Raw genomic sequence first — 48,361 nt, 5'->3', positions numbered from 1 at the left:
GGACCCGCTACGTCTACGACGCCTGCGCTGATCCGGTGGCCGTCCACACCCTGCTGGCGGCCGCGCTGACCGGCGCCACCCAGGAACCGATGGACGTCTACGACCGGGGCCGCCTGGTGGAGCGCCGCGAGACGGTCGTGACCGCGACCGGCACGGGGTCGTGGGCCCGTAACGCGGTGCCGCACTTCGACGGTGTCACGATCCGCTCCCACGGTGCCGAGTCACGCGTCGCCGCGGGCAGCTTCGTGGTCGTCGTGAAGCGCCTCGTCGACGGTTCCGACGCGGACGGCGCGGAGTCGATCCAGGTGGCCTGGCCGGGCGGGTCCGGCTCGCTGGTCGGCGTACGCCACCGCTGACCCCGCGGACGCCGAGTCGGCGTGTCTGTCTCGTTGGTAGGCGTCGAGTCGGCGTGTCTGTCTCGGTATAGCTCGTCGAGTCGGCTTGGGCTGGGACAGATGCGCCGACTCGGCGATCCGGGCTGGGACAGATGCGCCGACTTGGCGATCCGGGTTGGGACAGATGCGCCGACTCGGCGATGTTTCAGGGTCTCCCGCCGTGTGTGTGAGCCTCCTGTGAGCGTCAGGTGATCAACGGAGACTCCCGTAAGTCACGAGTCGGAAACATCCTCGTCCTGCACTTGACGCATTCGGACGTCAGGAGGCAGATTGTCCCAATGTGAGCGTTCACATCTGTGAGGTGACTCACCCGGGAACCGGTCCCTCAGCCGGTCTCCGGCCCCTGACAGCGGCGCGCGGGCCTACCAGCGCGGCCGTAGACGAAATGGAGCAGGTTAGTGCGCAAGGTACTCACCACGATCACCGCGGCGGCGCTTGCGCTCGGCCTGGCGGCATGCGGTGGCGACGGCGGCGAGGGCAGCGACAAGGGCACCGTCGGTGTGGCCATGCCGACCAAGTCCTCGGAGCGCTGGATCGCAGACGGCAACAACATCAAGAAGCAGCTCGAGGCCGAGGGCTACAAGGTCGACCTGCAGTACGCCGAGGACGACATCCCGACCCAGGTCTCCCAGGTCGAGAACATGGTCACCAAGGGCGTCGACGTCCTGGTGGTCGCCGCCATCGACGGCACCGCGCTCGGCGAGGTCCTCGAGACCGCGGAGTCGCAGGACATCCCGATCATCAGCTACGACCGCCTCATCCGCGACACCGAGGCCGTCGACTACTACTCGACCTTCGACAACTTCCAGGTCGGCGTGCAGCAGGCCACCTCGCTCGTCGAGGGCCTGAAGGCCAAGGGCAAGGGCCCCTACAACGTCGAGCTCTTCGGTGGTTCCCCCGACGACAACAACGCCACCTTCTTCTGGGACGGCGCCATGTCGGTGCTCGAGCCGCTGATGAAGTCCGGCGAGATCGTCATCCCCTCGGGGCAGACGAAGTTCGACCAGGCCGCGATCCTGCGCTGGGACCCCGCCACCGCGCAGAAGCGCATGGAGGACATCCTCACCAAGACGTACGCCTCCACGAAGGTCCAGGGCGTGCTCTCGCCCTACGACGGCCTCTCGCTCGGCATCATCGCCGCGCTCAAGGGCAACGGCTACACCACCGCCGACCTCCCGGTCGTGACCGGTCAGGACGCCGAGGTGCAGTCGGTGAAGTCGATCAACGCCGGTGAGCAGTACTCCACGATCTTCAAGGACACTCGTGAGCTCGCGAAGGTGACCGTCGACATGATCGTCGCCGTCGGTGCGGGCGAGGAGCCCGAGGTCAACGACACCGAGACCTACGACAACGGCAAGAAGGTCGTTCCGTCCTACCTCCTCGACCCGGTCGTGGTCACCAAGGACGACGTGACCAAGGTGCTTGTCGAGTCCGACTACTACACCGCCGACGAGATCAAGTAGCACCCCGTACGCGGCGTGGGCCCGGGTCCCTCCGGACCGGGTCCACGCCGTCACCTGGCCAGATAGCAGGAACCACATGAGCTCACCGATCCTGGAGATGCGCGGCATCACCAAGGAGTTCCCCGGCGTCAAGGCGCTCTCCGACGTCAACCTCGTCGTCAACCGCGGTGACATCCACGCGATCTGCGGTGAGAACGGTGCCGGCAAGAGCACCCTGATGAAGGTGCTCAGCGGGGTCTACCCGCACGGCACCTACAGCGGCGACATCGTCTTCGAGGGCGAGACCGCGAAGTTCAGCAACATCCGGCAGAGCGAAGCCGCCGGCATCGTGATCATCCACCAGGAGCTCGCCCTCATCCCCGAGCTCTCGATCGCGGAGAACATCTTCCTCGGCAACGAGACCGCCAAGCGCGGCATCATCGACTGGGGCCGCGCCAACCGCGAAGCGATCGACCTGCTTGCCCGGGTCGGCCTGCGCGAGAACCCGCTGACCCCGGTGAAGAACCTCGGCATCGGCAAGCAGCAGCTGGTCGAGATCGCCAAGGCGCTCTCCAAGGAGGTCAAGCTCCTCATCCTCGACGAGCCGACCGCGGCGCTGAACGACGACGACTCCCAGCACCTGCTCGCTCTGCTCAAGGGCCTCCAGGAGAAGGGGATCACCTCGATCATGATCAGCCACAAGCTGAACGAGATCGAGCAGATCGCCGACGAGATCACCATCATCCGCGACGGTCAGAGCATCGAGACCCTCTCCGTCGCCGCCGGCGGCGTGGACGAGGACCGGATCATCCGCGGGATGGTCGGCCGCGACCTGGAGAACCGCTTCCCCGACCACACCCCCTCCATCGGGGACGTCCTCTTCGAGGTGCGCGACTGGACCGTCATGCACCCGCAGGACAGCCACCGCGAGGTCATCCGCCAGGCCAACCTGTCCGTGCGAGCCGGCGAGATCGTCGGCATCGCCGGGATGATGGGTGCGGGACGTACGGAGCTGGCGCGGTCGATCTTCGGCCGCTCCTACGGCTCCCGCACGTCCGGCTCGCTGGTGCTGGAGGGCAAGGAGCTGCACCTCAACACGGTCACCCAGGCGATCGAGGCGGGCATCGCGTACGTCTCGGAGGACCGCAAGGGCCTCGGGCTCAACCTCATCGACGACATCAAGACCTCGGTCACCGCGGCGGCGCTGAAGAAGCTGCGGCGCGGGCTGGTCGTGGACGAGCACAAGGAGGTCGTGGTCGCCGAGGGCTACCGCAAGAACCTCAACATCAAGGCGCCGTCGATCACCGCCGGGGTCGGCAAGCTCTCCGGCGGCAACCAGCAGAAGGTGGTGCTGTCCAAGTGGATGTACACCGACCCGAAGCTGCTGATCCTCGACGAGCCGACCCGAGGCATCGACGTCGGTGCCAAGTACGAGATCTACGGGATCATCCAGGAGCTCGCCCGCAGCGGTCGCGGCGTACTGGTGATCTCCTCCGAGCTGCCCGAGCTGCTCGGTCTGTGTGATCGCATCTACACGCTCGCCGAGGGCGTGATCACCCATGAGTTCGACCGCTCAGAGGCCACCCAGGAGTCCCTGATGCGCTACATGACCGCGGACGCGAGGAAGTAACACCCGATGAATGCCCTGCTCAACACGCTGCGCGGGAACGTCCGCCAGTACGGGATGATCATCGCTCTGGCGGCGATCGTCATCCTCTTCCAGATCTCGACCGAGGGCGTGCTGCTCAAGCCGCTCAACGTCTCCAACCTGGTCGTCCAGAACGCCCAGATCCTGATCCTGGCCATCGGCATGGTGATCGTGATCGTGGCGCGCCACATCGACCTGTCGGTCGGCTCCGTGGCCGCCTTCGTCGGTGCCGCCTCGGCGATCATGATGACCCAGTACGACTTCCCGTGGTGGCTGGCCGTCTTCATCGGCCTGCTGATCGGCACCGCGATCGGCGCCTGGCACGGCTTCTGGGTGGCCTACGTCGGGATCCCGGCGTTCATCGTCACGCTGGCCTCGATGCTGCTCTTCCGCGGTCTGACCCTGGTCGTGCTCAAGGGCGCGACCGTCGGTGGTCTGCCCGAGCAGTTCAAGGCCATCGGCAACGGGTTCCTGCCGGAGATCGGGCCGGACACCGGGTTCCACAACCTGACGATCCTCATCGCCGTCATCGCCGTCGCGGTGCTCATCGTGCTCGAGGTGCGGCGCCGGTCGGCTCAGGCCGCGTACAACTTCGACGTCCTGCCCTTCCCGCTCTTCGTGGTGAAGCTGGCGCTGCTGACGATCGTGATCATGTACTTCGCCTACCTGCTCGCCGACGCGCGCGGGCTGCCGATCGTCGGCCTGATCCTCGGCGGGCTGATCATGGTCTACACGTTCATCATGAACCGGACCGTCTTCGGCCGGCACGTCTACGCGATCGGCGGCAACGTCGACGCGGCCACGATGTCCGGTGTCAACACCAAGCGCGTCGACTTCCTGGTCATGATGAACATGGGTCTGCTCTCGGGTCTGGCGGGCATCGTCACCACCGCCCGCCTGACCGCGGCCAACCCCAAGGCCGGCGTGAACTTCGAGCTCGACGCGATCGCCGCCGCCTTCATCGGTGGCGCGGCCGTCACCGGTGGTGTCGGCACCGTCGTCGGCGCGATCATCGGTGGTCTCGTCATGGGTGTCCTGAACAACGGCATGTCGCTGCTCGGTGTCTCCATCGACTGGCAGCAGGCCATCAAGGGCCTCGTGCTCCTGCTCGCCGTCGCCTTCGACGTGTGGAACAAGCGCCGCACCGCCGGGTCCGGAGGTGCCGGTGCCGAGTCCGCTGAGCCCAGCGCTCCGCCGCCCGACAAGCTGGCCGAGGAGATCGAGGCCATGGAGGCCGAGCTGAGCGTCGACTCCAACGACCCGCCGAAAACCTGATCCATCCCTCCCTCCCCCACCCCACGACCCCCGCCTCCCCCCGGGCGGGGGTCGTTGGGTTTTCGTGTGAGGTCGGGCCCGTGTAACACGCCGTTCGTGGGACTACCCGCCCTATGGAGACGACCGGATAGTGCTACGAACGACGTGTTACATCCCCGCGGCACCCGCTTTCGAGCGCAGGTGTTGAATAGCGGGGTGGCAAACACCGCTCAGTGGCTCCAGGGAGCCCGTCCTCGCACACTCCCCGCGGCGCTCGCGCCGGTCATCGCCGGCACCGGAGTGGCTGCGTACGCCGGTGGGTTGGTCTGGTGGAAGGCGCTGCTCGCGCTCGTCGTGGCACTGGCGCTGCAGGTCGCGGTCAACTACGCCAACGACTACTCAGACGGGATCCGGGGGACCGACGACGAGCGCGTGGGCCCGCTGCGGCTGACCGGCTCGGGTCTCGCGTCGCCGTCCTCGGTCAAGCGGGCCGCGTTCATCGCGTTCGGGGTCGCCGCGGTGGCGGGGCTGGTGCTGGCGGCGACCTCCGCGTGGTGGCTGGTGGTCGTGGGCCTGGTCTGCATGATCGCCGCCTGGTACTACACCGGAGGCTCGCACCCCTACGGCTACGCCGGCCTCGGCGAGGTCATGGTCTTCGTCTTCTTCGGCCTCGTCGCCGTCATCGGCACCACCTACGTCCAGACGCAGACCTGGGAGTGGGGCGCACTGTGGGGCGGGGTCGGCATCGGCGCCATCACCTCCGCCCTCCTCGTCGCCAACAACCTCCGCGACATCCCCGGCGACACCGAGTCCGGGAAGATCACGCTCGCCGTACGCCTCGGTGACGCGCGCACCCGCTGGCTCTACGTCGCCCTCGTCGCCGTCGCCGCCGTCTCGGTCGTGCTCGTCGCCCTCACGACCTCGTGGTGGGCGCTGCTCGGCCTCGGGTTCGTCGTGGTCGCTGCTCAGGGCGTCCGCACCGTCCTCGACCGCGCCAACCTCGGCCCGCGGCTGATCCCCGTCCTTCAGCAGACGGGGCTCGCCACGCTGGTGTGGGGACTGCTCGTCGGCGTACCGCTGCTGTTCGTCTGAGCCCCTGCTGGGACGGGTGTAACACGCTGCTCGTGGCACTATCCGGTCGTTCTGACGGGGCGAGTAGATCTACGAACGACGTGTTACACCACCGACGGCCAGGCTCACGCCGCCTTCGGGCGACGTACGCGGAATCGTTCGAGGTCCGAGATGTCGGTGCCGAAAGCCCGGCAGGTGGCGAGGTACTCGCGGGCCAGGCGGTCCTTGAGGTAGTCGCGGTTGCGGCCGAAGAGGTCGGGCCACTCGACGCGTGACATGCCGAGGTGGAACCCGTGCGCCCACGCCTGCCGGGTCTTCTCCTCGGCCAGGATGTCGTCGACCGAGCGGAGCGCCAGACCTCCTTCGGCCGCGGGAACGTACTTGCTTCGGCCGTCGAACTCGAAGAGGTGGCGGCCCACCCGAAGATCGAATCGAGCGGTGCGTACGCCGTCCGTGATCTCGAACTGCGTCTCGATGCCCGTCAGCCCGAGCTCTTCGAGCACGTCGCGGGTGAGCGTCTCGCCGATCGATTCAACGCCTGCGTACGACAGGTCGATGGCTTCCCGCGCCTGCCGGCGATTCGGCCAATGTGGCATGTGGTCGAGGACGTCCCAGAGCTCCTCGACGGAAACCCCCATCCGTCGAGCAGAGTCGACGGCCACGACCCCGTACGGACGGCCGTGCTCGCGTGCGATGTCGATCGCGGTGCGGGCGAGCCCGAGGACGTCGAACCCGTTCACCCTGACGACCTGGTCATCGAGGTACGGCGCGAGGTGGTGCTTCACGCCCCACTTGTTGTGGCTGCCGACGACCGGGTGGCGAGTGACGTGAGTCTGGGGCTTTCGGGGAAGGAGGATGCCCATGTCGAGCTCGAGCGCAGCGGTGTCATGACTTCGTACGAACGGGACGGTGATCGCCGCGCACGCCGCTCGGTCGAGGAGCCGTTGTCGGTCGGTGGGCAGTCTGATGCTCTCGACGTAGGCACGTTCGGCGTACACACCCCGCCGCACGACCGACCACTCTCCGCTCCGGACGTAGCGGTAGATCGTGTCGAGGTCGAGGCCTGATGCGAGAGCTTGCTTGCGCGTGATGAGTCCGTGGTGCGCAGCCATCACCGCCTGAATGCGTGGGTTCATGGGCTTCAGCCTGTTGCCAGGCACCGACTCTTGGCCGCGTTCAGCGGCGATCTGTGGATAACTCCGACCCGACGTACGTCTGTGGATGGTCGTTGGCCCGAGCGGTGGGCTCGGACACGTGTAACACGCTGTTCGTAGGACTTTCCGGTCGCTCTGATGGGGCGAGTAGTCCTACGAACAACGTGTTACAGCGGACCGTCTCCCAGCGCGCAACGCCCGCGACCGCGCTACGCCGGCGCGGGGACCGGCTGGGGCTGCCGGGCGAGGTAGCACTCGGCAGCGCGGGCGGCGGGGTGGAGGGCGATCGTGGCGATGACGATGATGCCCGCGATGATCGCCCAGCCGAGGTGGCCGAGCTCCATCGCCAGGAACGTGTACGCAGCGGGGGCCCAGACGGTGCCGAGGGTGTAGCCGACCTGGGCCGCACCCTGGTAGTCGCCGCGGCGTTCCGGGTCGGAGAGGTCGGCGATCAGGCCCCACTCGCCGGCGGACTGGAAGAGCTCGGCGCCGGTGACGGTCACATGGCCGATCCAGACGAGCGCGATCGTGAGAAGTCCGACGGTGTCGTGGGTGACCGCGATGATCGCGCAGGAGGCCAGGAAGCAGAGGGCTCCGCGCCGCTCGGCGCGCAGTGACGTGGCCACGTCGGTCACGCCGCGGGCAGCGATCACCTGCAGCCCGACCGCCATGATGGTGTTGGTGCCGAACAGCCACGCCAGCAGGACCCGCGGTGCGTCGGTCTCCTGGACCAGCCATAGCGGGATGACGACGTTGAGCAGGACCTGGTGGGTGCCGAGCACGCCGTCGAAGAACGTCGTCGCGAGGAACGCGCGGTTGCGCAGGGCGCCGAGGCGGTCACGTACGTCCTTCTTCACGTCGCCAGGGGAGGCAGCGGTGGCGAGGCGGGGGAGGCGCGAGATCCAATAGGCGTTGACCAGCAGCACCACGGCGGTCATCAGCGGGACCGCCTTGATCAGGGTGTCGGAGTCGGCCGCCAGTGCGAGGCCGCTGGCGAGCGCGCCGAGGGTGTAGCCGACATTGCGGGCGGCGCGCATATAGGCGAAACCGCGGACGCGGGTGGCCGCCGGGAAGACCGAGATCCGGTAGGCGTCGCGACCCGACCGCTGCCAGGAGGCGGCGAGCGCGAGGAGCACCTCGACGGCGACGTACGCGGCGAAGTCGCCGACCAGCACCCAGGCGCCGAACAGCAGCGCCTGGAGAACGGCACCGGCGATCCAGCTGAACCGGGTGCCGAGGCGATCCGCGAGTCGGCCCAGGGGGACGGCGAACAAGAACGTGGCGACGCCCGCGATCGTGAGACCGAGGCCGACCTGTGCGGCGGAGAGACCGACGATCTGGGTGAAGAAGACCGCCGAACCGGTGAGAAAGGTGCCCTCGGCGAAGGCCGACAACACCGACTGGTACGACATCGCCCGGATGAGCGGGTCGTCGGAGAGGACCTTGTCCCTCAACCGGATGAAGTGAGGGGACACGTCGACTCCAAACTGTCTTGACATCGAGACAAGCGAAGTCTCATCCGAGCGGTGCTCGGCGTCAAACAGTTATCTGTGCTGCGCGGTCCCCAAACCGGCAGCGGAAAAAAGGAGCCCATCACGCCGACGCCTGTGCGTCGGCGCAGGTCGCGGTCTAGGTCAGCGGGTGGAACCCTCGATCGTGCCGATCACGCCGCCGAAGACGTCGGTGGTGACGCCCCAGATGCCGCCGGCGATGGCCGAGATCGTGCTGGTCAGTCCCTGCGGATCGGTGAACAGCCAGAACCCGACGAACAGAACGCCGATGACGATGAAGATCTTCTTCTTGTCCATGTGAGCTCGTCCTCCCGAGAAATCCGATTGAATGTAATGTAAATTCGCGAATCCGGACGCAAGCGCGCGAAATTCGCGAGGATGCACCGGGATATAGATTCCCCGAAGTTAGCCTCCCCTCGCAAGAATTCGCCGAAGGAGACCACTGGGCGGGACAGTGTTGCGCCCAACGGTCCGGTGTGTGGCATGACAGCCGCCGAAGCGGTCGGCGCGAAGCCTGCTACGCGCGCGGAGAGCACGTGTCGTCAGGTGGAACGAGGTGCGCTCGAGCGGTCTGGCGACTACGCTCGTCTCACATGGCGGTGGCGTTTGTCCAAAATGCCGATGCCCGGGAGTTTGCGTCAGCGCGCGGGAGGGGCGAGGCGCCTCCACCCACCGGTGCCGCATGGGGCTGCGCCGGACGGGACAATCGAATACTTCCGGAGATGTCCGGCAACCACACCTCACCTCGGGAAAGGGAGCAGAGCAATGGCACCGCACCAGTTGATTCAAAGTACGACGCAGGCCGCCGAGTACGGCACAGGAGGCCTGGCCGAGTGGATCACCGACAACATCATCACGCTTGTCGTCCTGATCCTGGGCGTGACAGTCCTCTGGGCTGCGCGCAGCGGCAACATCTCGAAGGCCGTCACGATCGTCGGAGGCCTGATCATCGGCCTCGGCGTGCTCGGCCTTGCCGTCGGCAACAACGCTACGGACCTCGGCACGTGGATGGCTGGTCTCTTCAGAGGTTGAGCCCGGTCCCGTTAGCTTACCCAGGGAGGGATCTCGGGGATGAGGCTGCCTGACGACGACGAGCTGTACGAGGTCGACCAGACCTATCTCGGTCCCCCTCGTCGCTACATCGGGGAGATGCGCTACCGCACCATCTTCCTGTTCCTGGTGATCGCACCACTGACGCTTGTGCTGCTGCGCAAGCTCGGCATGCCGGTGACGCTGCTCAGCATGGGACTGTGGCTGATCGGCGCGTCCTACCTCTCGATGAAGGCTTCCGACTACATCAGTGCGGAGAGCTCGGCCGGTGCCTGGCTGATGACCTTCTGGCACGAGCTCACCACGCCACGCGTGCAGACCGGCACGCAGTACGCAGGTGGTGCGGCTGTCGCCTTCCGGCACGCGACCAGCCCGCGCGGCGGCTGGGCGAAGGCCATGCGTCGCCCCGGTCGGCGGTTCTCGCAGCAGCCGGGCGCCACCGCCCCGGCGCCACAGATGCTGCAGGCGACGGTGGTCGCCTCGACGCCGCGTACCCAGACGCCCCCGGTGCGTGGCAAGGCGGCGCCCGTACGTCCGGTGATCGAGGCCAAGGTCGTCGAGGAGCCGCTGCCGGCCCAGCTCACGGTCCAGACCACGGCTCAGCCGACGCGCGGGCAGCGCGTCGGCGGCGTACGTCCGGCGAAGGGTGGCTGGTCGAGCCGGCCGTCCTCCTCGCCGCGTGAGCCCCGTGACGTCCCGTGGAAGGGCGGTGCGCCGTGGCAGGCGCGTCAGGAACGCGAGCAGCCCGCGCCGCCTCCGCCGCCGACCACCCCGGCTGCGAGCCAGCCTGCGACTCCGCCGGCTCCGCCCACGACACCGCCTCCGCCCACGACACCGCCTCCGCCGCCTCCGCCTTCGCAAGCCTCTGCGGCCCGGCAGGCCGCCCCGACCCCGGCCCCCAAGCCCGCGGCGGAGCCGGCCCCGAAGCCCGCCCCGAAGCCCGCCCGGCAGCCGCTGTCGCACGCGGTCAGGCCGGCCGTGGTGGTCGCGCCGGAGCCGGGGCTCGAGGACCTGGACGACTCGGACGAGTTCGACGAGTTCGACGATGAGCCCTCGGGACGTACGCGTCCCAGGGACAATCAGGACCAGCAGGCGATGCCTGACGCGCGCCCGCAGAGCGTGGACGACTACCGCAAGCGCCTCAACGGCGACGACGCACCCAACGACGGAGGAACCGCATGAGGCGGCCGCGAACGGAGCGGGCCTACGGGCCTGGCTTCGAGAAGCCCAAGCCGGGACGCAGGAGCGTCTTCGGCAGGGGCGGCGACGACTCGAAGGGCGTCCACGAGCCCAGAGGTGACAAGTGGGCGCTGGAGGAGGTGCGCGGTCACCTGACCTTCACCAGCGACCGCATCATCGCCTGGTACCTCGCCGAGCCGCAGACCTGGTCGTTCCGTGCCCATTCCGACCTCGAGGCACTGATCACCGACCAGGCCAGCCAGCTGGCCGACCTCGTCGGCAACACGATCCACGGCCGGGTCACCACCCGCCCTTATCCCGTACGTCACTGGGCGCATGCCGCGTTCGCCAACGCCCCCGACCCGCAGCCCGGGTTCGAGGAGATGATGGCGCGCAACCAGGCCCACATGGCCGCCCACAGTCAGGCCGACAAGCTCGTCTACTACGGCGTCGACCTCGGCCGCCGCGACGCGACGGTGCGGACCCTGGCGAAGTTCTCCGCCAGTGCCGCCGAGCGGGAGATGGCGGCGATCAGCGAACGTCTCGACACGGTCAACCGGGTGATGTCGCGACCGGGCTTCTCGGCGCGGCCGGCGGTCGGTCACGACATGGAGTGGATGATCGCCCGCTCGCTCTCGCTGGGCGCCAAGATCCCCGTGCCCGAGCCGGGCGAGGCCCAGCAGAACTTCCTCGACACCGACGACATGGCCGAGTGGTTCGAGTCCGTCGCGTGGTCGGCCGAGCCGCTGGCCCCGACCGTGCAGGTCACCAGCAGCATCGGCGGCCGCCAGGAGACCAGCCATGTGTGCGTGCTGACGGTCTCCCGGATCGGCGACATCGAGGTGCCGGAGAGCCATGCGCCGTGGATGGCGAAGACCGACGCGCTCGGCTTCCCGGTCGAGTGGTCCTTCCGGGTGGAGCCGCGCTCGCCGGAGGACGTCTCCCGCGAGATGGCGAGCCTCACCCGGCGTATCGACGGTCAGGTCAGCCACTGGTCCGAGGACCACGGCAAGCGTCCCCCCAAGCAGCTCGCCCGTCAGGCCGGCCGCGCCGCCGACGTCGAGGACGAGATGCGTTCGGAGTTCACCGGACTCTCGACCCGCACCAGAGGCTGGTACCGGATCGCCGTCACCGGCCGCACCGAGGCCGAGGCGCTCGACAAGGCTCAGAAGGTCGTCGACCTCTACCGGCCGCAGATCAAGATCACCCGCCAGCTGGGGCAGTACCACCTGGCTCGGGAGTTCGTCCCGGGCGAGCCGCTCGCCTCGACGGCCCACGCTCGCAAGTTCCCGGTCCTCAAGGTCGCCGCCGGGCTCCCGGCGGTCACCGCGGAGGTCGGTGACAAGCGCGGCTTCTACCTCGGCGAGACCTCCGCGATGGCCTCACGGGCGGTGCTGATGGACCCGTGGTACCTGACCGAGGTGATGGAGCAGGCCGGTCTGATCCCGCTGGTCGGCACCCCGGGTTCGGGAAAGTCGACGCTGATGGGCGTCGTCATCTACATGTCGATCCTGTCCGGCATTCACGGCGTCGCCATGGATCCCGCGGGTCGGCTGCAGCGGCTGATGACGCTGCCCGAGATCGGCGGCGGCATCTTCAACGGCCAGCAGGTGCCCGCCCGCGCCCGCAGCGTCGACGTCCTCGGCGGTCGTCCGGGAAGCCTGTCGCCCTACGCGGTCGTGCCCGACCCCAACCCCGAGCTGATCCGGGCCGAGGCGATGTCGGACCACGAGTTCGCCGAGCGGCTCCACCGCGAGCGGTCGGCCGCCGTGCAGCAGCGCCGTGACCTGACCGTCTCGGTGCTCCGCGCCTGCCTCCCGGTCGGCCTGGCCAACAACGAAGAGGTGCTCAAGCGCATCCGCGCCCGCGTCATGGAGGCGCAGGCCGATCGTGGTGCCGACACCTCGACGATCGTGAAGATGCTCTTCGAGGGCGACGGCGGCGACCAGGAGATCGCCCGCGAGCTCGCCGCGGCCCGCGAGCGCGAGCTCGGCCGGCTCTTCTTCGGCAACGACTTCCTCCAGTCCGACGAGGAGCTGAAGGGCACCCCGTTCACCTTCTACAACCTCAAGGGCCTCAACACCCCGCCCGAGCACGTGCCGCGCGAGGAGTGGAGCGCCGAGGAGCAGATGGCGCGCCCGATCATGACCCTCGCGGCGTGGTCCGCGCTCCACCTGATCTACCGCAGCGACCCCAACGAGCGGAAGCTGTTCGCGCTCGACGAGGCCCACGAGGTCACCCAGGCCTCCGGCGGCACCGGGCGAGCGCTGGTCCACAAGCTCTCCAGCGACTCCCGCAAGAACAACTGTGCCGCGCTGGTCTCCACCCAGAACGCCTCCGCGATCCTGGGTTCCGACATCAACAACTTCGTCGGGGCGGCCTTCGTGGGACGTACGCAGGACGAGACCGCCCAGCGCGACGCGCTCAAGCTCCTCGGCAAGCCGGAGGGACTGGGTTACGAGTCGATCCTGGCGCGGCTCTCGCCGCGCACCAGGCGCGGCGACGAGCAGCTGGGCTACCGGGAGTTCATCTACCGTGACGGTCTCGGCGGCGACACCGGCCACGGCGGCATGGAGATCATCAAGGTCACCCTCAACCATCACCCGGGTCTGCAGGAGGCGCTCAACACCACCGCCGACCCCACCCGCCGCGTCAGCCGCGCCATCGGCGAGTCGAGCGATCTCTCCAAGACCGAGCTCTCCGGGGACGGGATCGGCTGATGCCGCCGCGCCCCGCTCACCAGAGGACACCCCTGCGTCGTAGGGCGGCTGCCCTCGTCGTACTCGTCCTCGCTCTTCTGTCCGTCGCCGGGCCGGCGGCGGCCGCGGGGCCGAGGGGGATCGACATCCCGATCCCGTTCGATCCGACGGGTGGGCTCTCGGGTGTGAGCGATGCGTGCAACAACCTGGATGCGCCGATGCCGGCATCTCCTTACGGGGACGGGTCGTTCATCGTGCGGATGACGGCGTTGGGAGCGGCGTCGAAGGCAGGCACCGAGCTGAACGATCCGGAGAAGGTCAACGACGAGTTGGACCCGTTCCGCAACAAGGACGAGGTCTCGCTGGAGTCGGCCTACGGCACGTCTCCGCAGTGGTGGACCTATGACAACGGGTGCACGGGGCAGTTCGTCGCGGGTGCGGGGACCTCGATCGGCAACATCATGCTGGAGATCTCGGGGATCCTGCCCAACTGGTCGCACGCCTTGCTGAACGCGGTGATCGGGGAGAACTCGTTCCTGAAGGCGCTCGACGACCCCATCGTGGCGGCGTCCAAGGCGGTCACCGACGGGGTGTGGGCGCCGTGGGTGAGCGTGGTGCTGTTGCTGGTCGCGGCGACGGTGATGATCCGGGCACGGGACGGCCGGTTCGCGCGGGCGGTGACGGCGGCGGGCTGGGCGCTGGGCGTGCTGGTGGTGACCTCGTGGCTGATCCAGTACCCGGTCGAGTCGACCCGGCTGGTCGATGACGGGGTGCGGTCGGCGACCGGGTTGATCGCGACCGGGTTCAACGACGGCAGGGCGGTCCCGGGCGTCGGTGACGACGAGTTCGGTGAGACCGATGCGGTCAAGGCGGTCGACGGTCAGATGGACGAGGTGGTGCGTTCGACGCAGTACCGCACCTGGCTGGCCGGCGCCTTCGGCGACCCGGACTCGGCCACGGCGAAGACGTATGGACCCCGGGTGTTCCGGTCGACGCACTTCTCCTGGCAGGAGTACGACGTCTATCGCAAGGACCCCAACGGCGAGGGCAAGAAGGTCCTGGAGGCGAAGCAGGACGCGTTCAAGGAGCATGCCGAGGCGGTCAAGAAGTCGGACCCGGTGGCGTATGAGTACTTCAAGGGTGAGCACTGGTCGCAGCGGGCGACCACGGCGCTGGTGAACCTCGTGGTGGTCGTGGTCGTGTGCGGCTTCCTGCTGGTCGCGGGGCTGGCGATCCTGCTCTCGTTCGCGTTGATCCGGTTGATCGTGCCGTTCGCCCCGGCGGCGGGGGTGTTGTTCATGCTGGACCACACCCGCGACGCGGCGGTGGCGATGCTGAAGCGGGTGGTGGGGCCGCTGGTGATGGGCCCGATCTACTTCCTGGTCGCGTTGCTGCTGCTGCGGCTGGACTCGGCCATCCTGACCTCGACGATGTGGTTCGTGCTCAAGCTGGGTCTGATCGCGGTGCTGACCGTGCTGGCCTGGCGACTGACCCGCCCCGCCGCCTACGGCATCCCGCTGCCGGGCATGGGCCGGCTCACTTCCATGCTCACCTCGTACGTCGGCGCCCGGACGGGCACCGAGGCCGGTGTCCGCGACGCGACCGCCGACCGGCCTGTCCCGACGGGTGGTGTGCCGGCCGGGTCCGGAGCGATCTCGAGCCCTGGGGGCGTCTACATGCCCGGCCACGAGCTGACCGGCAGCCGGCCGACGATGACCGCCGAGCAAGTGCCCAACCCGGTGCCGATGACGGCCGCCGGAGCGCTGGGTGCCGCGTCGAGCACGACCAGCACACCGACGTACGCCCTGGGGTCCTCGATGAGCGGCACCGACGGCGAGCGCGTGGCGGGACAGTGGTTCGACTCACGCTCCGCCGAGCGCGACGAGCCGTCCTTCCGGGACGAGCCGACGTCTCACCATGCCGCCGCGGCGCAGGTCTACCACGACCGCGCCGAAGCGCCGAGCCCCGTGGACTACACCGCCTACGGCGACCGTGAGCCGGAGCCGCCGCGTCACTCGCCGGTCGCGGAGGCCAACGTGGACTACGACGCCGACGGCAACCCGGTCTTCGTCATCTACTCGCCGAACGGGAACCGGTCGGTGCCCGTCGACAACGGTTCCAGCTGGGGGTCAGCCGAAGGAGGAGCCCGGTAGTGCGCTCGACAACGACGCGTGGTGTGCTGTGGGAGGTCATCGCGCCGGTGCTGAGGTGGCCCATGAGGTCGCCGTTCCGGTTCTTCTCGGTGGTCGTCGGCATCGTCTTCGTCATCTGGCTCATCGCCCAGTGGAGCGACGCGCCCGACGCCGAGCCGGCTGCGCAGCCCGAGCGGGGCTCGGTGTCGGCGGGACAGAGCCCCAGCGCGACCGGATCACCCGTCCCCGATCCGGGAGCCGCGGCGACCAAGTTCGTCGCCGCCTGGGCCCGTCCCGACCTCACCACCGAGCAGTGGTGGGCCGGGATCAACGCCGCCCGTCCGGACGAGTCGCTGGCCCAGGCGCTCGGGACCACCGATCCCGCCAACATCGAAGCGACGAAGGTTGTGGGGTCTCCGAAAGTGCTCGATCAGACCGATCGAGAAGCACGCGTCGAGGTCACCACCGACGGTCCCACGGTCATCGTCTACCTGACGCTGGTCGACAACGTCTGGTACGTCGCCAACATCCTCCCCGGCGGCTGACATGTGGATCTTCAAGGCACGTCTGATCTGGGGAATCGTGGCGGCCGCAGCCACGCTCGTCCTGGTGGTCACCGGTGCGTTTGTGATCCTGATCGGCGGCCTGGCGAGCACCGAGCAGAGCAGCCAGGACCAGGCCGAGTCGGGTTGTGTCGGCGGGACCAACGCGGTTCCGGCCGGCAACCTGGGCCCGGACGGTGAGATCCCCGAGGGCAGCATCGCCGGGTTCAACACCGAGCAGATCCAGAACGCTCGGACGATCGTCGCGGTCGGCAAGCAGTCCGGCGTACCCGCCTACGGATGGGTGATCGCGCTCGCGACCGCGATGCAGGAGAGCACCCTGCGCAACCTCGACTACGGTGACCGCGACTCGGTCGGTCTCTTCCAGCAGCGCCCGGTCTCCGGGTGGGGCACCGTCGCCGACATCATGAACCCGGTCAAGTCCGCCCAGGCCTTCTACGGTGTGGCCGCCCACACCGGCAACACCGGCCTCCTGGACATCCCCGGGTGGCGCAAGATGCAGGTCACCGCGGCAGCCCAGGCGGTGCAGCGATCGGCGTTCCCGCTGGCCTACGCCCAGCACGAGGATGAGGCGCGGGCGCTCGTCGCCGCGCTCGCCGATGGGGTGTCGGCCGCCGACCTGACGGCCACCGCGACCGACGTGTCGTGCACGATCGGCATGGCCGGGATCAGCACCTCCGTCGTACGTCCGATCCAGGCCGGGCTGGCGATCGACAACAACAACTACGGCAACTCCGGCTCCAACTGGGCCAACATGCACACCGGCAACGACTACTCCTCACCGTGCGGCACGCCGGTGCAGGCGGCCCACGGTGGCACCATCGTGATCGAGTCCGGCGGCGGCTGGGGCTGGTCGGGGCGCTGGCTGGTGAAGGTGCAGACGGCGCCCGGCAACCTGACCACGTGGTACGGCCACATGCAGTCGCTCTCGGTCCGCGAGGGCCAGATGGTCAAGGCCGGGCAGGTCATCGGGCAGGTCGGCAGCGAGGGCAACTCGACCGGCTGCCACCTCCACTTCGAGGTGCACCCCCACGGCGGCGGCTACCTGCAGGACCAAGTCGACCCGGCCGCGTGGTTGGCGAAGAACATCGGCAAGACCCTCCAGGCCACCAGGCAGGTCGGCGGTCTGCCGGGCGCGGGACAGATCGGTGCCTCTCCGGCGGCCGTCTCCGGCCCGCAGGTGCGCCTGGCGCAGGCCAACATCAAGGTCTCCCTGTCCCGCTCGCGATACCGCTCCGACCTGGCCGAGGTCATGAAGCACGGACCCGACTTCGTCTCCCTGAACGAGGCCCAGTCACGTTCGGTCTCCGACATCTCGGTGCGCGGCTACGGCACCTACCGGGCCTCGTCGGACGAGTACGGCGCGCGCAGCCAGGCGCTCAGCCCGGTCGTCATGTGGCGCACCGACCGCTGGGTGGCGGTCGACCAGGGCACCGTCCAGCTCACCAAGCCGGTCACCGGGGTCAAGAACGACAACAGGTACGCCACCTGGGTGGTCCTCGCGAGCAGCGACGGCTCCGGGCGGATCTCGGTCATCTCGACCCACACGATGACCTCGCCCGCCAACAGCCCGCAGGCGCGCAAGGACGAGGCCCAGCGCGGCTTCGCGAAGCTCGCCGGGCTGGCGCAGGGCCTGCAGAAGTACGGCCCCGTCCTCGTCGCCGGCGACCTCAACTCTCCCTATCCGCGCAACGGCGGCAACGGGGATCCGTGGGGGCCGAAGCCGCTGATGACCAAGGCCGGGATGACCTCGACCTTCGAGGCCCTCGGCGCGCCCCCGCAGGGCTGGGCCACCCACGACGGCGGCGGCACCATCGACTGGCTCCTCGGATCGAACGCGACCACCGCCGCCACCCGGCACGCGACGTTCGAGCTGGAGTCGGACCACCACGGGCTGGTGGCCGACTTCAGCATCCGCGGTCAGTAGCGCTCGGAGCCCGTGTAACACGTCGTTCGTAGGACTTCTCGCCCTGTCCGAACGACCGGATAGTGCTACGAACAGCGTGTTACAGCCCACCAACCCCACCAGCCCGCCGCCGACCCACCTCCCCCAGGAGATAGCGTTGGGCGCATGAACGACGCGGTGGTACGGGCTGAGCGCACCGTCGCCGCGATGGCCGAGTGGCTCGCCGGAGGCGGGCCGGAGCACTGGGTCGTGGAGACCTCGGGATCCACTGGCAAGCCCAAGCGGGTGATGCTGTCCCGCGCCGCGATGAAGGCGTCGGCAGCGGCGTCGGCGCGACGCGTCGGAGCGAGCGGGCAGTGGCTGCTCACCCTGCCCGATTCGTACGTCGCCGGAGCCAATGTGATCGCCCGCTCGCTGATCGCGGGGCACGAGCCGGTGCTCGCAGCAGCCCACGAGACCTTCGCCGAGGCCGCGGCCGCGATGAGACCCGGGCCGCGGTTCGTGTCGATGGTGCCGACCCAGCTCCACCGGATCGTCGAGGCGGGTGGTGACGACCTCGCCGCGCTGGCCGGGTTCCACACGCTGCTGCTCGGTGGTGGCCCGATCGACCCGTCGCTGCGGGCCCGGGCCGAGGAGGCCGGGGTCGACGTCGTCGCCACCTACGGCTCGGCCGAGACCTGCGGCGGCTGCGTCTACGACGCGATGCCGTTGGACGGCGTCGGGATCGCGATCGGCACCGACGGCCGGGTCCGGATCAGCGGCCCGACGCTCTTCGACGGCTACCAGGACGACCCCGAGCAGACGGCGGAAGCGCTGGTGGACGGCTGGTTCCTCACCTCCGACGCGGGCACGCTGGACGAGGACGGCCGGCTCCGGATCCTCGGTCGTGTCGACGACATGGTGATCACCGGCGGTGTGAAGGTGCCGGCGGTGCTCGTCGCCCGAAGGCTCCGCGAGCACCCGGCAGTGACGGCCGCGGAGGCGCTCGGCATCCCCGACGAGGAGTGGGGCCAGCGCCTGGTCGCCTTCGTCGTCGGCGACATCGACGCCGGCGCCGTCCGCGAGTGGGTCGCCGCTGAGCATCCGCGCTCCTGGGCGCCGCGACAGGTCGTCGCGCTCGACGAGATCCCGCTCCTCGGCAACGGGAAGCCCGACCGGCAGGCCCTGCACGCGCTGGCCACGAGCGACGACATGGAGTCTTGATGAGCCCGCACGCCTTCTCCCTCCCGATGACCACCCGCTTCCGCGGGATCACCGAGCGCGAGGGCCTCGTCTTCGAGGGTGTCGGCGGATGGGGTGAGTGGTCGCCGTTCCTCGACTACGACACCCCCGAGATCGAGCCCTGGCTGCGCTGCGCCGAGGAGGCGGCCGCGGGGGACTGGCCGGAACCGGTCCGGGAGTCCGTACCCGTCAATGCGACGGTGCCCGCCGTCGGGCCGGAGCGCGCCCACGAGATCGTGACCCGCTCCGGGTGCGCGACGGCGAAGGTGAAGGTCGCCGACCCGGGCCAGAGCCTGGCCGACGACATCGCCCGCGTCGAGGCGGTCCGGGACGCTCTCGGCCCTGCGGGCAAGGTGCGGATCGACGTCAACGGGCTCTGGTCGGTCGAGAAGGCGTTGGCCTCGATCAAGGTGCTGGACCGTGCCGCCGGCGGACTCGAGTACGTCGAGCAGCCCTGCCTCACGGTCGAGGAGCTCGCCGACGTACGCCGGAAGGTGGATGTCCCGATCGCCGCGGACGAGTCGATCCGGCGGGCCGCGGATCCCTACCGCGTACGCGACCTCGAGGCCGCCGACGTGGCGGTGCTCAAGGTGCAGCCGCTGGGCGGCGTACGCACCTGTCTGCGGATCGCCGAGGACATCGGGCTGCCCTGCGTGGTCTCCTCGGCGCTGGAGACCTCGGTCGGGATGGCCGCCGGGGTCGCGCTCGCAGCGGCGTTGCCGGAGCTGCCCTACGCGTGCGGGCTGGGCACCGTCTCGATGTTCACCGAGGACATCGCCGATGAGCCGCTGCTGCCCGCCGGCGGGGTGCTGCCGGTGCTCCCGGCCTCGCCGGCTCCCACGCGCCTCCTCGCCGAGCCGGCCCTGAAGGCCACGCCGGAGCGCGCGGAGTTCTGGCACCGGCGTCTGGCAGATGTCCGCGCTTACCGGGAAGCGCTTCGATGACGGGAGAACCCATGGCCACCGCTACCGAGCTCGCCCGCACTGTCGTCACCGCACTGATCGAGGCGCGCGTCACCGACATCGTCATCGCGCCGGGCTCGCGCAACGCCCCGCTGTCGTTCGCCGTCTTCGATGCCGCGCGGGCCGGGCTGGTGCGGCTGCACACCCGGATCGATGAGCGCTCGGCCGGCTTCTTCGCCCTCGGCCTGACCAAGGTCGGCTCGCGCGCGGCGGTGATGTGTACCTCCGGCACCGCCGTCGCCAACCTGCACCCGTCGGTGCTCGAGGCGGCCCACGCGGGCGTACCGCTGGTCGTCGTCACCGCCGACCGGCCGGCGCGACTGCGTGAGACCGGCGCCAACCAGGTCACCGACCAGGTCGGCATCTTCGGGAGTCTGGTGGAGACCGTCGACCTGGGCGAGGCCCCGGACGAGAACGCCATCGAGGCGCTCGACTCCGCGCGCGGCCCGGTCCACTGGAACATCCAGCTCGACGTCCCGTTGACCCCGCCGGATCGTTGGGAGCCAGGAAAGATCGAGGCCCGTCTGGAGCCCGTACGCCCCGAGCTGCTGATCCACGAGTCGATCCCGACCGGCCCCGGGACACCGCTGACCGTCGTCGTCGCCGGCGACGACGCCGGCCCGCCTTCCCGGGTCCTCGCCCAGGACGGCGGCTGGCCGCTGCTCGCCGAGCCCTCCTCGGGCGCGCGTACGGGCGACAACGCGCTGCGCTCCTACCGGCTGCTGCTCGAGTCACCGCTCGCCGAGCGGATCGAGCGGGTCGTCGTCTACGGCCACCCGACCCTCTCGCGTCCGGTCACCAACCTGCTCGCGCGCGCCGACGTCGAGATCATCGCGGCCCCGGTCGACGGCGTCTGGCCCGCACGCCCGTTCCGGGTCGACCGCACGATCCGCACCCGGCTCCACGTCGACGGCACCCCGGACACCGCGTGGCTGGAGGAGTGGCGCTCGGCCGATCGCGAGGTCAGCCGCCAGGTGGACCGGCTGCTCCACGAGCAGCCGGAGATGACGGCGTACGACGTCTCCGCCTGTGTCGCCCGCGCCCTGCCCGACGGTGGGCTGCTGGTGCTCGGCCCCTCCAACCCCGTACGCGACCTGGACCTGATGATGCGGCCCAACCGTGTCGGCGGGCGACGGAAGGTGATCGCCAACCGTGGCCTGGCCGGCATCGACGGCATCGTCTCCACCGCGATCGGCGCCGCGGTCGGCCGTTCCTCCTCGACGCGCGCGCTCGCGCTGATGGGCGACGTCACCTTCCTCCACGACGCCGGGGGCCTGCTGCTCGGCCCCGACGAGGTCCGTCCCGACCTCACCATCGTCGTCGCCAACGACGACGGCGGCTCGATCTTCGCCTCGCTCGAGCAGGGCGCCGACGACTACGCCGACAGCTTCGAGCGGCTCTTCGGCACCCCGCACGGCACCTCCCTCGAAGCCCTCTGCGCCGCCCACCGCATCCCGCACCTCGCGGTCACCTCGGTCCCCGAGCTCGAGGCCGCCCTCGCCTCCCCGAACGGCGGCATCGAGGTCGTCGAGGCCGTGGTCTCCCGCGCCGACCGCCGCCGGTTCGATCTGGCCATCCGCGCCCTCGCCCGTTCCTGAGCCGCCGACGCGGCCGGACATGGCACAGTGTGCCCGTGACAGAACAGGTGCAGCCACAATGGCCGACCGTGGTGCCGTACGTGGAGTCCTACTCGGGCCCGAGGCGGGTGATGACCCTGGAGATGGCGTCCACCGCGAAGGAGAAGTTCATCGCCACGATGCCACCGATCGTGGCGATCGACGGGCGTGACTACTGGGTCTACTGGGGCCAGGTGAGCTTCGAGATCCCCGCAGAGCGCCCGTGCCACGTCAGCGTGCGCTGCGAAGGCGGGCAGAGCGGCGGGCAGTACTCGCAGGATCTCGGCTTCCGCGTCGCCTCAGTCCTGCTCCCGCCTGGCGCGGAGCCGGTGCGGCTGCAGTACCTGTGCCAGTTCGCTGCAGGTGTCGGATCGATCACCATGGCCTGATCAGCGGTCGGTGAGCGTCGAGCCCCGGGACGCTGGCTTGGTCTTCGACGACGCTACGTCGGTTGGCGGCGGTTCGTGAGTGCTTTCACAAGGTGGTGTCAACTGACGTAGGCGGGAAGTTCGAGCCCGCTACGACGTCAGCTCCTCACTCTGCCCTGAGAGGTCAGCTCACTCGGAGGATGTCGCCGGGCTGGCTCTCGAGGATCGAGGGGTTGGCCACGGTGATCCCGATCCGGTCTGCGAGCTGGGTCAGCGTCATGCCGCGTTCCTCGAGGAGGGCGTCGAGGTGCACGGTGACTCGGTGGTCGTCTGTCATACGGTGAGATCCACCTCCTCCTGCAGCCTCACGCCGCGGCTCATCACCCTGGGGCTGGTTGTCAGGACTTCCAGTACGGATCCCGGCCGATGAAGCCGAGGAGCTGGTCCTGGGGAGAGGCATCGGCAGGGACCTCGACCCGGGGACCGAACTGGCCGGAGGCACGCATGGCGTCCTCCATGGCCGCCGCATCGGCCAGCATCGCCGCAGCGCGCTGGGCGCCGAGGTCGAAGTCCTGCCCGAGGGCCCGAGCCAGGTCCCAGGAGTGCATCCAGATGTCGGGGGTGTAGATCTCCGAGAGCGCCACGTCGAGCGGCTTGTCGCCCATGTGCGGGTTGGAGACCATCCGGCTGGCGGGGTCGTCGAAGAGGCCCTGGATATCGGCGGTGTGGATCTTCCAGACGCCGGCCGGGTCGGCGGCGACGTCGAGCGGCGCCAGCTCCACGCCTGCCGATCCCTGCAGGAACCCTCGCGACCACTCGACCAGATGGGAGACCACGTCCAGCGCGGTCCACCCCGCCACCGGGCTGGGACGGGCCCAGTCACCGGGGGCGGCGGAGCCGACGATCTCGGCGAACCGGGCCGCGTCGTACGCATGCTGCTCGCCCCTGCTCAGCTCGGCGCTCATGCGAGCTCCGCAAGGAGCTCGTCGAGCTGCTCGTAGCCCTGGATGACGCCCTTGTCCATGCCGCTGGCCATGATCGCGGCCTGGGTCTCGAAGGACTCGACGACGCTGAGGCCGGTCAGCCGGGTGCGGCCGCCGGGGAGCGGCTCGAAGGTGAGGTATTCCAGCGAGGCTCCGTCGGGCGCGCCGCGCCAGGTGAAGGTCTGCACGATGCGCTCGTTCTCGCGCACCTCGTGGAAGCTACCGAAGAACTGGGTGAACTCGTCACCGTCGCGCTCGGCCGAGTAGGCCCATGAGCCGCCGGTGCGGAAGTCCCAGGTGGTGATGGTCATGCCCACGTCGCGCGGGCCGAGCCACTTGGCGTACAGCTCCTTCTCCGCGTGTGCGCGGAAGACGAGCTCCGGGGGAGCGTCGAACTCGCGGACGATGGTGATGGTCGGGGCCTCCTTGGAGGCCTCGATGGTGGTCTCGTGCTTCGTGGTGGTCATGATGCTTCCTCTGCTCGTGATGACTCTCGCGGTGACGTGTTTTCCTGCATCTCGGCGAGCAGTGCGTCCAGGCGCTGGTAGCGCTCCTCGGCCTGCTGCTGGTATCTCTCGATCCATCTGGTCATGAGGTCGAACACCTCCGCTTCGAGCCGGACGGGCGCGCGGCGTGACTCCCGGCTCACCAGGCCGGCGTCCTCGAGCACCTTGAGGTGCTTGGAGACCGCCTGGAGGCTGACGTCGTACGGCGCCGCCAGCTCGCCTACGGTCGCGTCGGCCGACGCGAGCCGGGCGACCAGGTCGCGCCGGGTCGGGTCCGCCAGTGCCGCAAAGACTCGGGAGAGTCTGTCGTCGCTCATCGTCACTCCTCAACCATTTGGTTGACAACAAACGCTAGGCCGCAGCGTACGTCTTTGTCAATCACTTGGTTGAGTAACTTGGTTACTGGAAAACATTCCCCGGGGGACATCGGTTGCGGCACCATGTGTGCCAGTGCAGTGCTCCTCCTCGGGAAAGGCCCCACCCATGAGTCCTTCGCGCCGCAGATCCATGAGAGTGACCGCGATAGCCGCCGGTCTCCTCCTTGCCATCTCCCTCTCCCCGACACAGTCCGCCGGCGCCGCCGAGAAGGACGCCGGGAAGGATGGCCGCCACCTCACCCAGAAGGCGAGGTCCCACGGCGTCACGCTGGAGCATGGGGCGTACGTCGGCTGGTCGACGCCCGGCTCGCACGCCCAGGGCGGCACCCCCGACGACCGGCCGATCACCGCGCAGGCGTCGGTGTCCGGCATCGACGTCTCCGGCCACCAGGGCAACGTCGACTGGGCCTACTGGTGGGGTCAGGGCAAGCGGTTCGCCTACATCAAGGCGACCGAGGGCACCTACTACCGCAACAGCACCTACTTCCCGCAGCAGTACAACGGGTCGTACAACCAGGGCTTCATCCGTGGCGCCTACCACTTCGCCAACCCGTCCGACTCCGGTGGCGCGGCCCAGGCCGACTACTTCGTCAACAACGGCGGGGGCTGGTCCGCCGACGGGAAGACCCTCCCGGGGGTGCTCGACATCGAGTACAACCCCTACAGCGGCGGCACCTGCTACGGCCTCTCGCAGTCGTCGATGCGCTCGTGGATCGCGGCCTTCCTGAACCGCTACCGCTACCGCACCGGGCGTGACGCGGTGATCTACACGACCACCGACTGGTGGACGACCTGCACCGGCAACACCTCGCAGTTCGCCAGCGCCCATCCGCTGTGGATCGCGCGCTACGCCAGCGCCCCTGGCACCCTGCCGGCCGGCTGGGGCTACTACACGTTCTGGCAGTACACCTCGTCACCGCTGGACCAGAACACGTTCAACGGCGCGTACGACCGCCTCCAGGCGCTCGCGCTGGGGTGATCCTCCGGGGGTGGCCCCCGGTCCTCACAGGCCCAGCTGGGACCTCCAGGAGCCGAGGACCGGGGTCCACTCGAAGATCCGGCGTTCCTTGATCAGCCCGACCGCGAGGAACGGGTCTTCGTCGAGGGTCGCCTCGACCGTCGCGATCTCGCCCTCGAAGACGAGCAGGCCGGAGCCGTCGGAGGTCGGGCCGGAGAGCACCAGGTTGTCCTGGCTCGCCAGGAACTCCCGGTGGGCGCCCAAGTGCTCGGCGCGTACGTCGGGGAGGTCGTTGTAGGCGTACAGGACCGCGACGAGGGCCATCAGAGGTCGGCCCCGTCCGCGAGACGTACGTAGCCGCGCTCGGCCGGGATCAGGTTGGCTGCCTGGGTGTCGAAGACCCCAGAACCGAACTCGGAGTAGACCCGGTCGTGGATCGCGACGGTGCGGGAGGCGCCGACCTCGCGGGCGAAGTCGATCAGCTCGGCGGAGCGGGCCCACGGCGCGGAGACCGGCAGGAAGAGCACGTCCACGGCCTCTCCGGGACCGTCGAGCGCGTCGCCCGGGTGGAAGATCTTCGTGTCCCCGGCCTGGATCAGGTAGCCCGAGTTGTCGAAGTGGGGCATGTCGGCGTGGATGACCGCGTGCTTCTCGTTGACCGCGGTGACCGGGAGGCCGGCGTCGAACGACTCGCCCGGCTTCACCACCGTGGTCCGCTCGTGGACCGCGGGAGCGCCCTTCAGGATCTGCGCCGCTACCGCGCCGATGGTGTAGACCGGCGCGTCGCTGCCCTCGAGGAGGGCCGGGTTGTAGTGGTCGGGGTGCTCGTGGGTGATCAGCACCGCCGTCGCGCCGTCCAGCGCCTCGGGCTCCGCGAAGACGCCCGGGTCGACGACCACCACCGCGCTGTCGTGCTCGATCCGGACACAGGAATGGCCGAACTTCGTGATCCTCATGCGGCCGAATCTATCGCGCGCTCCCACCCCCGCCGGGCTGGGTTTCAGGACAGGGCGTCGCGGATCGGGACGAACTTGGCCTGCGTCTCGGCGAGCTCCGTCTCCGGGTCGGAGCTCCCCACGATGCCGCAGCCGGCGAAGAGGCGGGCGGTGCGGTCGTCGATCATCTCGGCCGAGCGCAGCGCGATGCCCCACTCGCCGTCGCCGGAGGCGTCCATCCAGCCGACCGGCCCGGCGTAGCGGGCACGCTCCATCGACTCGATCTCGGCGATGAGCGCGACGGCGTCCTCGCGCGGGGTGCCGCCGACCGCGGCCGACGGGTGCAGCGCCGCGGCGAGGTCCAGCGAGCTCACCCCGTCGCTGGCCACGCCGGTGATGTCGGTGGCCAGGTGCATCACGTTGGGGAGCTTGAGCACGAAGGGGGCCTCGGGCACGTTCATCGACGAGCAGTACGGCTCCAGAGCGTCGGCCACGGACCTGGCGGCGTACTCGTGCTCCTCGAGGTTCTTCGACGACTCCGCCAGCGACGCGGCGAGAGCGTGGTCGAGGTCCTCCTCGCCGGTGGGCCAGATCGTGCCCGCGAGCACGCGGGAGGTGACCAGGCCGCGCTCGCGGCGGACGAGCAGCTCAGGCGTGGCGCCGAAGAGGTCGTCGACGTGGAACGTCCAGCAGGTCGGGTACGCAACGGCAAGCCGCCGCAGCACGGCGCGGATGTCGATCGGCGCGCTCGCCGCGGCCAGCAGGTCGCGGGCGAGGACGACCTTGTCGAGGTCGCCGTGCTGGAGCCGGGCGACGGCGTCGGAGACGATCCGCATCCAGTGCTCGCCGTCGACGTAGGCATCGGCGAAGACGACGTCGCGCGGTGCCTCCGGCTCCGGTGCCGGAGCCAGATCGGGAGGTGGCGTGGCCGCCGGTCCGACGGTGGTCACCCAGGCGGTGTCGCCACGCTTGCCGACGACGACGGCGGGCACCTTGAGGACGGAGAAGCCCGGAAGGTCCGCGAAGGCGAAGGAGCCGAAGCCGACCAGTCCGGTGCCGGGCTCGCCCACGGGATCGGAGACGGTCGAGACGGCCGCCAGCTCCTCGAACCACTTGGCCGCGTGCGCGAATCGCTCCGGCCCGGACGTACGGATCTCGGCGGCTGTGCCCCAGCCGACCAGGCCCTCGCCGTGGCGGACCCAGGACAGCACGCGCCGACGGGCGGGCAGCAGCGCGAGCAGGTCGTCGAGCGTCTCCGACCCGGCGTCGAGTGCCACCGTGGTGGCGACCAGGGACCGCTGCTCCGACTCACTCACACCCCCAGGGTATCGGCGTGGTGTCGGCCGGGACGAGTCGAAGTGATGTATGCGGCATTGCGGCCCCGTTTGCCAATCATCACCATGAGGGTTGTAGCGTGCGCAGGCGTGAGTACCAACAAAGAGCAGTCGTTCATCGCAGAGAACGGCATCACCCTCGGCATCATCGCCTTGGCCCTCTTCGTCGTGCTGGGCGTTGGCCTGCCACGGTGGGTTGGCGACTCCGAGTCTCATTCGGGCGTGAAGATCACGCTCCCGGAGACCCTGTCGGGCGGCTACAAGCCGGCCGACAAGAAGTCCTCCTACGACCTCGACGTGATCAAGAAGCAGGGCGCGTCCGAGGAGCAGTTGGACCTGTTCATCAAGCAGAACGCCGCCAGCTCGAAGACGGAGGACCGCAACGTGTCCGACGCCCTCGGCTTCTCGATGGCCTCGCGCACCTACATCACCAAGGACATGAAGAAGTCCGTGATGATCCGCGCCTTCGCCGGCGACGGCAGCGCCTACTACGGCGGTGGCGAGGTCGCCAAGGTCCGCGACAACATCTGCTACTCCAGCGCCGACCAGCAGACCGGTCAGACCCAGGCAACCTGCTCGCACGCGTCCAAGCACCTCACCGTGCAGGCGACCGCCGCCTCGAAGGAAGACGCGGCGAAGTACGCCGACGAGATCTTCGAGAAGCTCGCCTGAGTTCGGTCCCGGCAGCGACCCGAGACAGAATCAGCCTGTGACCCGAGCAGATCTGGACAAGCAGCCCGGCGACGTCCGCCGGATGTTCGACGCCGTGGCCAAGCGCTACGACATCACCAACGACGTGCTCTCGCTCGGCCAGGACCGGCGCTGGCGACGCGAGGTGATCAAGGCCGTCGCCCCGTTGCCGGGCGAGCTCGTGCTCGACCTCGCCGCCGGCACCGGCACCTCGTCCCAGCCGTTCCTGGACGCGGGCGCCGAGGTGGTCCCGACCGACTTCTCGATCGGGATGCTCCAGGTCGGCAAGGAGGCCAAGCCCCACCTGCCGTTCACAGCCGGCGACGGCACCCGGCTGCCCTACCGCGATGCGACCTTCGACGCGGTCACGATCTCGTTCGGACTGCGCAACATCGTCGACCCGGCCGCCGGCCTGCGTGAGCTGCGCCGGGTGACCCGCCCCGGCGGCCGGATCGTGGTCTGCGAGTTCTCGCACCCGACCTGGAAGCCGTTCCGGACGCTCTACGTCGAATACCTGATGAGGGCGCTCCCGCCGGTCGCCCGGGCGGTATCGTCCTCCCCCGACGCGTACGTCTATCTCGCTGAGTCCATCCGGGCATGGCCAGACCAGGCAGGTCTCGCCGAGATGCTCTCCTCGGCGGGCTGGCAGTCGCCGACCTGGACGAATCTCTCGGGTGGAATCGTCGCACTTCATCACGCAACCGCTTGATCTCTGCGAAAGTTCAACTATGACCACGACGTTGCCATGGGACGGCATCTTGATGCCTCGCGAGGCCTACGGGCCCGCAGCGGTCAAGGCCAGGGACACGCTCACCGACGCGGCTGCGCAGGGGGACTGGCGCCGCGCGCTCTCGCAGGTACGCAACGACTACACCGTCGGCGTCAACACCTGGAAGATCGGCGGCGAGTCGATGTTCACCCCGCTCCACCACGCCGCCTACCTCGGTGCGCCGCGGGAGACGGTGCAGGAGCTGCTCTCGCTGGGTGGTGTCCGCTCGCTGCCGACCGCCCACGGCGAGACGCCCTACCAGCTCGCCAAGCGGCGCGGTCACGATCATCTGGTCGACATGCTCGACCCCTACTACCGCCCCGGCACCCCGCTCGGTGACAACCTCGAGGCCGTCAACCACCACGTGAACACCACGCTCGCCGAGCTGACCGCCGAGTTCCGCGGCGACCACCAGCTGCGTACGTTCGACGTGCGGCTCATCTCCGAGGAGGGCGGCCCCGACGAGGCCTGGTTCACCGCGCCGGGGATGTATGGCGGCATCCGCATCGGCATGTTCTGGGGCCGCGCCCACCTGGAGTACAACTCCCGCCTGGGCGACTCCTACGTCGTCGTCGGCCCGGAGGGCTCGGCCTACGTGAGCCGCTCCAAGCGCGCCCTGCCCCTGCCCACCCGCTGACCGTACGCCGCATGCGAGAGTCGTCCCATGGATGACGTGGCAGCCGACCTGATCGCCGACCTGAACCCCCTCCCGGACGAGATCGGCGGAAGGCTGCGAGCCCAGCTGGAGTTCATCGCGGAGGCCGACAGGCTCAAGACGATCCTGCGCGCCTCCCCGCTGGCCGCGGCCGACCGTCGTGAGAACGACGCCGAGCACTCCTGGCACCTGGCGCTGATGGTGCTGCTGCTGGCTGAGTACGCCGACGAGCCGATCGATGTCGGGCACGCGATCAAGCTCGTGATCATCCACGACATGGTCGAGATCTACGCCGGCGACAGCCCGGTCTTCGACGCTGCCGCGGTCGTCGACCAGGTCGAGCGCGAGCTCGCGGCCGCCGACCGTCTCTTCACGATGCTGCCGCCGGGCCAGGCGGGGGAGATCCGGGCGCTCTGGGACGAGTTCGAGGCCGCCCAGACCCCCGAGGCGCGCTTCTGCAAGGCGATGGACCGGCTCGAGCCGATGCTCCTCAACTGGCTCAACCGCGGTGGCACCTGGAGCATGCCGGGTGCCACCGAGTCCCGTGTCCGGGCCCGCGAGGCGGGCGTAGTCGCCGCCTCGACCACTCTCGGCTCCGCCACCGACGCCATCGTCCGCGCCGGGCTCGCCAAGGGTTGGATCCGCCCCGATCCCGACTGACCTCCCGCCGAGTCGGCCCATCTTGACGCAGACTCGGGCCGAGTCGGCTCGTCATGACGAGCAGACTCGTCGTTGGGAGATCGGGTCATTCCCTCCCGGGGTATCCAGTACGCTGCGACAGGCTTGCAGGCCGGGACGCTGAGGAGGGCCGCCCGTGGATGCGGACGTCGTGCCGGGCTCGGCGACGGACTGGACTGTCACGATCGAGGATCAGCGTCGGCTCAAGCGGGCGATGGTGGGGTTGCGGCTTCGGGGCCCGGCGTTCTGGCTGAATACTCTGGGCATGGCCCTGCTGCTGGCAGGCCTCGTGTGGGCCAGTGCGCAGGAGTTGGCTCCCGAAGCCATCGGCGACCTTTTCGTGATCGCGACGGCGGTGACCCTCGGATTTCTCGGGATGGCTCTTCTGGCGCTGATTTTGCTGCTGACCGTCCGCGGCCGGGTCGAGCGCGAGTATCCCGTCGGCGCGACGCTCACTGCGTGGGCGACGGACAGTGGCATGGGTGTGCGTACGCTCAGTCGGCTCGCCTTCTACCCCTGGCCTCGACTGTCCCAGGTCACGGCGGGCCCGGTGCTCGTGAGGTGTCGACAGGAGGGCCCGAAGACCGTGGCCGCCCCGTTGTACCTACCGGCCGGGCCCGATGAGCTGTCGCGTTCGGTCGACTTCCCAGCTCAGCTCATCGGGCCGGAGATCCGACGCGAACTGCAGGCGAGGGCGGGTCGGACGTCGGCGGAACCCCTGATGGCCGGAGAGCCGGTGGTGATCGGTCAGGCCCTCCGGCTCAGGCTCATCAGGTCGTGGTTGCGCGCCGAGGTCGGCATCGTGGCCTGGGCGCTCCCGGTGCTCTTCAGCATCAACACTGCAGCCCAGTTTGCCTTCGGCTCATATGTGATGGCGACCCTCTTGGCGGTGATGACGCTGCTCAACCCGGCCGCCTGGCTACTCGCTGCTCATGGGCGGATGTCTGGGATGTATCCGGCCGGTGCAAGGGTGGTCGGATCGGTGGGTGAGTGGATCGAGGTCCAAGGACCTTGGGGAAGCGTCGCCTGGCATCACGGCTGGTTGAAGATGCGCAGGACGACCGAGCACACCGTGACGTACGAAGTGCTGCGGCCCGGCCCAGATGGGACACCGATGTCCCCGGACAACGTCGAGAAGCGTTTCGTGGTGATCCCTCGGGCCTTCCTCGACACGCCGACGCCGGCTGCCAGCGCCGAAGTCTGACCCGCCACAACCCCGCCGTGGCGTGGTTCTGCAAGCGTTTGCCGCCGGATGCGCGGGCACATTTCCACCATGGCGAGAAAGTGCCGCGCGCCATTTCATCAACCCACTTGCATTCCGCCACAGGAGTGGCAGGATGTGAGTTGGCCCACATTGTGATTCTATTCACAAAGTCTCAAGAAGGGGTGGGCCGCTCAGGGTAGGAGGCGAGATGGAGCTCTACGTGCCGGTGCTCGCGTTGGCGGGACTGGCGACGCTCTTCGCGGTCGGTTCGGTGATCATGAGCTCGGTCGTCGGGCCGAGTCGCGCCAACAAGGCCAAGGCGGATCCCTACGAGTGCGGGATCGAGGCCACGCCTCAGGCGCTGGGCGGTCGGTTCCCGGTGAAGTACTACATCACCGCGATGCTCTTCATCATCTTCGACATCGAGATCATCTTCCTCTACCCGTGGGCCGTCAGGTTCGACGCGATGGGGTGGTTCGGCCTCGCGGAGATGGGCCTGTTCCTGCTGACCGTCTTTGTCGCGTACGCCTATGTGTGGCGCCGCGGTGGATTGGACTGGGACTGACATGGGTCTCGAAGAAAAGCTCCCGAGCGGGGTTCTGCTCACGACCGTCGAGGGCCTGGCGGGCTACTTCCGCAAGGCGAGCCTGTGGCCGGCGACGTTCGGGCTGGCCTGCTGTGCCATCGAGATGATGACGAGCGGTGGACCGAAGTACGACCTCGCCCGCTACGGCATGGAGGTCTTCCGGGCGAGTCCGCGGCAGGCCGACCTGATGATCGTGGCCGGCCGGGTGAGCCAGAAGATGGCGCCGGTGCTGCGGCAGATCTACGACCAGATGCCCGAGCCGAAGTGGGTGCTCGCGATGGGCGTCTGCGCCAGCAGCGGTGGCATGTTCAACAACTACGCGATCGTCCAGGGCGTCGACCACATCGTGCCCGTCGACATGTATCTCCCCGGCTGTCCGCCGCGCCCGGAGATGCTGATCGACGCGATCCTCAAGCTCCACGACAAGATCCAGGGCGGCTCGCTCGGCGTCAACGCCGAGCGCGAGGAGGTCGAGGCCGAGGCCGAGGCGCTCAAGCTGCTGCCGCTGATCGACCAGACGGGACTCCTGCGGTGAACGACCAGAACATCGGTCAGAACAGCGGCATGTTCGGGGTGAAGGGCTCGGGCGACACCAGCGGCTACGCCGGTCTCACCCGTCAGCACGCGATGCCGAGCCGCACCAGCGACGTCGGCGTCCAGCCCTACGGAGGCTGGTTCAAGGAGGTCGCCGACGCGCTGGCCTTCGTCGAGGCCGAGGCGGTCATCCACCGCGGCGAGCTGACCTTCCACGTACGCCGCGAGCGGCTGCTCGAGGCTCTGCAGGTGCTCCGCGACGAGCTGCGCTTCGAGCTCTGCTCGGGGGTCTCCGGGGTGCACTACCCCGCTGACCAGGGCAAAGAGCTGCACGCGGTCTACCACCTGCTCTCGATGACCTACAACCGCCGGGTGCGGGTGGAGACCTCCGCCCCGGACGAGGACCCGCACGTGCCGAGCGGCGTGGCGATCTACCCGACGCTCGACTGGCACGAGCGCGAGACCTACGACATGTTCGGGATCGTCTTCGACGGCCACCCGGGTCTGACCCGGATCCTGATGCCCGACGACTGGCCGGGCCACCCGCAGCGCAAGGACTACCCGCTGGGCGGGATCCCCGTGGAATACAAGGGCGCGACGATCCCGCCGCCGGACACCCGGAGGAGCTACTCATGACGACCACGGAAGACGAGGCCCGTACGTTCACCGTCACCGGCCAGGACTGGGACGAGCTGACCGACGCCCTCAAGGACGTCAAGGACGAGCGGATCGTCGTCAACATGGGTCCGCAGCACCCCTCGACCCACGGGGTGCTCCGGCTGATCCTCGAGCTCGAGGGCGAGACCGTGACCGAGGCGCGAGCCGGGATCGGCTACCTCCACACGGGCATCGAGAAGAACATGGAGTTCCGCTCCTGGACCCAGGGCACGACCTTCGTCACCCGGATGGACTACCTCTCGCCGATCTTCAACGAGACGGCGTACGTCCTCGGGGTGGAGAAGCTGCTCGGCATCGGCGCCGAGGTGCCGGAGAAGGCCGACGTCATCCGGGTCATGCTGATGGAGCTCAACCGGATCTCCTCCCACCTGGTGGCGATCGCGACCGGTGGCATGGAGCTCGGCGCGCTGACCGTGATGACGATCGGGTTCCGTGAGCGCGAGCTGTGCCTGGACCTGTTCGAGTTCATCACCGGGCTGCGGATGAACCACGCCTACATTCGCCCCGGTGGCGTCGCCCAGGACGTGCCGGAGGGCACCGTCGCGCGGGTCGGCGAGTTCATCGAGCTGATGAAGACCCGGCTGCACGAGTACGCCGCGCTCTGCAACGCCAACCCGATCTTCAAGGGCCGGCTGGAGCAGGTCGGCTACCTCGACCTGGAGGGCTGCCTCGCGCTCGGCCTGACCGGCCCGATCCTGCGCTCGACCGGCTATCCGTGGGACCTGCGCAAGACCCAGCCCTACTGCGGCTACCAGGACTACGACTTCGAGGTCATCACCTGGGACACCTGTGACTCCTACGGGCGGTTCCGGGTGCGGCTGGCCGAGATGTGGGAGTCGCTGCGGATCATGGAGCAGGCGCTGAAGCGGCTCGAGGACCTCGACGGTGCCCCCGTGATGGTGGCCGACAAGAAGATCGCCTGGCCCTCGCAGCTCTCCGTCGGCCCCGACGGCCAGGGCAACTCCCTCGACCACATCCGCCACATCATGGGTGAGTCGATGGAGGCGCTGATCCACCACTTCAAGCTGGTGACCGAGGGCTTCCGGGTGCCGGCAGGCCAGGCGTACGCCGCGATCGAGTCGCCGCGCGGAGAGCTCGGCGCCCATGTGGTCAGCGACGGCGGCACCAAGCCCTACCGGGTCCACTTCCGGGACCCGTCGTTCACCAACCTGCAGGCCACGAGCGTGATGTCCGAGGGCGGCATGGTGGCCGACGTGATCGTGGCGATCGCGTCCATCGACCCGGTGATGGGAGGCGTCGACCGATGAGCTTGGCTCCAGAGACATTCGACGAGCTGCGCGAGATCGCGGCCCGCTATCCCCAGGCCCGTTCCGGGCTGCTGCCGATGCTCCACCTGGTGCAGTCGGTGGAGGGCCGGGTCACGCCCGAGGGGATCCAGGCCTGCGCCGACGTCTTGGGCCTGACGCCCGCCGAGGTGAGCGGGGTGGCGACCTTCTACACGATGTACAAGCGCCACCCTGTCGGTCGTCATCACGTCGGGGTCTGCACCAACACGCTCTGCGCGGTCATGGGCGGCGACGAGATCTTCGCCTGCCTGCGCGAGAAGCTCGAGGTCGGCAACGACGAGACGACGGCGGACGGCAGCATCACGCTCGAGCACATCGAGTGCAACGCGGCCTGCGACTACGCGCCCGTGGTGATGGTCAACTGGGAGTTCTTCGACAACCAGACCCCGGAGTCGGCCTCACAACTGGTCGACGACCTGCGCGAGGGCCGCGAGGTCGTGGCCTCCCGCGGGGCGCGGATCACGAGCTGGCGCGAGGCCGAGCGGGTGCTCGCCGGCTTCGAGGACGGGCTCGTCGACGAGGGACCCGCAGCCGGGCCGGCGTCGCGGGTCGGGCTGGAGCTCGCGCGCGAGCGCGGCTGGGCGGCGCCCGGCGACGCGCGCGGTTCGGCCGATCTCCCGGAGGAGCTGCCCGAGGCAGTCGAGGTGGCCGACACCCGTCGCGCCGAGTCGGAGACGATCGCTGAGGAGGCGTCCGATGACTGACACGCTGACCCCGGTCCTGACCGCCAACTGGGGCGACGAGCGGGCCTGGACGCTGCCCGCCTACACCGCCACCGGCGGCTACGAGGCGCTCGACATCGCTCTCGGGATGGCTCCCGAGGACGTACAGACCGCGGTCAAGGACTCCGGTCTCCGCGGCCGCGGCGGTGCCGGCTTCCCGACCGGGGTGAAGTGGGGGTTCCTGCCGCCGCCCGACCCGGAGAACCCCAAGCCGCGCTACCTGGTGGTCAACGCCGACGAGTCCGAGCCGGGCACCTGCAAGGACATCCCGCTCATGATGGCCTCGCCCCACACCCTGGTGGAGGGCGTGATCATCTCCTCCTACGCCATCCGCGCGGAGCGTGCCTTCATCTACGTACGCGGCGAGGTGCTGCACGTGATCCGGCGGCTGCAGGCCGCGGTCCGTGAGGCCTACGCGGCCGGCCACCTCGGCACGAACATCCACGGCTCCGGCTACGACCTCGAGCTGGTCGTGCACGCCGGCGCCGGGGCCTACATCTGCGGCGAGGAGACCGCGCTGCTCGACTCGCTCGAGGGGCGCCGCGGCCAGCCTCGCCTGCGCCCACCGTTCCCGGCCGTCGCCGGTCTCTACGCGAGCCCGACGGTGATCAACAACGCGGAGTCGATCGCCTCCGTGCCGGCGATCGTGAAGAACGGCGCCTCCTGGTTCGCCGGGATGGGCACCGAGAAGTCGGCCGGCGTCGGCATCTTCTCGCTCTCGGGCCACGTCAAGAAGCCCGGCCAGTACGAGGCCCCGCTCGGCATCACGCTGCGCCAGCTGATCGAGCTGGCCGGTGGCGTACGCGAAGGTCACGAGCTGAAGTTCTGGACCCCGGGTGGCTCCTCGACACCGCTGTTCACCCAGGAGCACCTGGACGTGACGCTGGACTTCGAAGGCGTGGCTGCCGCCGGCTCGATGCTCGGCACCCGCGCGCTGCAGATCTTCGACGACTCCGTGTGCGTGGTGCGTGCGGTGCTGCGGTGGACGGAGTTCTACAAGCACGAGTCGTGCGGCAAGTGCACCCCGTGCCGCGAGGGCACCTGGTGGCTGGTGCAGGTGCTGGAGCGGCTGGAGAAGGGCGACGGCGTCCCTGCGGACCTCGACCTGCTGCTCGACCAGTGCGACAACATCCTCGGCCGCTCGTTCTGTGCGCTGGGTGATGGCGCGACGAGCCCGATCACCTCCTCGATCAAGTACTTCCGAGACGAATACCTGGCCCACCTCGAGCAGGGCGGCTGCCCGTTCGACCCGGCCGCGTCGACTGCATGGGCGGACCCGGTGGTCGAGCTTGTCGAGACCACCCGCGAGGAGGCAGTCGACCATGACTGACGTGACGCTGAAGATCGACGGGGCCGACGTGACCGTGCCCGAGGGGACTCTCGTGATCCGGGCCGCCGAGGAGGCCGGGATCGAGATCCCGCGCTTCTGCGACCACCCGCTGCTGGCCCCGGTCGGCGCCTGCCGGCAGTGCCTGGTCGACATCCCCGACGCCGGCAACGGGCGAGGCTTCCCGAAGCCGCAGGCCTCGTGCACGATCCCGGTCGCCGAGGGCATGGTGGTGGAGACGCAGAACTCCACCGCGGTGAAGGCGCAGCACGGGATCATGGAGTTCCTCCTGGTCAACCACCCGTTGGACTGCCCGGTGTGCGACAAGGGCGGCGAGTGCCCGCTACAGAACCAGGCGATGTCCCACGGGCGGAGCGAGACCCGGTTCGAGGGGACGAAGCGTACGTTCCCGAAGCCCATCAACCTCTCGCCCAACGTACTGCTCGACCGTGAGCGCTGCATCGTCTGCCAGCGCTGCACCCGGTTCGCCGCGGAGATCCCGGGCGACCCCGGGATCGCGCTCATCCAGCGGGGCGCGCAGCAGCAGATCGGCATCGCCGACGACAAGCCGTTCTCGTCCTACTTCTCCGGCAACGTCATCCAGATCTGCCCGGTCGGCGCGCTGACCAGCGATGACTACCGGTTCCGCGCCCGCCCCTTCGACCTCGTCTCGACCCCGAGCGTGGCCGAGCACGACGCCTGCGGTGCCGCGATCCGCATCGACCACCGCCGTGGCAAGGTGATGCGCCGCCTCGCCGGCAACGACCCGGAGGTCAACGAGGAGTGGATCTCCGACAAGGACCGCTTCGGCTTCCGCTACGCCGTCCGCGACCGGCTCACCTCGCCGATGGTCCGTGAGGACGGCGAGCTCCGGCCGGCGTCCTGGCTGGAGGCCGTCGCCCTCGCCGCGCAGGGCCTGGCCGCTGCCGGCTCGGTGGGCGTGCTGCCCGGCGGCCGGCTGACGCTGGAGGACGCGAAGGCCTATGCGGCGTTCGCGCGCGACACGCTGCGCACTCCTCACCTCGACTTTCGCGCCCGCCCGCTGTCGGCGGAGGAGACCGACTTCCTGCGCACCCGGGTGGCGGGGACCAGCGTCACCTACGCCGACCTCGACGCCGCCGACCACGTCGTCCTCGTCGGCCTCGAGCCCGAGGACGAGGCCGGCACGCTCTTCCTGCGGTTGCGCAAGGCCAACCGCAAGGGGCTGCGGATCACCGCCCTGAGCGCGTACGCATCCGAGGGCTCCCGCAAGCTCGGAGCCGAGGTCGTGCTGACCGCTCCCGGTTCCGAGAAGGACGCGTTGTCGCAGGTCAGCGGGGTCACCGAGGCTTCGGTGATCCTGCTCGGAGAGCGCCTGGCCACCAGCCCCGGCGCCTACTCCGCAGCGGCCGAGCTCGCCGACCGCACCGGCGCCAGGCTCGCCTGGGTGCCGCGTCGCGCCGGCGACCGGGGCGCGGTCGAGGCCGACCTGCTCCCGGGCGAGGGTGGTCTCGACGCCGACGCCATGATCCGGCAGAGCGTCCGCGGCGGTCTCGGTGCGCTCGTCGTCGGCGGCGTCGACCCCGACGACACCGCCGACCCGGCTACGTTCCTGGCCGCCCTCGACCAGGCCGGCTTCGTGGTCAGCCTCGAGCAGCGGGTCACCGCCGTGACCGAGCGCGCCGACGTCGTACTCCCGGTCGCCGCCGCCTCCGAGAAGGCCGGCACGTTCGTCACCTGGGAAGGCCGTCGCCGCCCGTTCGAGAAGGTCTTCGACAAGCCCGCGGCCTACTCCGACGCCGAGGTCCTCGCCCACATCACCGCCGAGTTCTCACAACTGGGCGCCGAGTCCGCAGAAGTGGCGGACGAAACTGTCGAATCGTCACCCACAACTACCGACTCGGCCGCCACAACGACCGATTCGGCTGGATTCCGGCTGGCCACCTGGCGCCTGATGCTCGACAACGGGACGCTGCAGCGGGGCGACAAGGCGCTGGCCGCGACCGCACGGCCGGCATTCGTACGCCTCCCGGCAGCGCTCCACGAGAAGGTCGGTGACGTCGTGACGATCGCCGGTGACCGCGGGAGCTGGACGCTCCCGGCGCTCCCGGCGGAGCTGGCCGAAAACACCGTGTGGGTGCCGACGAACAGCTTCGGGCGCGGTGTCTGGGCGGACCTCGCCTCGCCGGGCTCGACGGTGACCATCGAGGGGGCAGAGCAGTGAACGGGCTGGAGCAGTTCGGCCAGGACCCCTGGTGGATCATCGCCATCAAGGTCCTGCTGGTCTTCGTGGTGTGCGTCGTGCTGACGCTGTTCAACATCTGGTGGGAGCGCAAGGTCGTGGCCCGGATGCAGCACCGCATCGGCCCGAACCGGCACGGACCGTTCGGTCTGCTGCAGTCCCTCGCCGATGGCGTGAAGCTCGCGCTGAAGGAGGACCTGACCCCGGAGAAGGCCGACAAGATCGTCTTCATCACCGCGCCGATCCTGGCCTGCGTGCCGGCGTTCGTGACGTTCTCGGTGATCCCGTTCGGTCCGGAGGTCAACTTCTTCGGGGTCCAGACGCCGCTGCAGCTGACCGACATGCCGGTCGCGGTGCTGTTCGTGATGGCGATCGCCAGCATCGGCATCTATGGGATCGTGCTCGGCGGCTGGGCCTCCGGCTCGACCTACTCCCTGCTGGGAGGCCTGCGCAGCAGCGCTCAGATGATCTCCTACGAGGTGAGCATGGGCCTGGCGCTCGTCACCGTCTTCCTGATGGCCGGCAGCCTGTCCACGAGCCAGATCGTCGCGGCCCAGCAGGACTGGTGGTTCGGTGCCCTGCTGCTGCCGTCCTTCCTGATCTACTGCATCTCGATGGTCGGCGAGACCAACCGTGCGCCGTTCGACCTCCCCGAGGCCGAGGGTGAGCTGGTCGGTGGTTTCCACACCGAATACTCGAGCCTGAAGTTCGCGCTGTTCTTCCTGGCCGAATACATCAACATGGCCACCGTCAGCGCGCTCGCCACGACGCTGTTCCTCGGCGGCTGGCGGGCCCCGCTCGGCCTCGGCACGATCTGGGCCGGCGCCAACGAGGGCTACTGGCCGGTGCTGTGGTTCTTCCTGAAGATGTTCTTCTTCATCTGGATCTTCATCTGGCTGCGCGGCACGCTGCCGCGGCTGCGCTACGACCAGTTCATGTCGCTCGGCTGGAAGGTCCTGCTGCCGGCGAGCCTCGCCTGGATCGTCGCCGTGGCGGTGATCAAGATGGCCGCCATCCAGGGCGGCTTCAGCCCCAACTGGATCCTGTTCGGCTTCGGTCTGGCCGTCACAGCAGTCGTGGTGCTCGGCTTCCTCAACCGGCTCCCGGAGAAGGAGGCCCAGGTCAGCACGCCGGCCGGCGGCTTCCCGACCCCCGCCCTGCCGCGGGGCGGCGCCGTGCGAGGTGCCGCACAGCCGCTCGTGTTCGGCCCGCCGGCGAGCGCCAACGGCGTCCGCACTTCGACAGGCTCAGCACACCGCATTCTTCCCTCTCCTGAGGAGGCAAAGTGAGCAACGACGACCGCACGTTCAAGGAGCGTTTCTGGGACCCGGTCAGCGGGTTCGCGGTGACGTTCGGGACCCAGTTCAAGAAGCCGGTCACCGAGCAGTACCCGCAGCAGAAGGAGCCGACCGAGGAGCGCTTCCACGGCCGCCACCAGCTCAACCGGCACCCTGACGGACTGGAGAAGTGCGTCGGCTGCGAGCTGTGCGCCTGGGCCTGCCCGGCCGACGCGATCTACGTCGAGGGCGCGGAGAACACCGAGGAGGAGCGCTACTCGCCGGGCGAGCGCTACGGCCGCGTCTACCAGATCAACTACCTGCGCTGCATCCTGTGCGGGCTGTGCATCGAGGCCTGCCCGACGCGGGCGCTGACGATGACGAACGACTACGAGCTCGCCGACACCTCGCGCGAGAGCCTGATCTACGAGAAGCAGGACCTGCTCGCGCCACTCGAGGACGGGATGGAGGCGCCTCCCCACCCGATGTTCCTCGGCAACGACGACACCTCCTACTACGCGCCCGAGCCGAAGGAGTCGGCCCGATGAGCTTCGTCATCCTCGCCTCGATCATGGTGATCGCGGCGATGGGCCTGCTGTTCGCGCGCAAGCCGGTGCACGCCGCGCTGTCGCTGGCGGTCGTGATGATCGGGCTGGCGATGATGTACGCGACGCTGGAGGCACCGTTTCTGTTCGCGGTGCAGATCGTGGTCTACACCGGCGCGATCCTGATGCTGTTCCTGTTCGTGATCATGCTGGTCGGTGTCGACACCTCCGACACCCTGAAGGAGACGATCGCGGGGCAGAAGGTGCTCGCGGCTCTGCTCGGCATCGGCCTCGGGGCGACCCTCGTCGCGGGCGTCGGCCAGGCCAGCATCGCCACGATGCGCGGGCTCTCCAGCGCCAACGAGGGCGGCAACGTACAACGCCTCGCCGACCTTCTCTTCTCCCGCTACGTGATCGCCTTCGAGGCGACCAGCGCGCTGCTGATCACCGCCGCGATCGGGGCGATGGTGCTGGCCCACCGGGAGCGGATCGACCCGAAGCAGAGCCAGACCGACCTGGCCCGGAAGCGGGTCGCCGACTACGCGAAGAGCGGCAAGCACCTCGGCCCGCTGCCCCCACCGGGCACCTTCGCGCGCCACAACAGCAACGACACCCCGGCGCTGCTGCCGGACGGGTCGCAGAGCACGAAGTCGGTCCCGGCGATCCTCGCGGGTGGGGCGAACGGCACGAGTGACGAGGGGCAGGGCGAATGACAGACAACACCACGGCGTACGTCATCTTGTCCGCCATCCTCTTCACGATCGGCACGATCGGGGTGCTGACCAGGCGCAACGCGATCGTCGTCTTCATGTGCGTCGAGCTCATGCTCAACGCGGCCAACCTGGCCCTGGTGGCGTTCAGCCGCATGCACGGCAACCTCGACGGGCAGGTGACGGCGTTCTTCGTGATGGTCGTCGCGGCCGCTGAGGTGGTCGTCGGGCTGGCGATCATCATGACCATCTTCCGCACCAGAAACACGGCTTCGGTCGACGAGCCAAGGATGCTCAAGTGGTGAATCCTGTCGAGGCCAGCGGCGTCTTCTCGCTGATCTGGCTGGTCATCGCGCTGCCTCTGGCCGGCGCTGCCCTGATCCTGATCGGCCGGCCGCTGGCGCCGGCACTCTTCGACCGGATCGGGCACTGGCTCGCGGTCGTGCTTGCGGGTGCCTCCTTCGTGCTGTCGCTCGTCCTCTTCATCGCCGCCCTCGGGCGCGACGAGGAGAGCAGGCAGGTCGTCCAGCACCTCTACACCTGGTTCGACACCGGGGACCTGAGCGTCGGCTTCGACCTGCTCTACGACCAGCTCTCCAGCCTGTTCCTGCTGCTCATCACCGGTGTCGGCACGCTGATCCATGTCTACTCGGTCGGCTACATGGCCCACGACGAGCGGCGCACCCGGTTCTTCGGCTACCTCAACCTGTTCCTCGCCGCGATGCTGATGCTGGTGCTGGCGGAGAACTACGTCGGCCTCTTCCTCGGCTGGGAGGGCGTCGGTCTGGCGTCCTACCTGCTGATCGGCTTCTGGCAACACAAGCCGTCCGCGGCCGCTGCCGCCAAGAAGGCCTTCGTGATGAACCGTGTCGGCGACATGGGGCTCTCGCTGGCGATCGCGCTCTGCTTCGTCACCTTCGGGTCGACCTCTTTCTCCGCGATCGACATCAGCGAGACGTCCACGACGACCCTCAACTGGCTCGGCATCCTGCTGCTGGTCGGCGCCTGCGGAAAGTCCGCCCAGGTGCCGCTGCAGGGCTGGCTGCTCGACGCGATGGAGGGCCCGACCCCGGTGTCGGCGCTGATCCACGCGGCGACGATGGTGACCGCTGGTGTCTACCTCATCGTCCGCAGCAGCGCGGTCTTCGACGCTGCCGAGGCCGCCTCGACCGCGGTCGTGGTCGTTGCCCTGGTGACCATCATCTGGGGTGCCGCGGTGAGCTGTGTGAAGGACGACATCAAGAAGGTCCTGGCCGGCTCGACGATGAGCCAGATCGGCTACATGATGCTCGCCGCCGGGCTCGGCGGGCCGGGCTACGCGTTCGCGATCTTCCACCTGCTCACCCACGGCTTCTTCAAGGCCAACATGTTCCTCGGCGCCGGCTCCCTGATGCACGGCATGAACGACGACGTGAACCTCAAGCACTACGGTGCCCTCAGCCGGGCGCTGCCGGTCACGTTCCTGACCTTCGCGATGGGCTACCTGGCGATCATCGGCTTCCCCGGCTTCGCGGGCTTCTGGTCGAAGGACAAGATCCTCGAGGTCGCCTTCGCCGAGAGCTGGCTGGTCGGCATCATCGCCCTGCTGGCCGCCGGTGTGACCGCGTTCTACATGACCCGCCTGATGATGCTCGCCTTCTTCGGCCGCAAGCGGTGGCCCGAGGGCGTACACCCGCACGAGTCGCCGCGGATCATGACCGGACCGCTCGTCGTCCTGGCCGCGCTGTCGGTCCTCGGTGGTGTCTTCGCGCTCGGCGGCTGGATCGAGCACTGGCTCGAGCCGGTCGTGGCCATCGGCCACGCCGAGCACCACGGCCCGCTCCCGGTCTGGGCGACCTCGGTCCTCGCGGTGCTCGTCGTCGCCATCGGCGTCGCGGCCGCCGGGTTCGTCTTCGGGCGCCGACCCACCACGACCGAGCCGACCCGCTACCTTCCGGTCCCGCACGTCGAGGACGTCGTGGTCCCGCCCGGGATGGCGATCACCCGCGGCGCGCTGGCGACCGACAGGTACGCCGTCGACGGCCTGATGAGCGGTGGCCCGATCGCCTTGGCGGCGATCGCCGGTGAGCTCCGCAAGGCTCAGACCGGCTACGTACGCTCCTATGCCCTCTCCGTCCTCGGCGGCACTGTGCTGGTGACCCTCGCGATCCTGGTGGTCAACTGATGCTGACAACTCTCGTCCTCATCCCGTTCGTGGGCGCGCTGGTCACCGCGGTGATGCCGGCCCGGCCCAAGCTGTGGGCCTTCGGCTTCGCGATCGCCACCCTGATCGCCGGTCTCGTCACGATGTTCACGGCCCCCGACACCGACGTCGTCTGGATGGAGCCGCTGGGCGTCCACTGGGCGCTCGAGATGGACGGCTTCGGCAAGCTGATGGTGCTGCTGACCGTCACCCTGGTGCCGCTGGTGATGGTGGCGGCGGTCAAGGACCACGACAAGCGGTGGTACGCCTGGGCGCTCGCCCTGGAGGCCTTCGCGCTGCTCACCTTCCTGGCCGCCGACCTGTTCGTCTTCTACATCGCGTTCGAGGCGACGCTGATCCCGGCGTACTTCATGATCGGCCAGCACGGTGGGCCGAACCGGGCGAAGGCCGCGCTCAAGTTCTTGATGTTCCAGCTCGGCGGCGGCCTGGTGCTGCTCGGTGCGCTGATCGGGTTCTTCGTGGTGTCCTCGGAGGCCGGTGCGCCGTCCTACCTGATCAGCGATCTGGCCCAGCTCGACATCGGCACCACCGCCGAGCGCTGGATCTTCGTGGCCATGTTCATCGCGTTCGCGGTGAAGGCGCCGCTGTTCCCGGTGCACACCTGGCTGGCCGACACGACCGAGCAGGCGACCACGCCGACGTCGGTGCTCCTGGTCTGCGTCCTCGACAAGATCGGCACCTTCGGCATGATCCGGCTCTGCCTGGGTCTGGTGCCGGAGGCCTCCGCCTGGGCGACGCCGGTCGTGATCGTGCTGGCGCTGATCTCGATCGTCTACGGCGCGGTGCTCGCGATCGGCCAGGACGACCTGCTCCGGCTGATCGGTCTGACCTCGCTCTCGCACTTCGGGCTGATCACCCTGGGCATCTTCGCCGCGACCCGCGAGGGTCTGGTCGGCGCGATCCTCTACATGGTCAACCACGGTGTCGCGACCGCGGCGATGTTCCTGATCGCCGGGTTCCTGATCACCCGCAAGGGCACCGCCTCGATCTCGTCGATGCGGGGGCTGGAGAAGGCCACCCCGGTGCTCGCCGGTACGTTCCTGATCGCCGGACTGGCCACCGCGGGCCTTCCAGGGCTGTCCCAGTTCGTCTCCGAGATCATGGTCCTGATCAGCGCCTTCGACTACCACTGGCTGGTCGGCGTCATCGCGGTCACGGCGATCGTGCTCGCCGCGATCTACGTGCTGTGGGCCTACCAGCGGATCTTCACCGGGCCCGCCCAGCTGTCCCGGAGACCGGTCCGTGACCTCGACCGGCGGGAGGTCGGCGTACTTGCGCCGCTGCTGGTCGCGCTCTTTGTCTTCGGCTTCGTCCCCGGACCGCTGATCTCGGCGGCCCAACCGGTCGTGGCTCCTCTTGTTGATGTCATCCAGGCAGGTGAGTGACGCGATGTTCGAGTCCCCCGGAATTTCGTACGCCACCCTCTGGCCCGTCCTGCTGGTGCTCGGCGTCGCGTGCGCCGGTGTCGTCGTGGAGGCCTTCGCGCCCCGCGCCGCCCGGTTCAACGCCCAGGTGTCGTTGGCGCTGGCCGGGCTCGTCGCCGCCCTCGCCGGGACGGTCGCCGTCGGTGCGGGATCGGCACTGGGCGCTTCGACGGGCGAGGGCGCCCTCGTCATCGACGGTCCCGGGGTCTTCTCCCAGGGTCTGGTGCTGCTGGTCTCGATCGGCGGCGTCGCCCTCTTCGCCGAGCGCCGCCTCGACAACGGCGTGAGCGTCTTCGCCGGCCAGGCGGCCGCGCTGCCCGGCACCTCGGCCGAGCGCACCGCCTCCCAGCGGGGGCTGGAGCACACCGAGGTCTACCCGCTGATGATGTTCGCGGTCGGCGGGATGATGCTCTTCTGCATCTCCGGCGACCTGCTGATGCTCTTCGTCGCCCTCGAGGTGCTCTCGCTCCCGCTCTACCTGCTGACCGGTCTGGCGCGGCGTCGCCGGCTGCTCTCCCAGGAAGCGGCGCTGAAGTACTTCCTGCTCGGCGCCTTCTCTTCCGGCATCTTCCTCTACGGCCTCGCGCTGGTCTACGGCTTCGCCGGCTCGATGTCCCTGGCCGAGATCGGCGAGGCGGCGGCCGCCGACGGCTCCAGCCCGCTGCTGCTCCTCGGCATCGGCCTGATGGCCGTCGGCATGCTCTTCAAGACCGGTGCGGTGCCGTTCCACTCCTGGACGCCGGACGTCTACCAGGGGGCCCCGACGCCGGTGACCGCCTGGATGAGCGCGGCCACCAAGATCGCGGCGTTCGCCGCGATGCTCCGGCTCTTCTACGTCGCCTTCGGCGCCGAGGGCGAGATCTGGCGTCCGGCAATCGGCGTCGTCGCGGTGCTGACCATGCTGCTGGGCGCCTCCTTCGCGATCGTCCAGACCGACGTGAAGCGGATGCTCGGCTACTCCGCCGTCGCCCACACCGGCTTCCTGCTCACCGGCCTCCTCGGCGTGCAGACCGACGCCTTCGGTTCCACCCAGGCGGTGCTCTTCTACCTGACCGCCTACGGGTTCGCCACGCTCGGCGCCTTCGCGATCGTCTCCCTGGTCCGTGGGCCCAACGGCGAGGTGGGCTCGCTGGACCGCTGGGCGGGCCTGGGTCGCACCAACCCGTGGGTCGCGGCGACCTTCGCCGTCTTCCTGCTCTCGATGGCCGGGCTGCCGCTGACCGCCGGGTTCATCGGCAAGTGGGGCGTCTTCGCCGCCGCGCTCGGCGCGGGCCAGTGGCCCGTCGTCGCGGTCGCGATCGGCTCCAGCATCATCGCGATCTTCTTCTACGTACGCGTCATCATGCTGATGTTCTTCACCGACGCGCGCGAGGACGTGGCCACGGTTACCACCCCGTCGTACGCCACCTCCGTGGTGATCGCTCTGAGCGCTGTCGCCACCGTCTTGTTGGGTGTAATTCCGGGCCCTGTGCTCAGCCTGTTGGTGGATGCGGGAGGATTCATCGGGTGAGCACCAGCGCACCCACCGACCGAGCCCCTGAACTCGCCCTCCCGATCACCGATCCCGAGCTCGAGCAGCGACTGCGCGCTCGGTTGGCGATCGTGGAAGAGCGGCTGGCCGGCTACACGCGGAGTCGTTCGCCGTTCGTCACGGAAGCGGCCACCCACCTGATGCAGGCCGGCGGCAAGCGATTCCGGCCGTTGCTGGTGCTGCTGGCCGCTGAGTGCGGCCCGAACAAGCTCGCCGACGAGGTCATCACCGCAGCGTGCGTCGTCGAGCTCACCCACCTCGCGTCGCTCTACCACGACGACGTCATGGACGAAGCGCTCGTGCGCCGCGGCGAGGACTCGGCCAACGCTCGCTTCGACAATCACGTCGCCATCCTCACCGGCGACTTCCTCTTCGCACGTTCCTCTGAGTTGACCGCCGAGCTCGGCCCGGACGCGGTACGCATCCAGGCGGCCACCTTCGCCAAGCTGGTCGAGGGGCAGATCCTGGAGGGCGTCGCGCCCGCCGAGGGGGTCGACCCGGTCGATCACCACCTCGAGGTGCTGGCTGGGAAGACCGGTGTCCTGATCGCCACCTCGGCTCTTTACGGTGCCCTCTTCGCGGGTGCCGACAAGGAGATCCAGGACGCCCTGGTCGCCTACGGTGACATCGTCGGCGTCGCCTTCCAGCTCTCCGACGACATCCTCGACATCGCCTCGGACGAGTCGGGCAAGACTCCGGGCACCGACCTCCGCGAAGGCGTCCCGACGCTCCCGGTGCTGTTCGTCCGCCGCGCGAACGATCCTGGCGACGCCCGTCTCCTCGAGCTGCTCGACGGCGATCTCTCCGACGACGCGGCCCTGGCCGAGTGCGTCGCCCTGCTCCGCGCCCACCCGGCGCTGGCCGAGGCCCGCGCCTACGTCCAGGCCCGAGCCGAGGAGGCCAAGGCCGCTCTGGCCCCGCTCCCCGAAGGTCCGGTCCGCACGGCCCTGGAGGCCTTCGCCGACATCGTCGCCGTCCGTTCTGTGTAAGCCGAGGCGCGATATTCGGTAAAGGGTTTCGACGCCCTGGCAGTACCGTTGCGACGTGAGTGAGCAGCGGCGTGGAGTGATGTTCGGCGCTGCGGCGTACGTCATGTGGGGCGCGTTCCCGCTCTACTTCCCGCTCTTGGAGCCGGCCGGTGCCTGGGAGATCCTGGGCCACCGGATCGTGTGGTCGCTGATCGTGGCCGGGGCGCTGGTGCTGATCGTGGGGCGCCGCAAGCAGGTGGCGGCGATCCTGCGCGACCGCCGCAAGCTGCTGCTGCTGACGGCGGCGGCCGCGGTGATCTCGACCAACTGGGTGACGTACATCTGGGGGGTCAACAACGGGCGGATCGTGGAGACGAGTCTCGGCTACTTCACCAACCCGCTGGTCACGATGTTGATGGGCGTGATCATCCTGCGTGAGCGGATGCGGAAGCTCCAGTGGGTGGCGCTGGGGATCGCGTTCGTGGCCGTCATCGTGCTCACCATCGACTACGGGCGGCTGCCCTGGGTCGCGCTGGTGCTGGCTTTCTCGTTCGGCACCTACGGGCTGCTGAAGAAGAGCGCGGGGGTCGGCCCGTTCGAGTCGCTGGCCGTCGAGACCGCCGTGACGGCGCCGTTCGCGCTGGCCCTGCTCATCGCTCTCCAGGCCACCGGGAACGGCACGCTCGTCGGAAACGGTGTCCTCCACGTACTCCTGCTGATCAGCCTCGGCGTCATCACCGTGGTGCCGCTGGCCTGCTTCGGCGCCGCCGCCATCCGGGTGCCGATGGTCACGATCGGGCTGCTGCAATACCTGGCGCCTATCCTGCAGTTCGCCGTCGGCGTCTTCATCGCCCACGAGGCGATGCCTCCTGGCCGCTGGGCCGGCTTCGCGATCGTCTGGGTCGCGCTGATCATCTTCAGCGCCGAGGCGGTTCACCACCGTCGCATGGTCCTGCGTGCGCAGGTCGCTCCGCTGAGCTCGACGGGCGTCTAGACCCGCCCGGCCGAGAGGTCACCCCCGCAGGCCGAGACGTCACTCAGGTCGGTCGAGACGGCACCTGGATGCCC

47 protein-coding genes are annotated in these 48,361 nt (G+C 69.1%); 37 read left to right on the top strand and 10 right to left on the bottom strand.

Features of this window, described 5'->3' with window-relative positions; translation table 11 throughout:
* From ACFVJS_RS04830 to ACFVJS_RS04810, 5 genes are all read left to right on the top strand, one after another.
* Positions 1–356 (top strand): hypothetical protein (locus tag ACFVJS_RS04830; RefSeq protein WP_378877803.1); only part of this gene is annotated, 356 nt, incomplete at its 5' end.
* A gap of 437 nt (positions 357–793) precedes the next feature.
* Positions 794–1,858, top strand: coding sequence for a multiple monosaccharide ABC transporter substrate-binding protein (chvE, locus tag ACFVJS_RS04825; RefSeq protein ID WP_378877802.1), 1,065 nt, complete (start codon positions 794–796; stop codon positions 1,856–1,858).
* Between the two features lie 76 nt (positions 1,859–1,934).
* Positions 1,935–3,467, top strand: a complete 1,533-nt coding sequence (mmsA, locus tag ACFVJS_RS04820) for a multiple monosaccharide ABC transporter ATP-binding protein (RefSeq protein WP_378877801.1) — start codon at positions 1,935–1,937, stop codon at positions 3,465–3,467.
* Positions 3,468–3,473: 6 nt separating this feature from the next.
* Positions 3,474–4,760, top strand: coding sequence for a multiple monosaccharide ABC transporter permease (mmsB, locus tag ACFVJS_RS04815; RefSeq protein WP_378877800.1), 1,287 nt, complete (start codon positions 3,474–3,476; stop codon positions 4,758–4,760).
* 195 nt (positions 4,761–4,955) lie between these two features.
* Complete coding sequence (locus ACFVJS_RS04810) at positions 4,956–5,831, top strand: 1,4-dihydroxy-2-naphthoate polyprenyltransferase (protein WP_378877799.1); 876 nt, start codon at positions 4,956–4,958, stop codon at positions 5,829–5,831.
* Positions 5,832–5,935: 104 nt separating this feature from the next.
* Here ACFVJS_RS04810 and ACFVJS_RS04805 read toward each other — a convergent pair whose 3' ends face one another.
* The 3 genes from ACFVJS_RS04805 to ACFVJS_RS04795 all read right to left on the bottom strand — a co-directional run bounded on the left by ACFVJS_RS04805 (position 5,936) and on the right by ACFVJS_RS04795 (position 8,772).
* Complete coding sequence (locus tag ACFVJS_RS04805) at positions 5,936–6,946, bottom strand: type IV toxin-antitoxin system AbiEi family antitoxin domain-containing protein (protein WP_378877798.1); 1,011 nt, start codon at positions 6,944–6,946, stop codon at positions 5,936–5,938.
* 227 nt (positions 6,947–7,173) lie between these two features.
* A complete protein-coding gene (locus ACFVJS_RS04800; RefSeq protein WP_378877797.1) occupies positions 7,174–8,439 on the bottom strand; it encodes an MFS transporter in 1,266 nt (421 codons plus the stop codon).
* A gap of 159 nt (positions 8,440–8,598) precedes the next feature.
* A complete protein-coding gene (locus ACFVJS_RS04795; RefSeq protein WP_008356373.1) occupies positions 8,599–8,772 on the bottom strand; it encodes a hypothetical protein in 174 nt (57 codons plus the stop codon).
* A gap of 468 nt (positions 8,773–9,240) precedes the next feature.
* Between ACFVJS_RS04795 and ACFVJS_RS04790 the strand changes: the two genes are divergently transcribed.
* The 10 genes from ACFVJS_RS04790 (at position 9,241) to ACFVJS_RS04745 (ending at position 22,192) form a co-directional block, all read left to right on the top strand.
* The gene (locus tag ACFVJS_RS04790) at positions 9,241–9,507 is read left to right on the top strand and encodes a hypothetical protein (RefSeq protein WP_378877796.1); all 267 of its coding nucleotides are present in this window, start codon (positions 9,241–9,243) and stop codon (positions 9,505–9,507) included.
* Between the two features lie 39 nt (positions 9,508–9,546).
* On the top strand, positions 9,547–10,707 hold the full coding sequence (locus ACFVJS_RS04785) for a hypothetical protein (RefSeq protein ID WP_378877795.1): 1,161 nt from the start codon (positions 9,547–9,549) through the stop codon (positions 10,705–10,707).
* On the top strand, positions 10,704–13,424 hold the full coding sequence (locus ACFVJS_RS04780) for an ATP-binding protein (protein WP_378877794.1): 2,721 nt from the start codon (positions 10,704–10,706) through the stop codon (positions 13,422–13,424). The genes ACFVJS_RS04785 and ACFVJS_RS04780 overlap by 4 nt, the downstream gene beginning before the upstream one ends.
* Positions 13,425–13,621: 197 nt before the next feature.
* The gene (locus ACFVJS_RS04775; RefSeq protein ID WP_378877793.1) at positions 13,622–15,556 is read left to right on the top strand and encodes a hypothetical protein; all 1,935 of its coding nucleotides are present in this window, start codon (positions 13,622–13,624) and stop codon (positions 15,554–15,556) included.
* Positions 15,556–16,080 carry a hypothetical protein gene (locus ACFVJS_RS04770; protein ID WP_378877792.1) on the top strand — a complete coding sequence of 175 codons (525 nt, stop codon included), beginning with the start codon at positions 15,556–15,558 and terminating at the stop codon, positions 16,078–16,080. Before ACFVJS_RS04775 ends, ACFVJS_RS04770 begins: the two co-directional genes overlap by 1 nt.
* 1 nt (position 16,081) lies before the next feature.
* Positions 16,082–18,025 carry a peptidoglycan DD-metalloendopeptidase family protein gene (locus ACFVJS_RS04765; protein ID WP_378877791.1) on the top strand — a complete coding sequence of 648 codons (1,944 nt, stop codon included), beginning with the start codon at positions 16,082–16,084 and terminating at the stop codon, positions 18,023–18,025.
* Between the two features lie 144 nt (positions 18,026–18,169).
* Positions 18,170–19,207, top strand: a complete 1,038-nt coding sequence (locus ACFVJS_RS04760) for an AMP-binding protein (protein ID WP_378877790.1) — start codon at positions 18,170–18,172, stop codon at positions 19,205–19,207.
* Entirely contained in the window at positions 19,207–20,169 is a 963-nt protein-coding gene (locus tag ACFVJS_RS04755; RefSeq protein ID WP_378877789.1) for an o-succinylbenzoate synthase, read from the top strand. The genes ACFVJS_RS04760 and ACFVJS_RS04755 overlap by 1 nt, the downstream gene beginning before the upstream one ends.
* Before the next feature lie 11 nt (positions 20,170–20,180).
* Complete coding sequence (gene menD / locus ACFVJS_RS04750; RefSeq protein ID WP_378877788.1) at positions 20,181–21,785, top strand: 2-succinyl-5-enolpyruvyl-6-hydroxy-3-cyclohexene-1-carboxylic-acid synthase; 1,605 nt, start codon at positions 20,181–20,183, stop codon at positions 21,783–21,785.
* Between the two features lie 35 nt (positions 21,786–21,820).
* Positions 21,821–22,192, top strand: coding sequence for a hypothetical protein (locus ACFVJS_RS04745; RefSeq protein WP_378877787.1), 372 nt, complete (start codon positions 21,821–21,823; stop codon positions 22,190–22,192).
* 163 nt (positions 22,193–22,355) lie between these two features.
* On the opposite strand, the gene ACFVJS_RS04740 is transcribed toward ACFVJS_RS04745, so the two are convergent.
* From ACFVJS_RS04740 to ACFVJS_RS04725, 4 genes are all read right to left on the bottom strand, one after another.
* Positions 22,356–22,508, bottom strand: coding sequence for a helix-turn-helix domain-containing protein (locus tag ACFVJS_RS04740; RefSeq protein ID WP_378877786.1), 153 nt, complete (start codon positions 22,506–22,508; stop codon positions 22,356–22,358).
* A 61-nt stretch (positions 22,509–22,569) separates the two neighbouring features.
* Complete coding sequence (locus tag ACFVJS_RS04735; RefSeq protein ID WP_378877785.1) at positions 22,570–23,136, bottom strand: TIGR03086 family metal-binding protein; 567 nt, start codon at positions 23,134–23,136, stop codon at positions 22,570–22,572.
* Positions 23,133–23,621: an SRPBCC family protein gene (locus ACFVJS_RS04730; protein WP_378877784.1), complete on the bottom strand. Its 489-nt coding sequence runs from the start codon at positions 23,619–23,621 to the stop codon at positions 23,133–23,135. The genes ACFVJS_RS04735 and ACFVJS_RS04730 overlap by 4 nt, the downstream gene beginning before the upstream one ends.
* Complete coding sequence (locus tag ACFVJS_RS04725; protein WP_378877783.1) at positions 23,618–23,977, bottom strand: ArsR/SmtB family transcription factor; 360 nt, start codon at positions 23,975–23,977, stop codon at positions 23,618–23,620. The genes ACFVJS_RS04730 and ACFVJS_RS04725 overlap by 4 nt, the downstream gene beginning before the upstream one ends.
* A gap of 190 nt (positions 23,978–24,167) precedes the next feature.
* Between ACFVJS_RS04725 and ACFVJS_RS04720 the strand changes: the two genes are divergently transcribed.
* Positions 24,168–25,016, top strand: coding sequence for a GH25 family lysozyme (locus ACFVJS_RS04720; RefSeq protein WP_378877782.1), 849 nt, complete (start codon positions 24,168–24,170; stop codon positions 25,014–25,016).
* A 24-nt stretch (positions 25,017–25,040) separates the two neighbouring features.
* Here ACFVJS_RS04720 and ACFVJS_RS04715 read toward each other — a convergent pair whose 3' ends face one another.
* The 3 genes from ACFVJS_RS04715 to ACFVJS_RS04705 are packed head-to-tail and all read right to left on the bottom strand — an operon-like array spanning position 25,041 to position 27,246.
* Positions 25,041–25,319, bottom strand: a complete 279-nt coding sequence (locus tag ACFVJS_RS04715) for a YciI family protein (RefSeq protein WP_378877781.1) — start codon at positions 25,317–25,319, stop codon at positions 25,041–25,043.
* On the bottom strand, positions 25,319–25,951 hold the full coding sequence (locus ACFVJS_RS04710) for an MBL fold metallo-hydrolase (protein ID WP_378877780.1): 633 nt from the start codon (positions 25,949–25,951) through the stop codon (positions 25,319–25,321). The genes ACFVJS_RS04715 and ACFVJS_RS04710 overlap by 1 nt, the downstream gene beginning before the upstream one ends.
* A 44-nt stretch (positions 25,952–25,995) precedes the next feature.
* A complete protein-coding gene (locus ACFVJS_RS04705; RefSeq protein ID WP_378877779.1) occupies positions 25,996–27,246 on the bottom strand; it encodes an isochorismate synthase MenF in 1,251 nt (416 codons plus the stop codon).
* A 108-nt stretch (positions 27,247–27,354) separates the two neighbouring features.
* On the opposite strand from ACFVJS_RS04705, the gene ACFVJS_RS04700 reads away from it, so the two are divergent.
* The 21 genes from ACFVJS_RS04700 to rarD all read left to right on the top strand — a co-directional run bounded on the left by ACFVJS_RS04700 (position 27,355) and on the right by rarD (position 48,287).
* Complete coding sequence (locus ACFVJS_RS04700; RefSeq protein WP_378877778.1) at positions 27,355–27,936, top strand: hypothetical protein; 582 nt, start codon at positions 27,355–27,357, stop codon at positions 27,934–27,936.
* A 37-nt stretch (positions 27,937–27,973) separates the two neighbouring features.
* Positions 27,974–28,663, top strand: coding sequence for a demethylmenaquinone methyltransferase (locus tag ACFVJS_RS04695; protein WP_378877777.1), 690 nt, complete (start codon positions 27,974–27,976; stop codon positions 28,661–28,663).
* A gap of 19 nt (positions 28,664–28,682) precedes the next feature.
* Complete coding sequence (locus tag ACFVJS_RS04690; RefSeq protein ID WP_378877776.1) at positions 28,683–29,360, top strand: hypothetical protein; 678 nt, start codon at positions 28,683–28,685, stop codon at positions 29,358–29,360.
* 27 nt (positions 29,361–29,387) lie between these two features.
* On the top strand, positions 29,388–30,038 hold the full coding sequence (locus ACFVJS_RS04685; protein ID WP_378877775.1) for an HD family hydrolase: 651 nt from the start codon (positions 29,388–29,390) through the stop codon (positions 30,036–30,038).
* Between the two features lie 154 nt (positions 30,039–30,192).
* A complete protein-coding gene (locus tag ACFVJS_RS04680) occupies positions 30,193–31,260 on the top strand; it encodes a hypothetical protein (protein ID WP_378877774.1) in 1,068 nt (355 codons plus the stop codon).
* Between the two features lie 208 nt (positions 31,261–31,468).
* Positions 31,469–31,825, top strand: coding sequence for an NADH-quinone oxidoreductase subunit A (locus ACFVJS_RS04675; RefSeq protein WP_165112894.1), 357 nt, complete (start codon positions 31,469–31,471; stop codon positions 31,823–31,825).
* Between the two features lies 1 nt (position 31,826).
* Complete coding sequence (locus ACFVJS_RS04670) at positions 31,827–32,381, top strand: NADH-quinone oxidoreductase subunit B family protein (protein ID WP_141802432.1); 555 nt, start codon at positions 31,827–31,829, stop codon at positions 32,379–32,381.
* Positions 32,378–33,016, top strand: a complete 639-nt coding sequence (locus ACFVJS_RS04665; RefSeq protein ID WP_378877773.1) for an NADH-quinone oxidoreductase subunit C — start codon at positions 32,378–32,380, stop codon at positions 33,014–33,016. Before ACFVJS_RS04670 ends, ACFVJS_RS04665 begins: the two co-directional genes overlap by 4 nt.
* On the top strand, positions 33,013–34,326 hold the full coding sequence (locus ACFVJS_RS04660) for an NADH-quinone oxidoreductase subunit D (protein WP_378877772.1): 1,314 nt from the start codon (positions 33,013–33,015) through the stop codon (positions 34,324–34,326). The genes ACFVJS_RS04665 and ACFVJS_RS04660 overlap by 4 nt, the downstream gene beginning before the upstream one ends.
* Entirely contained in the window at positions 34,323–35,069 is a 747-nt protein-coding gene (nuoE, locus tag ACFVJS_RS04655; protein ID WP_378877771.1) for an NADH-quinone oxidoreductase subunit NuoE, read from the top strand. Before ACFVJS_RS04660 ends, nuoE begins: the two co-directional genes overlap by 4 nt.
* Positions 35,062–36,417 (top strand): NADH-quinone oxidoreductase subunit NuoF, encoded by a 1,356-nt coding sequence (nuoF, locus tag ACFVJS_RS04650; protein WP_378877770.1) that lies wholly within the window; start codon positions 35,062–35,064, stop codon positions 36,415–36,417. The genes nuoE and nuoF overlap by 8 nt, the downstream gene beginning before the upstream one ends.
* Complete coding sequence (locus tag ACFVJS_RS04645) at positions 36,410–38,617, top strand: NADH-quinone oxidoreductase subunit G (protein ID WP_378877769.1); 2,208 nt, start codon at positions 36,410–36,412, stop codon at positions 38,615–38,617. The genes nuoF and ACFVJS_RS04645 overlap by 8 nt, the downstream gene beginning before the upstream one ends.
* The gene (gene nuoH, locus ACFVJS_RS04640; RefSeq protein WP_378877768.1) at positions 38,614–39,924 is read left to right on the top strand and encodes an NADH-quinone oxidoreductase subunit NuoH; all 1,311 of its coding nucleotides are present in this window, start codon (positions 38,614–38,616) and stop codon (positions 39,922–39,924) included. The genes ACFVJS_RS04645 and nuoH overlap by 4 nt, the downstream gene beginning before the upstream one ends.
* Positions 39,921–40,460: an NADH-quinone oxidoreductase subunit NuoI gene (nuoI, locus tag ACFVJS_RS04635; RefSeq protein WP_378877767.1), complete on the top strand. Its 540-nt coding sequence runs from the start codon at positions 39,921–39,923 to the stop codon at positions 40,458–40,460. Before nuoH ends, nuoI begins: the two co-directional genes overlap by 4 nt.
* Complete coding sequence (locus ACFVJS_RS04630; protein WP_378877766.1) at positions 40,457–41,170, top strand: NADH-quinone oxidoreductase subunit J; 714 nt, start codon at positions 40,457–40,459, stop codon at positions 41,168–41,170. Before nuoI ends, ACFVJS_RS04630 begins: the two co-directional genes overlap by 4 nt.
* On the top strand, positions 41,167–41,472 hold the full coding sequence (nuoK, locus tag ACFVJS_RS04625; protein ID WP_008356449.1) for an NADH-quinone oxidoreductase subunit NuoK: 306 nt from the start codon (positions 41,167–41,169) through the stop codon (positions 41,470–41,472). The genes ACFVJS_RS04630 and nuoK overlap by 4 nt, the downstream gene beginning before the upstream one ends.
* Complete coding sequence (gene nuoL, locus ACFVJS_RS04620; RefSeq protein WP_378877765.1) at positions 41,466–43,331, top strand: NADH-quinone oxidoreductase subunit L; 1,866 nt, start codon at positions 41,466–41,468, stop codon at positions 43,329–43,331. The genes nuoK and nuoL overlap by 7 nt, the downstream gene beginning before the upstream one ends.
* Positions 43,331–44,755, top strand: a complete 1,425-nt coding sequence (locus ACFVJS_RS04615; protein WP_378877764.1) for a NuoM family protein — start codon at positions 43,331–43,333, stop codon at positions 44,753–44,755. The genes nuoL and ACFVJS_RS04615 overlap by 1 nt, the downstream gene beginning before the upstream one ends.
* A 4-nt stretch (positions 44,756–44,759) precedes the next feature.
* A complete protein-coding gene (gene nuoN, locus ACFVJS_RS04610; protein ID WP_378877763.1) occupies positions 44,760–46,304 on the top strand; it encodes an NADH-quinone oxidoreductase subunit NuoN in 1,545 nt (514 codons plus the stop codon).
* On the top strand, positions 46,301–47,314 hold the full coding sequence (locus ACFVJS_RS04605; RefSeq protein ID WP_378877762.1) for a polyprenyl synthetase family protein: 1,014 nt from the start codon (positions 46,301–46,303) through the stop codon (positions 47,312–47,314). Before nuoN ends, ACFVJS_RS04605 begins: the two co-directional genes overlap by 4 nt.
* Positions 47,315–47,369: 55 nt before the next feature.
* Positions 47,370–48,287: an EamA family transporter RarD gene (gene rarD, locus ACFVJS_RS04600; RefSeq protein ID WP_378877761.1), complete on the top strand. Its 918-nt coding sequence runs from the start codon at positions 47,370–47,372 to the stop codon at positions 48,285–48,287.
* Positions 48,288–48,361: the final 74 nt, after the last annotated feature.

Origin of the sequence: Nocardioides sp. NPDC057772 (genome assembly GCF_042798075.1) — a bacterium.
In the GTDB taxonomy this organism is placed as follows: Bacteria; Actinomycetota; Actinomycetes; order Propionibacteriales; family Nocardioidaceae; genus Nocardioides.
This window is presented reverse-complemented; position numbering and strand designations above follow the sequence as displayed.

What these genes read in the sequence shown, in the direction of transcription:
- mmsA (WP_378877801.1), top strand. Translation starts at nt 1,935, where the DNA reads ATGAGCTCACCGATCCTGGAGATGCGCGGCATCACCAAGGAGTTCCCC.
- mmsB (WP_378877800.1), top strand. Translation starts at nt 3,474, where the DNA reads ATGAATGCCCTGCTCAACACGCTGCGCGGGAACGTCCGCCAGTACGGG.
- ACFVJS_RS04805 (WP_378877798.1), bottom strand. Translation starts at nt 6,946, where the DNA reads ATGAACCCACGCATTCAGGCGGTGATGGCTGCGCACCACGGACTCATC.
- ACFVJS_RS04795 (WP_008356373.1), bottom strand. Translation starts at nt 8,772, where the DNA reads ATGGACAAGAAGAAGATCTTCATCGTCATCGGCGTTCTGTTCGTCGGG.
- ACFVJS_RS04790 (WP_378877796.1), top strand. Translation starts at nt 9,241, where the DNA reads ATGGCACCGCACCAGTTGATTCAAAGTACGACGCAGGCCGCCGAGTAC.
- ACFVJS_RS04785 (WP_378877795.1), top strand. Translation starts at nt 9,547, where the DNA reads ATGAGGCTGCCTGACGACGACGAGCTGTACGAGGTCGACCAGACCTAT.
- ACFVJS_RS04780 (WP_378877794.1), top strand. Translation starts at nt 10,704, where the DNA reads ATGAGGCGGCCGCGAACGGAGCGGGCCTACGGGCCTGGCTTCGAGAAG.
- ACFVJS_RS04775 (WP_378877793.1), top strand. Translation starts at nt 13,622, where the DNA reads ATGCCGGCATCTCCTTACGGGGACGGGTCGTTCATCGTGCGGATGACG.
- ACFVJS_RS04765 (WP_378877791.1), top strand. Translation starts at nt 16,082, where the DNA reads ATGTGGATCTTCAAGGCACGTCTGATCTGGGGAATCGTGGCGGCCGCA.
- ACFVJS_RS04760 (WP_378877790.1), top strand. Translation starts at nt 18,170, where the DNA reads ATGAACGACGCGGTGGTACGGGCTGAGCGCACCGTCGCCGCGATGGCC.
- ACFVJS_RS04755 (WP_378877789.1), top strand. Translation starts at nt 19,207, where the DNA reads ATGAGCCCGCACGCCTTCTCCCTCCCGATGACCACCCGCTTCCGCGGG.
- menD (WP_378877788.1), top strand. Translation starts at nt 20,181, where the DNA reads ATGGCCACCGCTACCGAGCTCGCCCGCACTGTCGTCACCGCACTGATC.
- ACFVJS_RS04740 (WP_378877786.1), bottom strand. Translation starts at nt 22,508, where the DNA reads ATGACAGACGACCACCGAGTCACCGTGCACCTCGACGCCCTCCTCGAG.
- ACFVJS_RS04735 (WP_378877785.1), bottom strand. Translation starts at nt 23,136, where the DNA reads ATGAGCGCCGAGCTGAGCAGGGGCGAGCAGCATGCGTACGACGCGGCC.
- ACFVJS_RS04730 (WP_378877784.1), bottom strand. Translation starts at nt 23,621, where the DNA reads ATGACCACCACGAAGCACGAGACCACCATCGAGGCCTCCAAGGAGGCC.
- ACFVJS_RS04725 (WP_378877783.1), bottom strand. Translation starts at nt 23,977, where the DNA reads ATGAGCGACGACAGACTCTCCCGAGTCTTTGCGGCACTGGCGGACCCG.
- ACFVJS_RS04720 (WP_378877782.1), top strand. Translation starts at nt 24,168, where the DNA reads ATGAGAGTGACCGCGATAGCCGCCGGTCTCCTCCTTGCCATCTCCCTC.
- ACFVJS_RS04715 (WP_378877781.1), bottom strand. Translation starts at nt 25,319, where the DNA reads ATGGCCCTCGTCGCGGTCCTGTACGCCTACAACGACCTCCCCGACGTA.
- ACFVJS_RS04710 (WP_378877780.1), bottom strand. Translation starts at nt 25,951, where the DNA reads ATGAGGATCACGAAGTTCGGCCATTCCTGTGTCCGGATCGAGCACGAC.
- ACFVJS_RS04690 (WP_378877776.1), top strand. Translation starts at nt 28,683, where the DNA reads ATGACCACGACGTTGCCATGGGACGGCATCTTGATGCCTCGCGAGGCC.
- ACFVJS_RS04685 (WP_378877775.1), top strand. Translation starts at nt 29,388, where the DNA reads ATGGATGACGTGGCAGCCGACCTGATCGCCGACCTGAACCCCCTCCCG.
- ACFVJS_RS04675 (WP_165112894.1), top strand. Translation starts at nt 31,469, where the DNA reads ATGGAGCTCTACGTGCCGGTGCTCGCGTTGGCGGGACTGGCGACGCTC.
- ACFVJS_RS04670 (WP_141802432.1), top strand. Translation starts at nt 31,827, where the DNA reads ATGGGTCTCGAAGAAAAGCTCCCGAGCGGGGTTCTGCTCACGACCGTC.
- ACFVJS_RS04660 (WP_378877772.1), top strand. Translation starts at nt 33,013, where the DNA reads ATGACGACCACGGAAGACGAGGCCCGTACGTTCACCGTCACCGGCCAG.
- nuoE (WP_378877771.1), top strand. Translation starts at nt 34,323, where the DNA reads ATGAGCTTGGCTCCAGAGACATTCGACGAGCTGCGCGAGATCGCGGCC.
- nuoF (WP_378877770.1), top strand. Translation starts at nt 35,062, where the DNA reads ATGACTGACACGCTGACCCCGGTCCTGACCGCCAACTGGGGCGACGAG.
- ACFVJS_RS04645 (WP_378877769.1), top strand. Translation starts at nt 36,410, where the DNA reads ATGACTGACGTGACGCTGAAGATCGACGGGGCCGACGTGACCGTGCCC.
- ACFVJS_RS04630 (WP_378877766.1), top strand. Translation starts at nt 40,457, where the DNA reads ATGAGCTTCGTCATCCTCGCCTCGATCATGGTGATCGCGGCGATGGGC.
- nuoK (WP_008356449.1), top strand. Translation starts at nt 41,167, where the DNA reads ATGACAGACAACACCACGGCGTACGTCATCTTGTCCGCCATCCTCTTC.
- ACFVJS_RS04615 (WP_378877764.1), top strand. Translation starts at nt 43,331, where the DNA reads ATGCTGACAACTCTCGTCCTCATCCCGTTCGTGGGCGCGCTGGTCACC.
- nuoN (WP_378877763.1), top strand. Translation starts at nt 44,760, where the DNA reads ATGTTCGAGTCCCCCGGAATTTCGTACGCCACCCTCTGGCCCGTCCTG.